The sequence below is a fragment of the Arcticibacterium sp. GJ41-1 genome, from assembly GCF_055808875.1.
This window is the reverse complement of the sequence record NZ_CM147888.1, coordinates 2,428,629-2,486,299: the sequence shown is the minus strand read 5'-3', so window position 1 is coordinate 2,486,299 and position 57,671 is coordinate 2,428,629. Positions and strand designations below refer to the sequence as shown.

General features: G+C 37.1%; 52 protein-coding genes (2 of these 52 cut by a window edge). 37 read left to right on the top strand and 15 right to left on the bottom strand.

Annotated features, from left to right (window positions below; genetic code table 11):
* From AC0L6O_RS10215 to AC0L6O_RS10205, 3 genes are all read left to right on the top strand, one after another.
* A protein-coding gene (locus AC0L6O_RS10215) for a hypothetical protein (protein ID WP_473308316.1) crosses the window boundary here: on the top strand, positions 1–1,637 show its 3' portion. Its footprint begins 655 nt before the window's first position; the window shows 1,637 of its 2,292 coding nt (coding positions 656–2,292); its start codon lies beyond the left edge, outside the window; it ends in the stop codon at positions 1,635–1,637.
* A gap of 373 nt (positions 1,638–2,010) precedes the next feature.
* Entirely contained in the window at positions 2,011–2,577 is a 567-nt protein-coding gene (locus AC0L6O_RS10210; RefSeq protein ID WP_473308314.1) for a Crp/Fnr family transcriptional regulator, read from the top strand.
* A gap of 75 nt (positions 2,578–2,652) precedes the next feature.
* Entirely contained in the window at positions 2,653–3,600 is a 948-nt protein-coding gene (locus tag AC0L6O_RS10205; protein WP_473308313.1) for an SDR family NAD(P)-dependent oxidoreductase, read from the top strand.
* Between the two features lie 136 nt (positions 3,601–3,736).
* On the opposite strand, the gene AC0L6O_RS10200 is transcribed toward AC0L6O_RS10205, so the two are convergent.
* Positions 3,737–5,713: a VCBS repeat-containing protein gene (locus tag AC0L6O_RS10200; protein ID WP_473308312.1), complete on the bottom strand. Its 1,977-nt coding sequence runs from the start codon at positions 5,711–5,713 to the stop codon at positions 3,737–3,739.
* 313 nt (positions 5,714–6,026) lie between these two features.
* Between AC0L6O_RS10200 and AC0L6O_RS10195 the strand changes: the two genes are divergently transcribed.
* The 3 genes from AC0L6O_RS10195 to AC0L6O_RS10185 all read left to right on the top strand — a co-directional run bounded on the left by AC0L6O_RS10195 (position 6,027) and on the right by AC0L6O_RS10185 (position 8,776).
* Positions 6,027–6,899, top strand: a complete 873-nt coding sequence (locus AC0L6O_RS10195) for an AraC family transcriptional regulator (RefSeq protein WP_473308310.1) — start codon at positions 6,027–6,029, stop codon at positions 6,897–6,899.
* Between the two features lie 87 nt (positions 6,900–6,986).
* Positions 6,987–7,835: a nuclear transport factor 2 family protein gene (locus AC0L6O_RS10190; RefSeq protein WP_473308308.1), complete on the top strand. Its 849-nt coding sequence runs from the start codon at positions 6,987–6,989 to the stop codon at positions 7,833–7,835.
* 263 nt (positions 7,836–8,098) lie between these two features.
* Entirely contained in the window at positions 8,099–8,776 is a 678-nt protein-coding gene (locus AC0L6O_RS10185) for a hypothetical protein (RefSeq protein ID WP_473308306.1), read from the top strand.
* Positions 8,777–8,796: 20 nt separating this feature from the next.
* Here the strand turns inward: AC0L6O_RS10185 and AC0L6O_RS10180 are convergent, their stop codons facing one another.
* The 3 genes from AC0L6O_RS10180 to AC0L6O_RS10170 form a co-directional block, all read right to left on the bottom strand.
* Positions 8,797–10,494, bottom strand: coding sequence for an amidohydrolase (locus tag AC0L6O_RS10180; protein WP_473308305.1), 1,698 nt, complete (start codon positions 10,492–10,494; stop codon positions 8,797–8,799).
* 133 nt (positions 10,495–10,627) lie between these two features.
* Positions 10,628–13,225 (bottom strand): sodium-translocating pyrophosphatase, encoded by a 2,598-nt coding sequence (locus AC0L6O_RS10175; RefSeq protein WP_473308304.1) that lies wholly within the window; start codon positions 13,223–13,225, stop codon positions 10,628–10,630.
* A 110-nt stretch (positions 13,226–13,335) separates the two neighbouring features.
* Positions 13,336–16,203, bottom strand: coding sequence for a S8 family serine peptidase (locus AC0L6O_RS10170; protein ID WP_473308302.1), 2,868 nt, complete (start codon positions 16,201–16,203; stop codon positions 13,336–13,338).
* A 28-nt stretch (positions 16,204–16,231) separates the two neighbouring features.
* On the opposite strand from AC0L6O_RS10170, the gene AC0L6O_RS10165 reads away from it, so the two are divergent.
* The 8 genes from AC0L6O_RS10165 to AC0L6O_RS10130 all read left to right on the top strand — a co-directional run bounded on the left by AC0L6O_RS10165 (position 16,232) and on the right by AC0L6O_RS10130 (position 26,024).
* Entirely contained in the window at positions 16,232–18,706 is a 2,475-nt protein-coding gene (locus AC0L6O_RS10165; protein ID WP_473308300.1) for a PIG-L family deacetylase, read from the top strand.
* Complete coding sequence (locus AC0L6O_RS10160; protein ID WP_473308299.1) at positions 18,703–19,662, top strand: vWA domain-containing protein; 960 nt, start codon at positions 18,703–18,705, stop codon at positions 19,660–19,662. The genes AC0L6O_RS10165 and AC0L6O_RS10160 overlap by 4 nt, the downstream gene beginning before the upstream one ends.
* Positions 19,659–20,330 carry a hypothetical protein gene (locus AC0L6O_RS10155; protein ID WP_473308298.1) on the top strand — a complete coding sequence of 224 codons (672 nt, stop codon included), beginning with the start codon at positions 19,659–19,661 and terminating at the stop codon, positions 20,328–20,330. The genes AC0L6O_RS10160 and AC0L6O_RS10155 overlap by 4 nt, the downstream gene beginning before the upstream one ends.
* Before the next feature lie 5 nt (positions 20,331–20,335).
* Positions 20,336–21,280, top strand: coding sequence for a phosphoribosylaminoimidazolesuccinocarboxamide synthase (locus AC0L6O_RS10150; protein WP_473308296.1), 945 nt, complete (start codon positions 20,336–20,338; stop codon positions 21,278–21,280).
* 3 nt (positions 21,281–21,283) lie between these two features.
* Positions 21,284–22,519, top strand: a complete 1,236-nt coding sequence (locus AC0L6O_RS10145) for a pyridoxal phosphate-dependent aminotransferase (RefSeq protein ID WP_473308294.1) — start codon at positions 21,284–21,286, stop codon at positions 22,517–22,519.
* A complete protein-coding gene (locus AC0L6O_RS10140) occupies positions 22,519–22,998 on the top strand; it encodes a DUF456 domain-containing protein (RefSeq protein WP_473308293.1) in 480 nt (159 codons plus the stop codon). Before AC0L6O_RS10145 ends, AC0L6O_RS10140 begins: the two co-directional genes overlap by 1 nt.
* A 260-nt stretch (positions 22,999–23,258) precedes the next feature.
* The gene (locus AC0L6O_RS10135) at positions 23,259–24,224 is read left to right on the top strand and encodes a hypothetical protein (RefSeq protein WP_473308291.1); all 966 of its coding nucleotides are present in this window, start codon (positions 23,259–23,261) and stop codon (positions 24,222–24,224) included.
* Between the two features lie 408 nt (positions 24,225–24,632).
* Positions 24,633–26,024: a TlpA family protein disulfide reductase gene (locus AC0L6O_RS10130; RefSeq protein WP_473308289.1), complete on the top strand. Its 1,392-nt coding sequence runs from the start codon at positions 24,633–24,635 to the stop codon at positions 26,022–26,024.
* Between the two features lie 105 nt (positions 26,025–26,129).
* Here the strand turns inward: AC0L6O_RS10130 and AC0L6O_RS10125 are convergent, their stop codons facing one another.
* From AC0L6O_RS10125 to AC0L6O_RS10110, 4 genes are all read right to left on the bottom strand, one after another.
* A complete protein-coding gene (locus AC0L6O_RS10125; protein ID WP_473308287.1) occupies positions 26,130–27,860 on the bottom strand; it encodes a LysM peptidoglycan-binding domain-containing protein in 1,731 nt (576 codons plus the stop codon).
* Between the two features lie 276 nt (positions 27,861–28,136).
* A complete protein-coding gene (gene pgi / locus AC0L6O_RS10120; protein ID WP_473308285.1) occupies positions 28,137–29,789 on the bottom strand; it encodes a glucose-6-phosphate isomerase in 1,653 nt (550 codons plus the stop codon).
* Between the two features lie 50 nt (positions 29,790–29,839).
* Positions 29,840–30,634, bottom strand: a complete 795-nt coding sequence (locus AC0L6O_RS10115; protein ID WP_473308283.1) for a glycoside hydrolase family 25 protein — start codon at positions 30,632–30,634, stop codon at positions 29,840–29,842.
* Positions 30,635–30,758: 124 nt separating this feature from the next.
* Complete coding sequence (locus AC0L6O_RS10110) at positions 30,759–31,394, bottom strand: peroxiredoxin (protein WP_473308281.1); 636 nt, start codon at positions 31,392–31,394, stop codon at positions 30,759–30,761.
* Between the two features lie 129 nt (positions 31,395–31,523).
* Here AC0L6O_RS10110 and AC0L6O_RS10105 point away from each other — a divergent pair, with 129 nt between their 5' ends.
* The 12 genes from AC0L6O_RS10105 to AC0L6O_RS10050 all read left to right on the top strand — a co-directional run bounded on the left by AC0L6O_RS10105 (position 31,524) and on the right by AC0L6O_RS10050 (position 40,253).
* Positions 31,524–32,156: an ABC transporter ATP-binding protein gene (locus tag AC0L6O_RS10105; RefSeq protein WP_473308279.1), complete on the top strand. Its 633-nt coding sequence runs from the start codon at positions 31,524–31,526 to the stop codon at positions 32,154–32,156.
* A 1-nt stretch (position 32,157) separates the two neighbouring features.
* Positions 32,158–33,339 (top strand): ABC transporter permease, encoded by a 1,182-nt coding sequence (locus tag AC0L6O_RS10100; RefSeq protein ID WP_473308277.1) that lies wholly within the window; start codon positions 32,158–32,160, stop codon positions 33,337–33,339.
* Between the two features lie 46 nt (positions 33,340–33,385).
* Positions 33,386–33,829 (top strand): DUF3299 domain-containing protein, encoded by a 444-nt coding sequence (locus AC0L6O_RS10095; protein ID WP_473308276.1) that lies wholly within the window; start codon positions 33,386–33,388, stop codon positions 33,827–33,829.
* A 30-nt stretch (positions 33,830–33,859) separates the two neighbouring features.
* Positions 33,860–34,447 carry a hypothetical protein gene (locus AC0L6O_RS10090; protein ID WP_473308275.1) on the top strand — a complete coding sequence of 196 codons (588 nt, stop codon included), beginning with the start codon at positions 33,860–33,862 and terminating at the stop codon, positions 34,445–34,447.
* Between the two features lie 82 nt (positions 34,448–34,529).
* Positions 34,530–35,576 carry a zinc-binding metallopeptidase family protein gene (locus AC0L6O_RS10085; RefSeq protein WP_473308274.1) on the top strand — a complete coding sequence of 349 codons (1,047 nt, stop codon included), beginning with the start codon at positions 34,530–34,532 and terminating at the stop codon, positions 35,574–35,576.
* 76 nt (positions 35,577–35,652) lie between these two features.
* Entirely contained in the window at positions 35,653–35,988 is a 336-nt protein-coding gene (locus AC0L6O_RS10080; protein ID WP_473308272.1) for a winged helix-turn-helix domain-containing protein, read from the top strand.
* A 3-nt stretch (positions 35,989–35,991) separates the two neighbouring features.
* Entirely contained in the window at positions 35,992–36,738 is a 747-nt protein-coding gene (locus AC0L6O_RS10075) for a DUF2490 domain-containing protein (RefSeq protein ID WP_473308271.1), read from the top strand.
* A complete protein-coding gene (modA, locus tag AC0L6O_RS10070; RefSeq protein ID WP_473308269.1) occupies positions 36,735–37,472 on the top strand; it encodes a molybdate ABC transporter substrate-binding protein in 738 nt (245 codons plus the stop codon). The genes AC0L6O_RS10075 and modA overlap by 4 nt, the downstream gene beginning before the upstream one ends.
* Positions 37,465–37,866 (top strand): TOBE domain-containing protein, encoded by a 402-nt coding sequence (locus tag AC0L6O_RS10065; RefSeq protein ID WP_473308268.1) that lies wholly within the window; start codon positions 37,465–37,467, stop codon positions 37,864–37,866. Before modA ends, AC0L6O_RS10065 begins: the two co-directional genes overlap by 8 nt.
* Positions 37,863–38,537: a molybdate ABC transporter permease subunit gene (gene modB, locus AC0L6O_RS10060; protein WP_473308267.1), complete on the top strand. Its 675-nt coding sequence runs from the start codon at positions 37,863–37,865 to the stop codon at positions 38,535–38,537. Before AC0L6O_RS10065 ends, modB begins: the two co-directional genes overlap by 4 nt.
* A 271-nt stretch (positions 38,538–38,808) precedes the next feature.
* Positions 38,809–39,255: a hypothetical protein gene (locus tag AC0L6O_RS10055; protein ID WP_473308265.1), complete on the top strand. Its 447-nt coding sequence runs from the start codon at positions 38,809–38,811 to the stop codon at positions 39,253–39,255.
* Positions 39,256–39,383: 128 nt separating this feature from the next.
* Positions 39,384–40,253: an ATP-binding cassette domain-containing protein gene (locus AC0L6O_RS10050; protein ID WP_473308264.1), complete on the top strand. Its 870-nt coding sequence runs from the start codon at positions 39,384–39,386 to the stop codon at positions 40,251–40,253.
* Here the strand turns inward: AC0L6O_RS10050 and AC0L6O_RS10045 are convergent.
* Together AC0L6O_RS10045 and AC0L6O_RS10040 are read right to left on the bottom strand one after the other, a co-directional pair.
* Complete coding sequence (locus tag AC0L6O_RS10045) at positions 40,250–40,642, bottom strand: hypothetical protein (protein WP_473308263.1); 393 nt, start codon at positions 40,640–40,642, stop codon at positions 40,250–40,252. The genes AC0L6O_RS10050 and AC0L6O_RS10045 overlap by 4 nt on opposite strands.
* A complete protein-coding gene (locus AC0L6O_RS10040; RefSeq protein WP_473308261.1) occupies positions 40,639–41,214 on the bottom strand; it encodes an RNA polymerase sigma factor in 576 nt (191 codons plus the stop codon). Before AC0L6O_RS10040 ends, AC0L6O_RS10045 begins: the two co-directional genes overlap by 4 nt.
* Positions 41,215–41,353: 139 nt before the next feature.
* On the opposite strand from AC0L6O_RS10040, the gene AC0L6O_RS10035 reads away from it, so the two are divergent.
* The 3 genes from AC0L6O_RS10035 to AC0L6O_RS10025 all read left to right on the top strand — a co-directional run bounded on the left by AC0L6O_RS10035 (position 41,354) and on the right by AC0L6O_RS10025 (position 43,495).
* Entirely contained in the window at positions 41,354–41,692 is a 339-nt protein-coding gene (locus AC0L6O_RS10035; protein ID WP_473308260.1) for a DUF6249 domain-containing protein, read from the top strand.
* 71 nt (positions 41,693–41,763) lie between these two features.
* Positions 41,764–43,104 (top strand): serine hydrolase domain-containing protein, encoded by a 1,341-nt coding sequence (locus AC0L6O_RS10030; protein ID WP_473308258.1) that lies wholly within the window; start codon positions 41,764–41,766, stop codon positions 43,102–43,104.
* Between the two features lie 220 nt (positions 43,105–43,324).
* Positions 43,325–43,495 (top strand): hypothetical protein, encoded by a 171-nt coding sequence (locus AC0L6O_RS10025; RefSeq protein ID WP_473308256.1) that lies wholly within the window; start codon positions 43,325–43,327, stop codon positions 43,493–43,495.
* Positions 43,496–43,653: 158 nt separating this feature from the next.
* Here AC0L6O_RS10025 and AC0L6O_RS10020 read toward each other — a convergent pair whose 3' ends face one another.
* Both AC0L6O_RS10020 and AC0L6O_RS10015 read right to left on the bottom strand, forming a co-directional pair.
* Entirely contained in the window at positions 43,654–44,670 is a 1,017-nt protein-coding gene (locus tag AC0L6O_RS10020) for a hypothetical protein (RefSeq protein WP_473308254.1), read from the bottom strand.
* A 140-nt stretch (positions 44,671–44,810) separates the two neighbouring features.
* On the bottom strand, positions 44,811–45,719 hold the full coding sequence (locus AC0L6O_RS10015) for a sugar phosphate isomerase/epimerase family protein (protein WP_473308252.1): 909 nt from the start codon (positions 45,717–45,719) through the stop codon (positions 44,811–44,813).
* A gap of 133 nt (positions 45,720–45,852) precedes the next feature.
* Here AC0L6O_RS10015 and AC0L6O_RS10010 point away from each other — a divergent pair, with 133 nt between their 5' ends.
* Positions 45,853–46,899 carry a 6-bladed beta-propeller gene (locus AC0L6O_RS10010; protein WP_473308251.1) on the top strand — a complete coding sequence of 349 codons (1,047 nt, stop codon included), beginning with the start codon at positions 45,853–45,855 and terminating at the stop codon, positions 46,897–46,899.
* Between the two features lie 675 nt (positions 46,900–47,574).
* Here AC0L6O_RS10010 and AC0L6O_RS10005 read toward each other — a convergent pair.
* The 3 genes from AC0L6O_RS10005 to AC0L6O_RS09995 all read right to left on the bottom strand — a co-directional run bounded on the left by AC0L6O_RS10005 (position 47,575) and on the right by AC0L6O_RS09995 (position 49,595).
* The gene (locus AC0L6O_RS10005) at positions 47,575–48,321 is read right to left on the bottom strand and encodes an SDR family NAD(P)-dependent oxidoreductase (protein ID WP_473308515.1); all 747 of its coding nucleotides are present in this window, start codon (positions 48,319–48,321) and stop codon (positions 47,575–47,577) included.
* 68 nt (positions 48,322–48,389) lie between these two features.
* Positions 48,390–48,746 (bottom strand): gliding motility protein GldC, encoded by a 357-nt coding sequence (gene gldC, locus AC0L6O_RS10000; protein ID WP_473308249.1) that lies wholly within the window; start codon positions 48,744–48,746, stop codon positions 48,390–48,392.
* Positions 48,747–48,872: 126 nt separating this feature from the next.
* On the bottom strand, positions 48,873–49,595 hold the full coding sequence (locus tag AC0L6O_RS09995) for a DUF4197 domain-containing protein (protein ID WP_473308247.1): 723 nt from the start codon (positions 49,593–49,595) through the stop codon (positions 48,873–48,875).
* A 132-nt stretch (positions 49,596–49,727) separates the two neighbouring features.
* On the opposite strand from AC0L6O_RS09995, the gene AC0L6O_RS09990 reads away from it, so the two are divergent.
* The 7 genes from AC0L6O_RS09990 to AC0L6O_RS09960 form a co-directional block, all read left to right on the top strand.
* The gene (locus AC0L6O_RS09990; protein ID WP_473308245.1) at positions 49,728–50,981 is read left to right on the top strand and encodes a competence/damage-inducible protein A; all 1,254 of its coding nucleotides are present in this window, start codon (positions 49,728–49,730) and stop codon (positions 50,979–50,981) included.
* A 14-nt stretch (positions 50,982–50,995) separates the two neighbouring features.
* A complete protein-coding gene (locus AC0L6O_RS09985) occupies positions 50,996–52,228 on the top strand; it encodes a dihydrolipoamide acetyltransferase family protein (protein WP_473308244.1) in 1,233 nt (410 codons plus the stop codon).
* Positions 52,229–52,231: 3 nt separating this feature from the next.
* Positions 52,232–53,662, top strand: a complete 1,431-nt coding sequence (locus tag AC0L6O_RS09980) for an MBOAT family O-acyltransferase (protein ID WP_473308243.1) — start codon at positions 52,232–52,234, stop codon at positions 53,660–53,662.
* Positions 53,663–54,667, top strand: a complete 1,005-nt coding sequence (locus AC0L6O_RS09975) for a hypothetical protein (protein WP_473308241.1) — start codon at positions 53,663–53,665, stop codon at positions 54,665–54,667. It abuts the gene before it with no gap.
* A gap of 319 nt (positions 54,668–54,986) precedes the next feature.
* Positions 54,987–56,027 (top strand): c-type cytochrome, encoded by a 1,041-nt coding sequence (locus tag AC0L6O_RS09970; protein WP_473308239.1) that lies wholly within the window; start codon positions 54,987–54,989, stop codon positions 56,025–56,027.
* Positions 56,024–56,431, top strand: a complete 408-nt coding sequence (locus tag AC0L6O_RS09965; RefSeq protein WP_473308237.1) for a DsrE family protein — start codon at positions 56,024–56,026, stop codon at positions 56,429–56,431. Before AC0L6O_RS09970 ends, AC0L6O_RS09965 begins: the two co-directional genes overlap by 4 nt.
* Positions 56,432–56,627: 196 nt before the next feature.
* A protein-coding gene (locus AC0L6O_RS09960; RefSeq protein WP_473308235.1) for a hypothetical protein crosses the window boundary here: on the top strand, positions 56,628–57,671 show its 5' portion. The gene runs 294 nt beyond the window's last position; only the first 1,044 of its 1,338 coding nucleotides appear in the window; its start codon is at positions 56,628–56,630; its stop codon lies off the right edge, out of view.

Here is a 57,671-nt window from a genome sequence, read left to right as displayed (position 1 = left end):
TTAGCGATGTGGCCTTTTATGCCCACAAAGAACCTTACTATAGAATTATGTATGGAAACGCCGCAATGGTTGATTCTTTGGGCAGAGTATCAATTAATTATCATTCCAGAGATAGAACATTTGAGCGAGAAGTATACTATTCGCTCATACCCAATATGGCCGCCAATACACCAAACCATTTAGAGGTTGAACCATTGCCAGGTATTGATTTTATAGGCTCTTCCATTGCATTTTGGGGTAGCCCAGATAGCACTGCTCTAATGGATGTGATTCAGGACATTGTAGTGAAAGAGAAATTGCCTTATCCTACTATTGCTGGAAAATGGGTGAAAGACCCAGCTGCTTTTGTACCAGATGCCATGTCACACGGAAATTTAAACGACAGTATCATTTCTTATGCTTCACAATTGGGATTTAAGGCAATCAGCCTATACGACCAAGGATTTATAAAGCCTGACCGAGGAAATGAAGGTTACATTGACGGGAAGAATTTTGAGAAGAAACCAATACAATTAACCGCAGGGAACAAATCACATAAGGAATTTGCCGCTATGGCAGCAGAATATGGAATTACTATAGGAAGAACGCCTATTACCACCGCACTGGCTCCTGGGACAAAAGATGCCAGCCCTGTGCCCAGTGACAGTTTGTGCTATCAGCAGAAACGATTACTTTCAAAAAGCATTAGTGCCACAGACACCATTATTATAGTGGATGACCCAAAACATCTGGAGGAAATTGCAAGCTGGGAAGGACACGCCGAAAACCTAAACATGATAAAAATAGGTAAAGAATTGATTTTTTATCTAGGTGTTTCAAAAGAAGAACCATACAGATTACTGAATGTAAAACGTGGTTATTGGGAAACTACCGCAACTAATCATCAAGCGAACGACACTATTTACAAACTGCAGGTTACCCTTAATTATGGCTATGATGGATTGATTCCTAACATGAAGCTTCAAGACAAAATCGCTGAATACTATGCCGATGTTTGTGCCATTAACGGTTTAGGTTATTACGATTTTGATGGACAGGAGTTTTTGTTTAATAACGGACACGGCTACTATTCTGCCAAACGCTTTTTCCGTAAGATGTTTGAAAGGGCTGAAGTTTTAAACATCCCTCCTATTCGTTTTACGGGAGCTACCTTGTCAGAAGGTTCTTGGCATTATCAAAGTATTTGGAATGTAGGTGGAGGGAAAAACCTTTACGATGTAGAAACGAGAGAATGGGGAAGCACCACGAGTCAAGGAAAAGACCTTCGTGATGTAACTTATGCAAACTTTTTCCCAGTAGGCATGGGCGGTAATTTCCCTATCAAAGCCAATTCTACCGTAGAGCAATACGAGCATATCCAAGCGATTTCAGTAGGTGTGGGAGCTACATACAGCCTTATTCTAGACCAAAAAGATGTAGAAAGCTGCCCTCAGAAAGATGCAATTTTCAAAACCATTCGAACATGGGAAGATGCTCGTGCAGCAAATGCATTTCCAAGAAATATTAAAAAGCTTCTAGTAGACCCAAAACGAAACTGGAGACTAGAAGCTGGTGAAAACAAGGACACTTGGATTCTAAACGAATTGAAAGATGGAGAAACGGTTAAGGCTTTTATTTTACATAGAAATAATTATTAGACTAAAAGAAAAAGGCATTTATTCTTATTCGAACTCTATTCTATTTCAGGCTCTATAGCTGAGTCCTCATATCATTCTACCTAGGCGATAATTATCGAAAAAACTATTGTAAATAGCCACCTATAAGGATAAATAAAGTACTACAAAGCCCAACGGACAAACTATTCATAATTACTGATGAAGTGAATGTAAAATTGATAAGAACTAAGAGCAAGCTAACTTATTAAAAGTTGGGTAATTTTCCAGAAATCTAAATTAAACTCCATTGTTCTATGGAGGTATACTTCGAACTTATTCATTTTTCATTTCTTCCAATCAACATATTTGCCATTTGACAATTTGTATTATCTTCCAAAGCTAGAACTTTGTATTTATGGAAAAATTAATAAACTATCTTTTAGAATTTGGGCAGTTAAATCAACAACAAGTTGACCTTATAAAAAGAAAACTGAAAATACTAGAATTAAAAAAAGATGATTACTTTTCAGAGGCTGGAAAAATCCCAAAACAAGTGGCGTTTATAGATTCTGGCATACTTAGAGTATGTTATTATAACAGCCTTGGGGATGAAATAACGAAATATTTCATTGAGGAAAATAACTTTGCAGTCGATATTAATAGCTATAATCAAAGAATTCCATCATCCGAATACGTTCAAGCAGTAACAGACTGCACATTATTAGTTTTTAGTAAAGAAGTTTTTGAAGACCTTTCTGCAACTATAATAACTTGGGATGATATCATAAAAAAAATAACAGAAAAAGCCTTGATTGAAAAGGTAAATAAAATTAGCCCTATGCTAGCAGAAGACGCCTCAACAAGGTACCTTAATTTCTTAGAGAAGTTCCCAAACTTGGCAAACCGAATACCGCTTTCTTACATTGCTTCTTATCTAGGAATAACGCAATCTTCACTAAGCAGGATAAGAAGAAACATTTAAATCACAATTTGTCAAATGACAAATGCTTTTGTTTTTTCAATTATAAACTTTGTCCCATAATTAAATATAACAATTATGGAATCAATAATAATAACAGGAGCAACTAGTGGCATCGGTTTTCAATGTGCCTTAGAAATGGCTAAACTCGCCAAAGACCAACAAATAATAATACCTGCTAGAAATGTACAGTTTGGCAATGAAATTCTTAAAAAGATCAAGGCTAAAACAGGTCATGAAAATCTAAAATGTCTGGAACTAGATTTAGCATCACTTAAATCTATTAAGAAGTTTTCTAAGAATTTTGCTAAAAAAGAGTACAATTCCATTTCAATTCTTATCAATAATGCAGGTATCCAAAATATAGCCACAACAAAATATACAACTGACAAATTCGAGCAAACATTTGGTGTTAATCATTTGGGGCCATTTGCATTAACTATGCAACTATTGCCCTATATGAGCCAAAATGCTCATATTACTTTTACATCAAGTGAAACCCACGACCCAGCCCTTAAAACGCCCATAGAACCACCCATTTATACCAGTGCAATTGAATTTGCTTATCCGAAAGAAACAGCAGAAAAAGAAAATATAGTAGGGCAGCGAAGGTATTCTACTTCAAAACTCTGTAACATAATGACCACGTATCAGCTGCAAGAGCGATTGCAACATACCAATATGAGGGTTAATGCCTACGACCCAGGAATGACCCCAGGAACGGGCCTTGCCAAGACGTACTCACCAATTATGCGTTTTTTATGGAAAAACATTATGCCCGTTTTGACACTGTTTAAAAAGAACGTTAACACACCCAGTCGAGCAGGAAAAAAATTAGCCAACCTTGCATATCATGAAAAATATAAAAACCTAAAAGGTATATATTTCTCAGATGGAGAGGTAGTAAAAACATCAATAGATTCTTACAACAAAAAGTACCAGATAGATTTATGGGACTGCAGTTTGGAACTTACGAACACCAAATTTCAGCCCTTAGAAACTTTGGAAGTTAAATCCAAAAACTAAGTCATACAACCTCCCAAAACTACGTTTTGCTATTAAATAGCTTACTTATTAAGAAGCAATAGAACATCTAAAGGAAGTTTTTGTAGAAGAAAAGAACTTTATCTACAGAAACTTCAATAGATTCATATCAAAAACCTTATTGCTTAAATAAATACATAAAACCGTCTTCTGCTCCCACTAACAAACTTGGTTTTCCATCCTTGTTTAAGTTAATCATGGTAGGTGACGTGGTATGTCCTGCTAGCCTTTGAGTTGAAATATCACCTCTAAAAGCTAGTTGGACTTGACCATTTTCTGTTCCTAAATTTTCAAAAAGAACAACATTTAAACCATTCACCAGGAGGTCTAAATCGCCATCTTCATCCCAATCTACAAAACACCATTTTCGTCTACCGCTGCCACCTGCTTCCCCTACATTTAAGCGTAAAGCCCCTGTTTTGTTAACTTTCACATCATTCCTATTGGTAAAACCAGAACCATTCACACCCTGAAAAATACGATTCCCTGGCTTTAATTTCAGTATTCCATCTTGCTCAAAACGTTCAAAATAAGATAAATAACCTTCATGGTCTAGCATGACTAAATCCATCAATCCGTCTTTGTTCCAATCTATGGCATTCGGCGTAGTTCGCCACTGTGTAGCTAATTCTGTTGACTTAGGATTCCACCAATTCCATTTTGGTTTTGGAACTTCCATATTGCCCCAATCCATAATAACAGGCTGAGATTCCGCTAGTTTTGGTTTCCCTTTTTGACCAATATTTTTATGCCATGTAATGGTTCCCCAAATAGAATTCACCAGAACATCTTTTAAACCATCACCATCCCAGTCTGCCACCGAGAGTGTGGTGTAACCCCATTTTGCCTCTGCAGGCCCTTGAATAGAACCTTTTTCTCCTGCTAAATAACGAATAGGTTCGTTTTCAGCTTCCAAATTAACTGGCGGTGCCCATATTCCGTTTAGATTCTCTACAAAACCAATGTAACCAGCAGAGTTTCCACATATTAAATCATCGTCACCATCATCATCCCAGTCTACCGCAAACGGTGTAACTAAAGCTCCAAACTTAATATGCTCGGCCTTTTGCTGAAAGTATGTTGGACTTTCAAACTGCGGCATGCGGTCTTTTACTTTTTCCGTATTTTCCACCAAAGCCACACGACCATCTTCATCACCTATAATAAGGTCTATGTCGCCATCTTTATCCCAATCTACAGCTGTTGGAATAATCATCTCCAAATCCATTTTGATTAAGCCTGCAGTGTTACTTAAGAATCTGCCTTCGGCAAAAACGGGCTTTTTTTGTGAACCTATATTTTCAAACCACGTCAACCTGTCAAGAAATTCGCCACATATCAAATCTAAGTCTCCATCACCATCAAAATCATACATATTGGGCGATGGTGCCCCGTAAACGTCAATTGGTTTATTGTTGGCTAAAATTTTACCTCTATTTTTATAATTACCATTTACATTTTCCAGATAATAAACCACACCACGCAGCGGTCCATTTGTCCAATTCCCTGCCTTATCAAAAGCATTATCCCAACCGTAATCAGACCAATCGTCTATTCCAGCCAATAAATCTTGGTCGCCGTCACCATCATAGTCCACATATTTCCATTGGCTAAACCTTATCTTTTTATGGTTTTTCTCTAAAGATTTATTGTCAAATATTGTTCTGGGATTATTAAAAAGCTCCGTTTCAAAGTTTAGATATTCCACCCCTGGACCTAAAACTTTGGCTTGCCCATTTACATTAGAAACCTGAAGGTTTTTAAATCCTTCGGCAATCTTTTTTCCTTTTTCGAAAACTACTTCTTTATCTGTCTTTTTAGAATTGTTCTCAAAAAAGTAGGTACCATTAGAAGGCTTATCAGGACATGAAACTATCAAATCCATGTCGCCATCATTATCAAAGTCCATAGGAAGTGGCCAAGCCCAAAGACCCACTCCTAAATCCACCACCAGGTCATCATTTTGATAAGCCAATTTTTGAAAATCTGGATTTTCAGTGGCAGCAATAGGCTTTGTAGTTTTACAGCCTAGAAAAACCACAAAAGGCAAAAGAAAAATTAGAGTATAGACGGTCTTCTTTTTAGTTAAATTCATTTCAATTTTATCGGGTTAAATGTACACGCCCCATGGCAAGCGTTATCTTAAATTTATAGCTTTTAAAATCATTAAGTCAAGCAAACATTCCAAAATAGATAAAAGGCAAGTTTCAGAAGTTAAAGGGTTAATAAGAAATACGCTTGCTCCTAAACGTTTCTTTGTTAATAATTCTAATTTTCGGCTTTAAACCTCGATTATAATGAGGCATTTAAAACAGCTCAACCGCTTCTTTTGAAAAGTATTTTATGTAGGCTTATTTCTATTCTGTAGCTTTATCATTTAAAAGCAAGCTTCAGAAAGCAAGAGTAAATTGACAGATAAAATTCAAAAATATAATTTCAAAGAGGGGCTTCCACAGGAGTTTGAAATTATCAATTTCGAGTACCTTTTGAGTGATTTCTCTGAAGAAATCAGTAAACCCCACAGAGCAGAGTTTTACCAAATTTTATGGTTTCAGGAAGGTGCCACTACACACCTAGTCGATTTTAATCCCGTTGAAATTAAACCCAACACCATCCTTTTTATAAGTAAAAATAGTGTTCAGCTCTTTGATAAGCGTATAGACTTTAAAGGCAAGATGATTCTCTTTACAGATGATTTCTTCTGTAAATCCGAAGCTGATACTAAATTCTTAAGAAGTAGTATCCTCTTTAATGACTTGCTTTCAGTTTCTAAATTTGAACTCTCCGGTTCGAATTCAATTATCGCCAGTGTTTTTAATCAAATGGAATTAGAGTTAAAAAACGCTAAAGACCATTATCAGTCTGACATACTTAGAAACGACCTCCACAACCTGCTGCTACATTCTGAACGAGAAAGGCGTAAACAAGACTTTATAGCACTTAAAAAAGATGTAGACCTTGATTATGTCTTGCTATTTAAAGATCTTTTAGATGCTAACTTTATTGATCAGAAGAAAGTCGCCTTTTACTGTCAACAAATGTATATCACACCTAAAAAACTGAATCAGGCTACTTCAAAAATATTTGGGAAAACTCCAAAGGAAATTATAGATGATAGAGTCTTGCTGGAATGCAAACGACTACTGGCTCATACCAGCGAAAGCGTTAAAGAAATTGCTTTTTCATTGGGTTTTGAAGAGCCTACCAACTTTATCAAATACTTCAAAAAACACACCGATAAAACTCCCGTTGAATTTAGAGCAGAATTTGTTTCGGCCTAAAAGTATCACTGAAAGGATTTTTTTTATCGCTTCTTATTTTCCGCGACCCTGCACCTTTGCATCATCAATTTAAACAAACAAATGATGATGAAAAAAACAATATTAAGTACAACGGTAATTTTAGCACTAGGTTTAACAGCTTGTGATGCTCAAGAGGTAAGCTCACAGAAAGATGAGCTAAGTAACAAAGAAAAAGCAACGGCTTTATTAGTAAGTCTGGAAACAGGTGACCAAACCCCAGTTGGGTATATTAACCCTACTAACTATACACAGCATAACCTTGGCGTAGCTGATGGTTTAGAAGGTTTTGGTGCGGTATTACAGCATGCTCCAGATGGCGGTTTTAAAGCAAATGTAGTTCGTTCGTTTCAAGATGGAGACTATACTTTCTCCCATACGGTTTATGATTTCTTTGGACCAAAAATAGGTTTCGATATTTTCAGATTTGAAGATGGGCTTATTGTAGAGCATTGGGATAACTTAGGAGCTATTACTGCCCCAAACCCTAGTAATCATACACAAACTGACGGAAGTACGGCCATAAAAGATTTAGAAAAAACAGAAGAGAATAAGGCTTTGGTTAACGATTTCATCAACACAGTTCTTATCAATGGTAATTTTGATAAAATTGGAAATTACTTTGACGGAGATAATTACATTCAGCACAATTCTATGATTGGTGATGGCCTTTCTGGCTTGGGTCAGGCACTAGAAGAAATGGCAAAAAATGGTGTAACAATGGTTTTTGAAAAAACGCACTTAGTGCTAGGTGAAGGAAACTTTGTTTTAGCTGTGAGTGAAGGTACTTTCGCTGGTGAGCATACTTCTTTCTATGATCTATTTAGAGTAGAAAATGGTAAAATAGCTGAGCACTGGGATGTGATAGAAACTATTGCCCCAAGAGCAGAATGGAAAAACGAAAACGGTAAGTTTTAATGGAATTGGGCTGAAAGCTTAATGTGTAAAATAGAATTTAAGGCGATTAGTTTCCACAAGGGAGGCTAGTCGTCTTTTCGTTTGTAGGCTTTTCGTCAAAAGAACCTTTCCCTAAAAGTTCAAACCTCCACTAATTCTCAATGTTGGGTATCTGTAGAAATACCGTGTCCCGCCCAGTAAGAAAAACGAGCATTAGCCCGTAGTATATTTGAATGTAACGTTGCCTTTAGGATAAATTGTGTTAACAATAAACATAGCAGAAAATGAAAAAAATAATCATCCTTACATTACTCATTCTCAGTGCACTTTCTATAAAGTCTTTCTCTCAGGACTTACAAAGTAGTAAAAACACCATCATAAAAGTGGATTACCTTTATGCCTCTATACTCTTGAATAATCTTGATAAATATGCTCCTGCCACCCCAAGAGAAAAGAAAAGTTTCGACAATATTCAGAAACAACTTAACATAGATTGGCAAAATCTATTGTTTAACAAAGTGTCAGCTGCGTTTACCGAAAATAATATCAAAACCGAGCCAATAAATTCCTTAGAAAACTATAAGGTGCTTTATGACAATGGCTTCCCCGCTATATTGATGGCGAAATCGGCCATTAAAAAGATGGTTAAAAACGGATATAGCTCAGACAATTTTATCCTAATCAAACTCAGCACCGAAGCTGATACTGGCCTTAAAGGAGCTTCCACCACTACCGTAAACAAGTTTACGCCTAAAGCCAAAGTAACTATCGACGTCTTTAGTTCTGATGGTAAAAAAGTGCATTCGGCCTACCATACAGCCTCAGCACCAGAAAAAGTAACTAATAAGGCCTATTTCGGAAGCAGATTTGACAAACTAGATGATGACATGATACTCAGATTGAAAGAGCTTTATGAGCCTTTGATAAACGAAGCTATTTCTGAAGCCGTGGCTAAACTTTAATCATTTGCTTAGAACAAAAATTACTTGGCAGTATACACCACTTGACCATCAAAAATAGTCATAGCCACTTTAGTTTTTAAGATATCCGTTTCTGGAATAGTCATAATGTCTTGGTCAAAAATGGTAAAATCGGCAAGTTTACCTTTTATGATAGAACCCTTTATTTCTTCATCAAAAGAACCATAAGCAGCATCTATGGTATAAGACTTTAAAGCTTGCTCCCTCGTCATTTTTTGTTCTGATTCATACCCATTTTCTGGTGTACCTTTTAGCGTCTTCCTGCTCACACTAGCGTAAAAGCAGGCAATAGGGTTAATGGGCTCTACTGGAACATCTGTGCCATTGACAATAGGAACTCCAGATTTTAGAAGCGATTGCCACATATAAGCACCTTCTTTTATTCGTTGCTCTCCTAGCCTATCTATAGCCCAAGGCCTATCAGACGACATATGAATGCCTTGCATGGCAGGAATTACATTTAAATCCGCAAATCGTGGAATATCAGATGGATTAAGATGCTGAGCATGCTCAATTCTGAATCTATGGTTCTGACTTTTTTTAGGATACTTTTCAAAACCTAGTTCATATTTATCAAGAATCTCTCTATTAGCTCTATCGCCGATGGCATGACTACAAACCTGAAAGCCGTTTTCTAATGCCTTGTAGACTATATTTTCAACACTTTTCAAAGGGATGGTAGAATGACCAAAATGACCAGGCATATCAGAATATTCATCTAATAACCAAGCTCCTCTAGAACCTAAGGCTCCATCAGAATGAATTTTTATAGCCCTTATGTTTAAAAGATTGTCTTTGTCAAAGGCGGGCCCTTTCTTAAACCAATCTTTCAACAAATCACTGTCGGTACTTGACAGCATAGCATGAAGTCTGAGCTTTAGCTTACCTTCTGCTTTCATTTTCTTATAAAGCTCTACAGTTCCGCTATAAATTCCAGCATCATGAAAACTGGTTATTCCGTTTCTGTGACAAGCTTCTATAGCTGATTCAAAGGCCTTTTGAACCCTTTCTGGGCTATCTTCAGGTATTGCACGGCCTATTACGTATTGTGCCCTTTCATTAAAAATACCCGTTGGTTTTCCATCTGGGTATCTAATTATTTCGCCACCTTTTACTTTCTTGGGAGTTTTGGTAGAAACGCCAGCTATTTCCATGGCTTTGGCATTGGCAAATCCCGCATGTCCGCTTGCATGACCTAGGTAAACAGGGTTGTTTGGAGAAACAGCACTTAAAGCCTCGTGGGTTTGAAAACCTTTGACCATAGATGCTGGTAGTTCCGACCATTTACTTTGGTGCCAACCTCGTCCTAATATCCATTCGCCAGGTTTTGCGTTTTTGGCGGCTTCTTCCACTATATCAATTATATCTTGATAGCTGGTGGTTTTGCTTAAATCAAGCTCCAATTCATTATATCCTAATCCCATTAGATGCCCATGCCCTTCTATAAAGCCAGGTGTCATGGTTTTTCCTTCCAAATCTAACATTTTGGTGTTAGCCCCCTTAAAGCTCAAAGCTTTTTCCATGGAACCACTAAAGAGTATTATATTATCTTTGATAGCTACCGCTTCTACTTTAGGGTTGGCTTCATCTACGGTATAAATAGTGCCACCATGAATGATTAAATCTGCTTTTGAAGAATCAATTTCCGCTTTAAAGGAAAAGGCAATAAATACGGACAAAACAAAAAGTATAGTTCTCATTGGTAGTTTCTTTTGATTATATTTTATTAAAGTTAAAAATTAGCTGAAAGAATATGGGCTAGATAACAGCAAAAAAAGCAGGCCGTCAATAAAATTGACAGCCTGCTTTAGTCTTAAACAAGAAAGTAAAGAATTATTTCTCTCTCACACTTACCGCTATTCTACGGTTTTGTTTTCTTCCTTCTTCTGTATCATTTGTAGCAATAGCATGCTTTATGCCATAACCTTCAGACTCAATACGCTCAGCATTAATTCCCATTCCTACTAAGGCCGACTTAACCGATGCCGCCCTGTCAGAAGACAATTTTAGATTTGCATCAGCATCTCCAGTATTATCTGTATAGCCACCTATTTTAATCTTCGAAGTAGGGAATGCTTTCAATACTTGAGAAATATTAGCAACCTCACCCATGGTATTCGCATCTATAGTAGCACTGCCTGTCGCAAAGTTTAGGTTTTGAAATTCGAACCAGTTGTCTTTTCCTGCTTCTGAGTTTTCATCTTCAATGAAGTCAACCAATCTCTGCTCCATACTTCCTTCCACAAATCCAAGACTTATGTTCTCACCGAACATTTTAGTTCTGTTAGTAGGTAGTTCCTTAAATACCGCATAACCTTCTTTTTCAACTGTAGGCCTATCTACAGCTATATGAGGTGCAATAACTAAAGAAACGATAGACATCAATTTAATAAGAATATTCATTGATGGTCCTGAAGTATCTTTGAATGGGTCTCCTACGGTATCACCAGTTACTGCAGCTTTGTGAGCTTCAGAACCTTTATATTCCATTTTACCATTAATCAGAACACCTTTTTCAAAAGACTTCTTAGCATTATCCCATGCTCCACCAGCGTTATTCTGGAAAATACCCATCAAAACACCTGAAACAGTAACACCTGCCAAAAGACCTCCTAAAACCTCTGGTCCGAAAGTAAAACCTACTATCACTGGAGTAATTAAGGTTATAAGACCTGGAAGCATCATTTCTCTAATAGACGCCTTCGTAGAAATATCTACACATTTATCATATTCAGGTTTCCCTGTTCCTTCTAAAATACCAGGAATCTCTCTGAATTGTCTTCTTACCTCTTCTACCATTTCCATGGCTGCTCTACCCACTGCAGCAATAGCCAAAGAAGAGAATATAAAAGGAATCATAGCACCTACAAAAAGACCCGCTAATACATCAGCCTTATAAATATCAATAGATGAAATACCTGAAAGCCCAACAAAGGCAGCAAAAAGAGCCAAGGCTGTCAAAGCAGCAGAAGCAATGGCAAAACCTTTACCACTAGCAGCAGTAGTGTTACCTACAGCATCTAAAGTATCTGTTCTTTCTCTAACCTCCGCAGGAAGCTCACTCATCTCTGCTATACCACCTGCATTATCAGCAATAGGTCCGAAAGCATCAATAGCCAACTGCATGGCCGTAGTGGCCATCATACCAGCCGCTGCAATAGCAACACCATAAAGACCAGCGAATTCAAATGATAAAAAGATACCAGCTGCTAAAACCAAGATTGGAATAACTGTTGACTCCATTCCTACAGCCAAACCACCAATTATGTTGGTTGCGTGACCTGTAGAAGATTGATCAACGATAGACTGAACAGGCTTTTTGCCCATTGAGGTATAATACTCTGTAACAATAGACATGATAGCTCCTACCACAAGACCCAAAATAATGGCATAAAAAACATCCATTCTAGTAAAGTCCTCTCCTCTGATGCTCATTTTTTCAGGTAAAATATACATCACTAAAGGATATGATGCTACGGCTGTAAGAACCATAGAACCCCAGTTTCCAATATTTAAAGCATTTTGAACATTTCCGTTATCATCTTTAACACTCACAAAGAATGTACTAATAGCTGAAAAAATTAGTCCCATACCTGCAATAAGCATTGGCAATAAGATAGGTGCCCATCCTCCAAAATTATCAGCAGAGTCAATCTCTCTACCCAAAACCATGGTAGCTAAAATAGTAGCCACATAAGAACCGAATAAATCGGCACCCATACCTGCTACATCACCTACATTATCTCCTACGTTATCTGCAATAGTAGCAGGGTTACGAGGATCATCTTCAGGAATACCTGCTTCTACTTTACCTACTAAGTCAGCTCCTACATCGGCCGCTTTGGTATAAATACCTCCACCTACTCTTGCAAAAAGTGCAATAGACTCCGCTCCTAATGAGAAACCAGCTAATACTTCTAAAGCTTTCTCCATACCATGTGCGTCACCTGTTCCAGAAACAAACATATTGAAGAACCAGATAAATAGTAAACTAAGAAACAATACTGCTAAACCGGCCACGCCAAGTCCCATAACTGAACCAGCAGTAAAAGAAACTTTTAAAGCATCTTTAAGTGAAGTTCTAGCGGCCTGTGTAGTTCTGACATTGGCTTTAGTAGCGATGTTCATCCCTACATATCCTGCAAATGCAGAAACAAATGCACCTATTACGAATGCAACACCTATTAACCAGTGAGAATTTTCAACAAGGGTTCCTGACCATGTCAAAAGTAGAGCTACCGCTACTACAAATATTCCCATCACTCGCCATTCGGCTTTTAGAAAAGCTAATGCTCCATCTGCAATAGCCTGAGCAATTTCTTGCATCTTTCCTGAGCCCGCGTCTTGTTTGTTTACCCAATTGGCTTTTATCACCATAAAGAGCAATCCGACGACACCAAGAATTGGCACTAAGTAAAATAAAGGATCCATAAAGTTTCTGGTTTATTGTTGGTTTAATTGAAATAATAGTTCGTTAAAAAAAAGTTCAGCAAATTTAGGGTTTCCATCAAAGAAAAAAAATTTAAGCCATCTGGCCTCAATTAGTTAGGGCAATTACCTATTTCTGCTTTGAAATTAGTATTTAATTTTGATTCAAAACCTGGGTTTAATAAAATTGAATTTGGAGCTGTATAATTGATATCTGAATTTTCTTTAATCAGTTGTGATGAAGAGATTGGACTTCCATAATAATTCTGCTCACTACTTTCTATAATGATTGACTCTAAAGTTAAAGGCGTGGTGGCTTCCAAGAACTTAAATGGAATATTGACCAATGCTGGACATGACCAATCTTGAAGGCAAGTGGCCGTAACATTTAATGGCGGACTCACATTGTTTAGCACTACCCCATCACCATATTTTATAATGCTATTATACTTCCACTCTATAGTACCATTACAGCCTAAGCCAAAAAGAAGGTAACTCTCTGTAGCACATAGCGTGATAGGCGAAGTTTGTGGTGCAGAACTTGAAATGCTGTAAGAGTATGGATTATTATCTTTATCAGTTCCCGAAACTGTAGCTCCACTTTCCTCAAAAGTAGCAGAAATACCAGAACCTTTAATTAAAGCATCTATTTGTGTAGAGCTAGCATATAAGGAAGAAGTTGGGTACGCATAAATATCAGGAATACTTTTAATCTTCACCGTAGATTTTGCTGCTCCGCCATAACATATGCCAGGGCTTTCACTTACGGCATAATAGTATTGAGTACCAATAGTAGAAGTAGAAACCGTCAAAGTATCATTGCTAGAAAGTAAATTCGTCAAACCTGCATCTGCATACCATTTAACCGTTGGTAAGCCTGCTGGTTGTTTTGTTTTTATAGTAACAGAAAAGCCTGACACACATAAAGGATCCAAAGTAGAATCATCGCTTGCCTTTAGAGTCCAAACACCCACAGGAAGCTTATCTTCATACACGCTCAAATCACCAGCAGCCTTAAAGCTTCCTGAACTTGGTAACGGGTCACCTATCAAACTAGCACCATTTACATTAAAAACTGTAGTTACCATGCCAGAACTAGCAGTTCCTCTTCCATAGTCACTTACTCTAACCAAATCAACCTCCACCCCTTCTGGTGAAACTATGCTAAAAGAAACCTCTTCGTTAAATGGAGTGGCTCCACCATCAGGAATACCACAATTGCTTTGAGTACCTCCATCTTTCTTTTCCCATGTAATGGAAATTGAAACCGAATCTATCAAACCCGCTAAACCAGAAACATTGACCGTAGGATAATCTCCACTCTTTAAGAAACCGTCGAAACCCACTGGTGAGCCAGAATAAGATGTCTCTTTTGGTCCAAAAGCATTTGCAGGAGCGGCTCCAGGCGTAGCAACTACATAATCATTCTCCCCATCACAGTAAAAGGTAGTCAAATCCGTAACAGAAGGTTTTGAGGTGAAAACCTCATTATAAATAACTTTTAGCTCGTCTGACTCTACAATACAACTACCCAAAGTTCTTACAAGCTTATACGTACCTTCTGCTTTGGCATAAAAACTCTTAGCATTTGAAACGCTAATGCCATTCAAGAACCATTCATAATTCTCAGATGAAACAGCGTTAATATCAAATAGAGCAGAATCTCCTTCGCAGAAATAATTGGTAGGGCTAATAGTTGGGTGTTCTGCAAATAGATTAGCTCCTTTACAAGCCACTGCTTTTAGTAAGTTGACTCTACCTGTGCCAAACATTCCTAAGCGTGTAGGATTTTCGTTATCAATATTATCCGAGGTTATTTTGAGAATTGTTTCTAAACTATCACCACTTAGCGTAGGAAAACAAGCTCTCAGATATGCCGCACATGCAGAAACTAATGGTGTAGCCATAGAGGTACCATTAAAAGAAGCATAAGTGTTAAACGGAATAGTACTCAAAATACCACGACCAGGAGCCGAAATATCAACATACTCACCATAACTGGAAAAACTACTCATGCCGTCATCTATATCTAAACTGGCTACTGCTAAAACATGTTCGTAAGCGGCAGGGTATTGTAAAATACTATTTCCCTCATTTCCGGCCGCTGCTATTACCATGACCCCATTGGCGTAAGCGTCATTAATTACATCTTGTTCTAATTGGGAGTAACCTCCGCCTCCCCAAGAAAGACTTATTATTTTAGCTCCTTGATTTACAGCATAAGCCACTCCTTCATAACCATGGGTAATAGCCCTATTTCCTGCGTAATTTGCAGTTCCTTTAATTGGCATAACCTTTACTCTGTTATTCCCAGCAGATGCTATTCCAGTAGTATTATTATTTACCGCAGCCACTATACCTGCCACATGTGTTCCATGAGAAAAACTTGCGTCTGGGGGAGTTGGGTCGGCATCATTATCACCTACATCATAGCCAGTGACTAAATTGGCTGCTAAATCTGGGTGAGTTATATCAAAGGCATTATCTACCACAGCCACAATAATATTTTGAACGCCAGGGTTAACATCCCAAGCCTCTGGTGCTTTAATCTTGTCTAAAAACCATTGCTGATTATAAAGCGTATCGCTAGGTACACTAATTATTTCTCGTTTCCTGATTCTTTCTACATACTCTACGGTAGGGTCTTCCTTTAAATCTTTTAAAACCTGTTCAATAGCAAGTTCATTCTCAAGTTTAATTCTGAAGACATCCTTTATTTCATCGTTTTTAGAAAAGAAATAAGGATTTGACGCATCCTCTATTTTGGAATTCGCTTTTTCAACAATTCCATTTATTACAGGGATTTCGCTTTGAATATTTACATCATTTGTAAGTTTAACCAAACCTCTTCTAACGAAATTGGGTTTAAGCTTAACATATATTTCTCCTTCAACAAATTCGTTGTTAATTTGCTGAGCCTTGCCAATGGTCACAAATGACAACCAAACTAAGCATGTGGTTTTAAAGAATCTTTTTATCAATCTGATATATTTGAATATTCGCAAATTAATGAAAAAACTAAGTTTACTCCTTCTATTACTTACTTGTTTTATTGTAAGGTCTTTTGCTCAAAACACAAATTACAGCACTGGTTCTCTTCTTCAAGGGCTTGACAAGTTAAATGTAGTAGGAACTGCCTTATACATTGCAGCACATCCAGATGATGAAAACACGCTTTTAATTACATGGCTAGCCAATGAAAAAAAAGTAAGGACAGGTTACATTGCTATGACCAGAGGTGATGGCGGTCAAAATTTAATAGGGACAGAAAAAGGTGATTATGCTGGACTGCTTAGAACACAAGAGTTATTAGGAGCCAGAAGCATTGATGGTGGCGAACAATTTTTTACCAGAGCAAATGATTTTGGATATTCTAAAACTACCGAAGAGGCTTTAGCTACATGGGGAAAAGAACAAATACTAGCTGATTTAGTATACCGAATTAGAAAGTTCCAACCAGATGTCTTGATAACCAGATTTCCGCCAGATGAGAGAGCAGGACACGGACATCATTCGGCATCTTCCTTATTGGCAGAAGAAGCTTTTGAGGCTGCCGCAAATCCGAAGGCTTTTCCTGAACAACTAAAAGAAGTTGATACTTGGCAAGCCAAAAGATTGGTTTGGAATTTTTATAATAGAGGTTTTACAAATACACCTCCTGATGATGATAGCAACTTTATCTCCATGGATATTGGAGGTTATAACCAATACTTAGGTGAGTCTTATGGCGAAATAGGTTCTAGAGCCAGAAGTATGCATAAAAGTCAAGGTTTTGGTGCAGGCCTTTTTAGAGGAGAAAGAATAGAAATTTTAAAACACACCAAAGGAGAACCAGCGAAAGAAGATTTATTTGATGGTGTAAACACCACATGGAGCCGTATAAAAGGGGGCGAAATAGTTACTAAAATCATCATTGACATCAAAAGGAATTTCAACCCAGAAATGCCAGCAGCCTCGGTGCCTGCTTTAAATCAGCTTTATAAGTTGATACAGACCCTACCCAAAAGCCCCATAGTCGATACTAAACTAGCTGAATTAGAAAATTTGATTCTTCGCTTTGCAGGCATTCATTTAGAAATTAACGCTAAAGATTATAATGTAAGCCCGGACGACAAACTAAGTGGAACACTAAGAATAATCAACAGGTCATTTCTAAAAGCAAGTCTTGCTAGTTTTGAGATACCAAGCCTTGCTTACAAACTCAATGAAGAAAAACAACTTAGTGATGGCGAAAGACTAGAAATACCATTTGCGGTGACCGTACCTAAAAGCATGGCTATTTCGCAGCCATATTGGTTAAAAGAGAAACACCCAATTGGTAATTATGTAATTAGCGATGAATCTTTGAAAGGTTTACCACTTTCCCCTCCCGCTATCACAGGAGAAGTAAAATTAAACATTGAAGGGCTTATTCTTAAGATAGACCTTCCAGTTGATTATAAATATGTAGAACCGTCTTTTGGTGAAATATACAGACCATTGGAAGTTAGCCCTACTATTACCTTAAGTCCAAATACCAACGCACTTGTTTTTAATACCACCAAAGCACAAGATATTTTAGTAACAGTAAGAGCTTCTGAAGAGTTAGTAAAAGGAAATGTGTACTTAGAATTACCTAGTGGATGGTCATATTCACCAACTAACGCTTCCTTTAACCTTAAAGAAAAGAATAGTGAAAGTGTTATTAAATTTAGCGTAGTTCCCCCAAAAGAAGCTTCTGAAGGTCAAATTTTGATAAAAGCGAATGCCAATGGTCAAACTTTTGAGCATGCTAGAAACAGCATCAAATATGACCATATTCCTCAAACTACTACTTTCCCTAAAGCTGAAATTGAGCTTGTAAAACTCGACCTTAAAAAGAAAGGAAAGAAAGTAGCTTACATTCAAGGTGCTGGTGATGATATACCAGAAGCTTTGAAACAAATAGGTTACACTGTTGACTTTCTGACAGAAGAAGACTTAAGTAAAGACCTGTCTAACTATCAAGCTATTTTGATAGGAATCAGGGCTTATAATGTACACGAGTGGCTGCCTTTTTACCATAATAAACTAATGACTTATGTAAAAAATGGCGGTAACCTTATTTGTCAATATCAAACGAGCCGTGGTTCGGAAAGCTTTACAGACAAAATGGGGCCTTACCCTTTTAAACTAACCAGAGACCGAGTAAGTGAAGAAGATGCAGAAGTAAGGTTTTTAAATACCGATGAGCCCATACTCAATACTCCGAACAAACTAGGAGCAGCTGATTTTGACAATTGGGTACAAGAAAGAGGTTTGTACTTTGCATCAGATTGGGAAGCCAATTACAGTGGCGTTTTCTCAATGAATGACAAAAATGAAAGCCCAAAATCTGGAAGCCTTATTTATACCAAATATGGCAGCGGAAACTATGTTTATACAGGTCTTTCCTTTTTCAGAGAGCTGCCTGCAGGCGTATCAGGTGCTTACCGCTTGATGGCTAATTTGATTTCAATGAAATGAATTGGAGTAAAACAATTTCATATTGGGAGATAATTCTAATTCTCTCCTTTCTTATACTTTATGCCTTCTACTTTTTTAGAATGCATAAAATAGGGAAACAACTGGGTAAACCTTCAAAAGCTATTTACTTCAAGTTTTTCCTAAGAATCACATACTTAGCATTAATGATTATTGCCCTTCTAGGGCCTAGTTTTGGTATTTCTGAAACAGAAGCACGTTCATCTGGGAAAGACATTTTCTTTGCAGTAGACCTATCAGCATCTATGGACTGTACAGATATTTCACCTAGCCGGTTAGAAAAAGTTAAAATTGAAATTACCAACCTAATAGAGCAATCTAAAGGTGACCGCTATGGCGTGTTGGTGTTTTCATCAAGAGCCTATTGGCAAATTCCTTTGACTTTTGACGTAAACCTAGTAAAAGAGTTTATAGCTGGTATGAACACGGATATGATGCCAAATCCTGGTAGCAACTTGGAAGCTCCATTAGCCATGCTTCAACAGAAATTTAGTCAAAGCCAAGACAAAACACGCTCTCAAATAGCTTTCTTATTTACAGATGGAGAATCCTATTCTGAAGTGACAGAAGAGACTATTTCTAAAATACGACAAGAACAAAAGCAACTAGTGATAGTAGGTGTGGGTACAGAAGTAGGCTCCGATATTTTAGAGAATAATAGTCCGGTACTTTTGGAAGATGGTAGCTTGGCTATATCAAGGCTTGATTTAAATGGTTTGAAAGAAGTTTCTAGAAATGCCAACGCAAAACTCTATACTTTAAGCTCCGAACAAGATAATTTAGAATTAGCCGTGCAAGACATCAAAAACCTTAAAAGTGCGGTTATTGATAGAAACAAACTTATGGTAGCTAACAATAAGTTTGGGAATTTTCTTCTAGCCGCTTTTATTTTAGTTGCTATTGATATTCTAATATCCATTAAAGTATTCCAGATTTGACACCTTTTTTCTTTCATATCATCAGGTTGCTTTTCAGCTTCATTTCGCCAACCGACGCAAATGAAAGAGACACGCTATTAAGACAATTAGACAATGCTTTTGATGGTAAAAACTGTGAACTTGTAAAAAGTACTTTTGATACATTACAATTCAAGAAACTGCCTATTTCTGTAGAAGCGAGGATAAAGCTGGCCGATTGTTACCTTATACTTCATGATACTGCCAGTTTAAGACAAGAGCTTTCTTACCTCTCTTATGTGAGAACTCCCACTCAAAAATCTATCATTCTTAATCAAAGAGCCCAGCTAGCCGCAGTTAAAGGTGATACCTTGAAAGCAATAAATCTTCTAAAAAAGGCGATTGAGACGGAAAACACTAATACCTTTGCTAAACGGAATTATGAGCTGTTAAAAAAGATTTATCATCCTAATGACAACAGAACTCCCCCACCTACCGCTCCCAAAGCTGATGATACAGCCGAAGAAGACGCAGGAGGAATAGTGGATGCATCTGGAGCTAAAGATGACGAACTAAATAGCAGTACACCGCCTAAGATAGAAAGGGCACAAGCTTTAAAACTTTTAGATGCCATGAGGGCAAACGAATATAACAAATTACCAGTGCTTATAGACGCCGCGTCTGATACACTGGATTTCGGAAATTGGTAAAAGAAATGAACGTATTAAAAGAATCGAATTTTAGTTTTAAAGGCCAGCAGAGTCTTTACCACGGAAAAGTAAGAGACGTCTTTGCTTTTGAAGACGGCTTATTAATGATAGCGTCTGACAGAATTTCTGCCTTTGATGTTATTTTGCCAGAGGCCATTCCCTGCAAAGGACAAGTACTTAATCAAATAGCAGAAAAATTCCTTAAAGCCACTGCCGATATAGTACCAAACTGGCTCGTAGCCGTTCCTGACCCAAATGCTACTTTTGGTTTAAAGTGTGAAACTTTTCCTGTAGAAATGGTGGTTCGTGGCTATTTAGCCGGCCATGCTTGGAGAGAGTATAAAAGTGGTAAAAGAGAGGTTTGTGGTGTAGCACTGCCAGACGGTTTAAAAGAAAACGACAAACTGCCTACCCCTATCATCACGCCTACTACCAAAGCACACGAAGGACATGATGAAGATATTTCTAGAGAAGAGATTCTTAAACAGGGTATTGTAGACGAGTCAAAATATGTTCAATTAGAAAAATATACTTTAGCTCTTTTTCAAAGGGGGACAGAAATAGCGGCAGAGCAAAATCTAATTTTGGTGGACACCAAATATGAGTTTGGAGAGAAAGATGGTATCATTTATTTGATTGATGAAATTCACACACCAGACTCTTCAAGATACTTCTATAAAGACACTTACAGTGCAAACCAAGAGAAAGGATTGCCTCAAAAACAGCTTTCAAAGGAATTTGTGAGAGAGTGGCTAATAGCCAATGGTTTTCAAGGAAAAGAAGGGCAAACGGTGCCAGAAATGACACCTGAAAAATGCCAAGAAATAAGTACACGCTACATAGAACTCTATGAAAAAGTAACTGGTGAGGTATTTGTTCCAGCTAATAATGTAGATATTTATAAAAGAATAGAGGAGAATGTGAATTCATTCTTGGAAAAAAGAGGATAAGAAATGGAGTATAAGAAAAGCGAACGCCTTAACAATTTATCATATGCAATTAGAGGTCCTATCTTTGATAAGGCCCAGGCATTAGAGGCGGCTGGACATAATATAATCAATCTGAATATTGGAAATCCAGCACCGTTTGGCTTTGATATTCCTGATGAGATAGTGGAAGACATGATTCTCAACATCAGAAACGCTCAAGGGTACTGTCATCACTTGGGTATTTTTCCTGCCAGAAAAGCCATCATGCATTACACGCAGCAAATTGGCATTGAAGATGTTCGTATTGAAGATATTTTCATAGGAAATGGCGTAAGTGAGCTTATTGTGATGTGCATGCAGGCTCTTATTAACCCAGGTGATGAAATTCTTATTCCATCGCCTGACTATCCTTTATGGACTACCGCAGTGGGGCTTTCTGGTGGAAAAGCCGTGCATTACGTTTGTGATGAAGCTGCCGACTGGAATCCGGATGTAGCCGATATGGCTTCAAAAATCACTTCTAAGACTAAAGCCATAGTACTTATTAATCCAAACAACCCCACTGGAGCTGTTTATGAAAAAGACGTACTAGAGCAAATTGTTAAACTTGCCAGAGAAAATAACCTAATGGTTTTCTCTGACGAAATTTATGATAAAATCCTTTTTGATGGTCATAAACATGTGCCAATAGCTTCTTTAAGCGACGAGGTATTCTTCATGACTTTTGGTGGCTTATCAAAAAACTATCGTGCTACAGGTTTTAGAGGTGGCTGGGTAATAGCAAGTGGTGCCAAAGAAAAAGCCAAAAGCTACTTAGAAGGAATTAACTTACTAGCCAGCATGCGTTTATGTGCCAATGTGCCTACGCAGTATGCTATTCAAACGGCTCTGGGCGGTTATCAAAGCATAGACGACTTAGTAGCTGAAGAAGGCCGCTTAAGAAAGCAGCGTGACCTAATACATTATAGGCTTACTGATATTCCAGGAATAACCTGTGTAAAGCCAAAAGGCTCACTTTATGTGTTCCCAAAAATTGACATGAGTAAGTTTAGTTTCAAAACTGACGAGGAGTTTACTTTAGATTTACTAACAGACCAAAAGATTCTAGTAGTACCTGGCTCTGGTTTTAATGCTTTTGATAAAAATCACTTTAGAATTGTTTTCCTTCCTAACACAGAAACATTAGGCAAAGCTGTAGACGGCATGATAGAGCTTCTTGATGAAAAGCGTGTCAACATCCCGGCAGCAGCCGCTTATTAATGGATATCTTATTACTAATACTTGGTGGTGTTTTTTTAGTTGTCGGGCTAATAGGTTCGGTATTACCTATACCTGGGCCTCCTTTGGCCTTCGGTGGTATTATAGCCCTTCATTACTCTAAATATGCCAATTTCTCAGAAGACCTTTTAATGGGATTAGGTATTGCCACGGTCTTGGTTACTGTTCTTGATTATTATGTGCCTATCTGGGGTACTAAAAAGTTTGGTGGAACTAAGGCTGGCGTAAGAGGTTCTATGGCTGGTCTTATTATTGGGCTCTTCTTTGGCCCTTTTGGTATTTTTATCGGAGCTTTTTTAGGGGCCTTAATTGGTGAATATATGGTTGGCGACAAGCATAATGCACTTAAAGCCGCCATTGGTAGCTTCGCTGGTTTTGCAGCAGGCATGGCCATTAAAATCACTTTGTGCTGTTTCATGATTTTCTACGCCATTAAAGAAATTTGGGGATTTTGGAATTAGGTAGCCAAGCCATTCATCGACTTTACAAAAGAGTTTAATAACTACTTTTCTTTTTAATAAGCTCTTTAATCAAGTTTAACTAGGAAGCTCTTTATATAAATCCTGCCTGGTACCGCCTAATAAGTATTCAATTTGCTTTCTAAAATTAGCAAACTGACCTAGCTAAAGGTAAATCTGCCTAAAAAAATCTTTACTTAACTGAAATATAGGAGATTAGCCCACCGTTTAAAATACGAGATACATTCAGTATTCACACACTCATGAAACACATACTCTTCATCGCTATAATACTCACTACTGGCTCCATGAGCTTGTTTATCTCTTGCAATAATCCTGATAATCCGGAGCCTGTAGTACCTGTAGACTCCACCACTCTTAAACCTGAAATAAAAATATCGTACGAAATTTTGGATAGCGGTTATGTACAATTTAAAATGCTATCTCAAATTGATGGCATATATGCATGGTACACGGAATGGGGCATAATTAGTTTTGAACTAAATCCTAAGTATTGGTGTAGAAATGGTACTAACGTTATTAAATTTGCAACACGTTCTAAGTATGGAATTAATTCTGACACCACTATAGTGTTTGAGATCACTAACTCCATCCCTCAAATAGACTCAGAACGATTTGTTAAAGGAGTCGTTTTTGGGGATAGTATTGATACTAAGTACACATTAGATATACAAAATCATTTTCTAGGTGGCGGTATTCCTGGATATGACAGTCTCACCCCGGTCTCTTATATATGGCCCCCTGATAAAATAGATTACATGAGCATGGCTGATTTCAATCAGATTAGAGGGACGGATGTAGCCACTATGAGAGACTTATTTAAAGTAGGAACGGATAAATTAGCCAAGTGGGAATTTGAACCAGACGGCAATGGATATTGGCGATTCAAAGACCTACGAGTACTTAAAAACCCTGGTTGGCAGGTCTTCTTTCATGGAAAATTTGAGTCTGGCCGTCGTTCTAATTTTTCTGGTGGAGGAAATACAGATGAAACTTTAGATATAGTTTCGGTTAAGGAGATTTATCAGCCCCCCATTTTCCCGGGCTTAGCATCTACTGCCTTTATTGTCACTTTTCATTATAAAGCCACCTCATTTGGCTACCCCTACGGGGGTGTTTCCAACTTGCCCAACATTCCTGGAAAAGACATTATTGACCTTACGTTTGATGTAAAATTTAATGTCTATCCTAAAAGGGTAAAAAGTTAGATTTAAGAGAAAAGAAGATTGCTATAAGCCATAGCACAAAAAATTAGCTCCCATCATTGATAGGAGCCAATTCAGCTACTGAGTGAATCTATACTACTTAAAATCTCTTACAGCTACTTCTGTAGATCGTATTTCAAGATGCCTTAATTCTTCATATTAAAGGTGAAATAAAGACTCTAAAATAAAGTTATAATAAAGACATTAACAATATGCTTAGGGTATTCCCAAGAATTGTCAATATGTGCAAATAGAAATAATTTAGTAGAGTATTAGGCTAAAATATCAATATCCAATCAGAGTTGATATTCAAGTCTATTGCATGATTAACTAAAACCATCATCTTTTAACCGCTAGTGAATGGAATATTTCCACAAAAAGAAGTAATCCAACTCTTTCCAAATCCAAAAAATGCTACACAAATACATCAAGTCAGTCCTCCTAATACTAGCAATAATTCCATGGAATTCGAGATTGACTTCTCAAATAAGAATTAATATTATTGATGGGATTCCCAATGCGACAATTGCCATTGTAAATCCTGATTACTATCTATATACCACTCCTCTCTACCAATCGAAAATCTCAGAAAATGGGAAAGGGCTGTTGGTCTATCAAATTGAAAAACCTCAAATTATCGTAGTTGATGTTGGAAACCGGAAAACAGTGAAGCTACTAGTAGCCCCTGAAGAAAGTTATGACATAATAATTGTAGAAGAAAGCATTCAGTTTAAAGGCCATAACAGCCCGATAAATAAAGTGCTATATGAAAATAGGATATTGAAAAGCAATTTCAAGTTTAACAATAAGACCTTTATTAAATGGAATATGGGTGAAGAGTTCAATACGGGAATAGCCTTGCTGGAAGAGGCTCTTCAGAAAAACCTAAATACCTTGACCACCATTTCTGATGAAGGTTCTTTCCAGATAACTTCTGACATGAATTTCTATTTACTCGCAATGAAACTTGAAAAATTTTCAAAAATAAATACAGACTTTTCTTCAGAAACAATTATATCAGAATATGATAAAATAATGAAACAAGTGCCTTTAGACAATGCTTACTACGACTTTATAAGTTACAAATCGGTTTTAAATCAATACGCCAGTCTTCTAAATAATTACTATGTTTTATCACGGATAAATAATGCTAAGAAAAACATTTCTGGCCAGGATATTAGTCAATCAGAATTCATAATTAATGAAAATTCTCCTCAAAAGATTACTGATTATTTACTCACCGATTATTTTCTTTCTAAAATCAGCTCTCTAGAGGATTTGCCAGGTACGTATAATAGATTTTCAAACCACATATCAAATCTTGGCTATAAGGAAATAATTGAAAATAGAATTAAAGCCAATTCGCAACCATCCGAATTTAACATTTACCAAGAATCTTATTTCAGTAATATCAATAAAAAGGCTCTTTTAAAAGATAGTATTCCTGGAAACCTAATTTACATGGACATCTGGGCCACTTGGTGCGGCCCATGTATTAAGGAATTTAAATATTCTAAAGAACTGCCTACTCAGTTAAAAGATATGGAAGACCTAAAGTTTGTTTATACTTCTATTGACATTGATGAAGACAAATGGTTAAATTTTTTAAGCACTAAAAATCCCCCCTTGGGCACACATATCAATTTAAACAAAGAAGAGACATCAACCTTATTTCAGGAATTGAATATAAATGGTGTTCCTAGGTATATAATAATCAACAGAGAAGGCATAATAGTGGATGAAGATGCTCCAGCCCCATCTGACCCGAAACTAAGAGAGGTTTTGTTGAAGCACTACAAATAGACTTCTAGCTAGTCTCCAAAATGGTAATCTTAAACAAAAAATTAGCTCCCATCATTGATAGGAGCCAATTCAGCTACTGAGTGAATCTATACTACTTAAAATCTCTTAAATCGGTTTTACTTTAATCTTATCTCCGATTTCTATAATATTTGAGGTCAAACTGTTAAGCTTATATAACTGTTTTACCGTGACTCTGTAATTGACTGATATTCTGTAAAGCGTTTCGCCTTTTTTTACCGTATGAATCACAAAATCTTCAATTTCTTTCTTCTCTACTTCAGGAGTACCAAGCACTTGATTTTTTAAATTTTCGGTGTAGCTATTTGCTATCACAGGCCTTACCGCTACTTCCCTCCTTACTGTCAGTGGCTGCCTTTCTATTGGAGCCTCCTTTATTTCAGCTACTTTAACCTCTGGCAAATCTTCTTCTAGAATCTCTTTGACCGCCGGTTTTACTTCTTTCACCGTTTCAGGTTTATGCTGTTCCGAAAAGCTAAAAGATGTATGACTACCTAAAATAGGGTCTTTCTTTAATTTTCCCTGTGTAACCACTATGTCTTCTATTTTGACATACTCTACTGGTGAGTCCTTTTGTTTTTTGTCTTGCAAATAAACCACTCTACCTCTTTGAAATACTTCTGACGCTTCTAGTCGGTTAAACTTCAGTAGTTCTTCCAATTTCACACCGTAAAGCATAGCTATATCCCAAAGACTCTCTCCTTCTCTAGATATATGTGTTGATATCGGTCCTTTGTTGTTTTTTTCTTCTAGGTAATAAATTTGACCTATGCTCACCACATCAGTTTCTTGCATATCATTATATTCTAGAAAACTCTTCTCAGAAATCTTAGCCTTATATGCTAAATCTACATAAGAGTCACAGAAATCGGCTTTGATACCTCTTTTTCCATTAATTCTAAAGAACTGTCCTCCCCTTTCTTTGGCCAAACTTGGCTCTTCCGTCAGCATAGGAAAACCTTTCTCTTCTTTATGAAAATCTCTATGGCTTGATATCTCGGCTAAAATCCGAATATCATTATAACGCTCTGCATCTACTATGATTAAAACTGGCAAAGCATCTTTGCCCATTCGTTCCTCTTTTAACCAGCCATTTTGCTCTAAAACCTCCGCAGGCTCTAATCTTAAATCTGCTGCAATGGAGCTTAACGTTTTTCCATTTCCGTAAGGATAGCTATAAATAACTTTGTCTTCCGTAGGTTTGAAAGATGCCATGGTCTCTTCCGTTACCATCTTAAAGGCCAAAAATTGAATAACAGCACTATATGCAGGCCCATCCAAGGGAAGATACTTCTTACTGTTCCAATCTTTATTTACACCTAAAAGGTTTATTAAATCTCTTTGAGCAAGTGCGGCAAACAAAGTGGTACCCCAATTATTGTAAAGAACATTATTTCGGCGAAGCCCTATTACGGCTGCATCCGTGGCGACAAAGAAGTTTTTACGCTCATCTATCTTATCATTGACATGCAAATCTAAATCTGCAGCTAACTCTTCTGTCAAACACCAAAACACACCATGGTCTAAAAGATTACTCTGGTTAGTTTCACTTTGGTATTTATTATAAATCACCAAGTAGCTAAAGTCTTCTGGCACAGCAGCATTCTTCAGTACTGGACTTGCCTCTGGTAGAAATAAGGAAAGCAATTCAAATTGCCTTTTCATTTCTTCTGTATCTTTCTTCAGCTTCTCTACTTCTTTTTCTAAAAGAAATCGGGTAGCATCATTCAATTGAAAGACTACATCAGCAAAATTAATTTCATAAGGAATTTCTGATAATTGAACTTGCCTGTTTGATTTGAATGAGGAAAACGTCACACAAAATACAAACAGGCAAATAAAGACCTTTCGGGGTTTTAGGGGTTCAATTTGGTTTATCAAAAAAGCACGTAAGTCCATTAATTTGGATACCAGCTCGATTAAAAAAGGAGACTTATTTCCTCTCTACCGATTTGATGTTTCAAACTTAATTTATTGAATTTATACTTCCAAATAAAAAGACAATAAATATTAAAAATATAGTCTTTTCAGTAAATATTGAAAAATCTATACAAAAATAAATGCCATTTTTCAGGCATTTAAGATTGATTTCTCTTATTTACTCCACTTTTTATAAGTGTTAATTAAGCCATTAGTAGAGGCATCATGCGATGAAACTTCATCATCCGCAAGTAGTTCAGGGTAAATAGCTTTGGCTAATTGCTTCCCAAGCTCTACACCCCATTGGTCAAAACTGAAGATATTCCAGATAACCCCTTGTACAAATATCTTATGCTCATACATGGCAATTAAGCTTCCCAAAGTTTTTGGCGTTAGCTTCTTCACCATAATAGAGTTGGTAGGTTTATTACCTTCAAAAACCTTAAAGGCTTTCAAAGCATCAATGTCTTTAGCAGACATACCAGACTCTTTTAATTCAACTACTACTTCTTCCTCCGTCTTACCATTCATTAGTGCTTCTGTTTGAGCAAAGAAATTTGCCAAAAGCATTTTATGCTGGTTCCCTATCGGATTTTGACTTTGAGCATGTGCTATAAAATCACAAGGAATTAGTTTTGTTCCCTGGTGAATTAATTGATAAAAAGCATGCTGACCATTTGTTCCTGGTTCTCCCCATATAATAGGACCAGTTTGATAGTCTACCTTATCGCCATTTCTAGTTACATTCTTGCCATTTGACTCCATATCCCCTTGTTGGAAATAAGCAGCAAAACGGTGCATATATTGGTCGTAAGGAAGAATGGCGTGTGAGTCAGCATTAAAGAAGTTATTATACCAAATTCCCAAAAGTCCTAAAACCACAGGAATGTTTCTGGCCAAAGGTGTAGTTTTGAAATGATTATCCATTTCGTGAGCACCTGTCAAAAGACCTACAAAATTGGTATAACCTATGCTACATGCTATAGAAAGACCTATGGCACTCCAAAGACTGTATCTCCCTCCTACCCAGTCCCAAAACGGGAACATGTTTTTTGGGTCAATTCCGAAAGCTTCTACACCCGTCGCATTTGTAGATAAAGCCACAAAATGTTTTTTGACATCTTCTTCGCTTCCTCCGTTTGCTAAAAACCATTGCTTTGCTGCATCAGCATTTGCCATAGTTTCTTGCGTAGTGAAAGTTTTAGAAGCTATCATAAAGAGCGTACTCTCAGCTTTCAAACCCTTAAGTGCTTCGGTAACATGCGTGCTATCTACATTAGAAACGTAATGCACGTTTAAACCTTTCTTGGCGTAAGGCTTTAAAGCTTCTGTCACCATAACGGGTCCTAAATCAGAACCACCAATGCCTATATTGACAATATCCTTAATTCTCTTTCCTGAATATCCTTTCCATTCGCCAGAGCGAACTTCATTTGAAAAGGTTTCCATCTGAGCCAATACAGCATTTACCTCAGGCATCACATCTTTGCCATCTACTAGTACTGGTTCGTTTGACCTATTTCTTAAAGCAGTGTGAAGTACAGACCTGCCCTCCGTTTCATTGATAACATCGCCCGCAAACATCTTTTGAATAGCATCTTCTAATTGGCATTCTTCTGCCAACTTTACCAAGGCTATCATGGTTCTTCCGTTTATTCTATTTTTAGAATAATCTAGAAGTATATCTTTAAAACGAATGGAGAACTTTTTAAACCGCTTTGGGTCCTCAGCGAAAAGCGTCTTTATATCCGTTTTCGCGATAGTTTTTTGGTGGTTCTTTAATTTACGAAAAGCGTCCGTTTGAGTAAAATCAACAGATTGTAGCATTGAATTAGATTGACTTAGGTTATAAAACAAAGATGTTTTAAAATGAAGAACTAGCGAAGAGTAAGCCTATCAATCTCAAAATCATCCCTCATAAATACATTAAAATCTACAGATGATTCTATTCCTTCTAGCTTGCCTTTCATGCTATGCTGCCAAAAATAGACTTGAGAAAGGTCATATCCTTCTAATTGGGGAACTTCATATTGAGAAATCCATAATGGATAATCAGGAAAGTTATCTCTTACGTAACGTAAGTAAATATGCTTATTTGTGTATATTATGGGTCTTATACCATAGTGCTTTTCTATAATCTCAAGCCAGCGGCCTACACTCTTCACTATTTGCCTTCTATTTCTTCCATAGCCCAAAGTTTCCCAATCTAACACAGGTGCTAAATCTCCTTTTTCTAGGTCTACATTTAATATATAATTTAGAGCTTGAAGTCTGGGGTCCGTTTGCGGATTGAAAAAGTGATAGGCTCCTCTTCTTATTTTTTTCTCTCCTAAGGCAAGCCAATTGTCCTGAAAACGTTTGTCAACAAACTCTACTCCTTCTGTGGCCTTTACAAAACAAAACCTAACAGATGAACGATGTTTGCTGTAAGAACTTACCTTGTCCCAATCAATGTCTCCGTTATGGTGAGATACATCAATGCCGTGCGTTTTATATTTTAGAGGAATTCTAACTTTTACTTCTTCTTGGTCAGAATTTCTCATTCCGTCGATAACCGATGAGGGATACCAAACCAGCAAAAACAGCAATGTTAATGCATAAAGCGTCTTAGGACGCGATAGTTTGTTAAGTAAGCGGTCAAAGACCGTTGAATTATTTTTTCTCTTTTTCACTCGTCCGCAAAGCTAGAAATATTCGTTTTTAGAATCAATAGGCCACTCATAAAAGTTTGTCTATTAACTAAAAAGGAGCTATTCATAGAATGAATAACTCCTTTAAAATATTGCCCTATACAGACTATTTATTTGGCTGCGGTGTATATCTCAAATATGGTTTAACCTCTCTTACTCCCTTTGGAAACTGCTTAATCGCATCCTCCGTAGAAATAGTAGGAACCACAATGGCATCATCTCCATCTTTCCAGTCTGCAGGTGTAGCTACGCTGTAGTCAGCCGTAAGTTGTAAGCTGTCTATTACTCTTAATAACTCATTAAAGTTTCTACCTGTAGAAGCAGGATAAGTTAACGTAAGTTTAATTTTCTTATCAGGTCCGATAATAAATACCGAACGTACTGTAGCTTTAGCTGAAGCATTTGGGTGAATCATATCATATAACTCCGCTACTTGTCTGTTTTCATCAGCAATAATTGGGAAGTTCATTTTTACATTACTTACCTCCTCAATATCCGGAATCCATTTATTATGCGAATCTAAACCGTCTACCGAAACTGCTAAAACCTTAACATTCTTCTTTTCAAACTCACCTTTTAAAAGAGCTGTCTTACCTAACTCGGTAGTACAAACTGGTGTAAAATCGGCAGGGTGTGAAAAAAGCATACCCCAAGAGTCGCCTAACCATTCATGAAAGTTGATTTTTCCTTGTGTTGTTTCAGCAGTAAAATCTGGTGCTATATCTCCTAATCTTAGTGACATGGTATTGTTGTTTTAATTAAAATTTACTTTTCTATACTTAAACAAGAGCAGTCGGCTAATAAATCCCGATTGCCGATATTTCTGCCATTTTATTTATTCGCTGATGCTATTGACTATTTTTGCAGTGAAATGGCTATACTTCAAACGAAAAACCTTCAGCACTCGTATACCAAAGGCATTGACTTTGTGTACCCTGATTTGCAATGTGATGCAAACCAGCAGCTTCTTATTTTAGGAGAAAGCGGGAAAGGAAAGTCTACCCTGCTGCACCTTTTAGGGCTTATTCTCCATATTCAACAAGGCTCGGTAACTATCAATGGCATAGAAACTAGTCAATTGAACTCCGCAAAGGCCGCTAATTTTAGGGCAAATAATATTGGAATCATTTTTCAGCAGCACCAGTTTGTCAAATCATTATCTGTTCTGGACAATATCCTTTTGGCTAATTATTACGCCAAGAAAAGCCTTAATAAAGTCAAAGTGAATCAAACCGCCGACCGCTTAGAAATTAGCGATTTGCTGCACAAAAAAGTGTATGAATTAAGCGGTGGCGAAATGCAAAGAATTGGCATTGCCAGAGCTTTACAAAATGAGCCGAAACTACTATTAGCTGATGAGCCTACATCTAATTTAGATGATGTAAACTGTGAGCGTGTTTATCAACTTTTGGCAGATACAGCTGCCGAGCAGAAAGTGGCACTGGTGATAGTAACGCATGACCAGCGTTTGAAAAATAAAATTGCTAACCAAATCCATTTATAACATGCTTCTAAAACTGGTTTGGAATAAGATATGGCATAAGAGACTAAGCAGTTTTCTGTGTATTCTTTTAATGGGAATTGGTGTAGCCATCATCTCATTGGTAGCAAACCTATCAAAACAACTGGAGGGCAACTTCTCAAAATCCATATCTGGAATAGACATGGTGGTGGGTGCTAAAGGCTCTCCTTTACAGTTAATCTTATCGTCTGTTTTTCATATTGATGCCCCTACGGGCAATATTCCGCTTTCGGAGGTAAACAATTTAAAGCGTAATCGTCTTGTCAAAACATTAATTCCGCTCTCTTTTGGTGATAACTATAGAGGCTATAGAATAGTAGGCAGCGAGCTATCTCTTTTAAAACACTATCAAGCAGAACTAAACGAAGGCAAACTTTTCAAAGAAGACTTAGAAGTAGTGGTTGGCTCTTATACCGCTAAAGTGCTTGAGCTAAAAATTGGCGATAGCTTTGAAAGTTCTCATGGTTTAGATAGTGAAGGCGAAACGCACGAAGAAAAAGCCTATACGGTGGTAGGGGTTTTAAAGCCTACAAATACTGTCCTAGACAAGCTCATCCTCTCTAACTTAGAAAGCATTTGGCACATTCATGAGCATGAAGGCGAAACCCATGAACATGAGGACCATGAAGTAACTGCTGCTTTGGTAAAATTTAGGTCACCCATGGGACTGATGACTATACCAAGAATGGTGAACGAAAACACCAGCATGCAGGCTGCATTACCTTCTATAGAGGTAAATCGTCTTTTCCAACTCTTTGGTACGGGTATTGAAATCATGAAGTATCTTGCGTATCTTATTGTGCTCATTTCTGGTATCAGTGTTTTTATATCACTCTTTAATTCTCTGAAAGACCAAAAGAATGAAAAGGCATTGATCTTAACATTGGGAGCTAGCCGCACTAAGGTTTTTACACAGCTCTTATTAGAAGGTTTACTATTGAGCTTTATTGGCTACTTCTTAGGTATTATTTTGTCAAAAGTTGCCCTATTTTCTATCTCAAAACTATTGAGTGAAACCAACTTTACAGAAATTAATATTTGGCAATTCGGTACCGTGGAAATTTATTTGCTAATCATGGCGTTACTTATAGGTATAGTTTCGGCAGCACTTCCGGCTTTAGGCATTTATAAAGTCAACATTTCCGAAACCTTATCAAGGGAATAACAGTTCTTTGCTGTACATTTTAATGGTTTCAAAAATTAAAAAATCAATGGCTCTAAAATCATTACTTCTTATATCAACACTTTTTTGGGGAACAGCTTTTACGCTAGATGAACCTAAAGTCATTTCCTGGAAAACCTTGACTGATGTAAGTTTTGAGAAGAAATGGAATCAGGAAGAAGGCATGTTTATACTCATTCCTAAATTTGGAACGTCAGTTACACCACTAAAAGACAAACAAGTACAGATTACTGGCTACATGATTCCGATTGATATTGAAACTAGCTATTACGTACTTTCGGCAAACCCTTATGCATCTTGCTTTTTTTGTGGCGGAGCCGGACCAGAATCAGTAATGTCAATAAAATTTAAAGGACCTGTTAAACGTTTTGATACTGATGACAGAGTGACCCTTTCTGGAAAACTTACGCTGAACAAAGACAACCTAGAGGAGCTAAATTACATCTTAAGTGAAGCTACGCTAGTAGAATAAAATTAACATAAACTCTTTTATTTAGATAGAATGAAAAAATCGTTTTTCTTAGGCATTATAGCAATGCTCCTTTTAAGCTTTGACTCTTCTGCCCAATACACCAGAAATATTGCTATAGGCCTAAAGCTTGGTGAGCCTATTGGTTTAAACATTAGGAAGTACTTCCAGTATGGCGATAAGGCCTTCGATGTAAATATTGGCACTTATGGCTTTCTATATGGTAAGCATAGAAAATACAGAGATGGGCCGTATCACCTCAAAAATCCTAATGGCGATTATACCGCTTCTCAACCCGTTGGAATGATGGTTCAAGGAATTTACTCTTGGCATAGGCCAGTCGGAAAAGGGGATGCTATAAAAGTTTATTATGGTTTTGGGGGGCAGGTAAATTACAGAACATATGTTGCTAAAGAAATCCTTACTGGTACTAACCAAAATGGAGAAAAACACGTATCACTAGGCCCCACAGGAAATGCAGGAATAGAATATAATTTACCTGGCAATGATGTGGGAATTTTTCTAGATGCTGGAGGTTACGTTGAAATAGTACCCGATTTACTTTTTATGCACCCACAAGTTAGTGTTGGCGTAAGAGTAAATATTGTCAGAGGAAAGTAAAGTATCAAAGAAATAGTATTTTGGACGGAGTAATTCTTTTGAGTTACTCCGTTTCTATTTTTAATAGTCATAGCTTAACAGAATGAAAGTTTATAATTGCGACAATTGCCAAAATCACCTCTACTTTGAAAACGGGCGATGTTTAAGATGTAGACATAAGGTAGGTTTTGACCCTCAAAAACTACGATTCATTTCGCTAATACGCCAAGCTGATAATGAGTATTTAAATCATCAAAACCGAGACGAGAAATTTAAGTTTTGTAAGAACGCCGAATATAGCACATGTAACTGGATACTTCCGGCAGCATCATCTCACACCTTTTGCAAAGCATGTGCTCTCAATAGAACCATTCCTAACTTAGCTAGCGAAAAGAACATAAAGCGATGGAATTTAATAGAAAATGCAAAACATAGGCTGATTTACTCGCTTTTACGCATGAACCTTCCTTTAAAAGCTAAAATCGGTAATGAAAATGAAGGCATTGCTTTCAAATTTGTAGAAACTCTATCTCCAGAAAAAAGAATTTACACGGGACATAGTAGTGGTGCTATCACCATTAATATTGAAGAAGCCGACGAAAAACAAAGGATTAGCAATAAGACTGATTTGGGTGAAAAATACAGAACATTACTTGGTCATTTCAGACATGAAATAGGCCATTACTACTGGGATGTTTTGATAAAAGACACACCTAGGATGGATGATTTTAAATGGAACTTTGGAAATCATAGAGCAGATTATGGAAAGGCCATAGAAAACCACTACGCTAATGGTGCACCCGAAAACTGGCAGAAACATTTTATCAGTTCTTATGCCACAGCACACCCATGGGAAGACTGGGCCGAAACCTGGGCTCACTACCTCCACATGATGGATACGCTAGAAACTGCCTTTTCTTTTGGAATAGGTCTTTTTGGTGGTAAAAGAAATGTAAATATTGATACAGACCCCTATCTTATTGCCTCTTTTGAGCATATTATGGAACTCTGGCTACCCTTAACTTTTGCATCAAATAGCCTCGCTCGAAGCATGGGCCATTCAGATTTCTACCCTTTTATAATCACCGAATCTGTGAAAAAGAAACTAGCTTTCATTCACGATTTATGCTACTCTTATAGACGCTATTAAAACCAAAACTTTAGTAAGATAAATTATAAACCACTTTTCGTTATGTTTGTAAAGGAATAACGAAAATTCATCAAGGATGGAGCTGAGTATTAAAAACAGATTTTGGATAGAATCAAAAAACATAAAGTTTTTAGGTTCTGGCAGAATAGAGCTTTTAGAAAAAATTGAGCAATTAGGCTCGATAAACAAAGCTGCCGCTGAAATGAAAATGGCCTACAGAAAAGCATGGGGACTCATAAAAGACATGAACGAAATTTCTGACAAACCTTTGGTAATAAAACAAACGGGTGGCAAACATGGTGGTGGTACTTACGTAACTCCTGAGGGGAAAAAAGCTATTGCAGTTTACAAAGAACTAGAGAGCGAGCTTGAAGTGTTTCTAAACAAAGCTCTTAAAAATATTACCCTGTAAATCATGAAAAAATCGCTCTTTTATGGTTTACTATTACTGAAGTTATTTGTAATTCCAGACTTATTTGGACAGGAAAAAACTATTCATAAAACTAACCAACAGTGGATTCAATATTATAATACCACACAGCTAAATAAAAAATATACACTACTAGCCGATGGTGGATTCAGATGGGAAGACCAACGCTCTAAAAACTCTCAATATATTTTAAGAACGGCATTAAAGCGAAACATTGGCACCAACGCTGGCATAGCCGCTGGTCTAGCTTATTCTGGCTTTTATAAAGATGGAATGGTTTACAAAACGGAGATAAGACCCCACCAAGAGTTAAACTTAGCAAGCTCTTTGGGCAAAATAGCTCTCAGCCATCGTTACAGACTGGAAGAACGTTTTTTTAAAACAAGAGCGGCGAATGATATTCCAAGTTTTAATAATTTCAATTTTAGGTTAAGATACGCCATCAATGCTAGCATTCCATTGTTCAAAATCTCACAAAAAGAACCTTTCAATAAAGTCGCTCTAAATATTGGTGATGAAGTCTTTCTTAATGCCGGTGGGCAAATCGAAAATAGATTCTTTGACCAAAACCGCTTACTCATAGGTACCTCCGTTCCTGCAAATAAAAGCCTCTTGTTTATGCTTACCTATAATAGTCAATTTGGGAGCACTTCCCTACCCTATGAATACAAGCATTCTAAGATTCTCTGGTTAGGTATTAAGCACAATTTAGATCTACAGAAAAAGTCATGAGAAAAACACTTTACGTCTTTTTGGGTGCTCTTTTTCTATTCACTTCGTGCAAAAAAGAGGAACAAAAGTTAACTATAGCCACCGCAGCAAATATGCAGTTTGCGATGGATTCTCTGGTCAAAAATTTTGAGTTAAAAACGGGTATTCCTTGTCAAACGGTGATTGGCTCCTCAGGTAAGCTTACCGCTCAAATTACCGCTGGAGCACCGTACGACATTTTTTTGGCGGCAAATATGAAATACCCAAACGCACTTTTCGAAAATGGTCTTACGGCCAACAAACCAAAAATATATGCCCATGGGAAATTAGTCTTATGGACGCTTGATGCTAACATCAAACCGAGTATTGATATTTTAAATAGCCAAGAAATCAATCATATTGCCATGGCAAATCCTGATACAGCCCCTTATGGCACTGCCGCCATGGAGGTGCTCAATTTTTATAAACTTAATGAGACATTAAAAAATAAGCTGGTGTTTGGTGAGAGCATAGCTCAAACTAACTCCTTCATTCACTCTCAGTCTGCTGAAATTGGGTTTACTTCGTTATCTACCATTAAAGCTCCTAAACTTGTCAATAAAGGAACTTGGATAGAAATTGACACCCGATTTTACAAACCCATTGAGCAGGGCATTGTACTATTGAAAAACCATAACAAAGACGCCCAACAATTTTACGACTTCCTTTTTACGGAAGAAGCTCGACAAATTTTAACACATTTCGGTTATGAATAGCTTTTCAGGACATATTGCCCAAATAGAAAGCAGCGGAAACATCTCCATTGTCAGTGTAGCTATTGATGAAAAACTGACTTTAAAGTCGGTCATTATAGACACCCAAGAAACCGCTCCTTACCTAGAAGAAGGAAGCCCTGTCAAAACGCTTTTTAAAGAGACCGAAGTCATAATTTCTTTAGAGCAAGATTTAACCATAAGCCTTCAAAACAGAATAGCAGGAACCATATCAGAAATAGAAAAAGGAGCTTTACTAAGCCGTATAGTAATTGATACTGCTAATGGTAGCCTAGTCTCCATCATTAGTACGCAAGCGGCAGAAAACTTAAAACTCACACAGGGTTTAAATGTAACTGCCATGATAAAACTTAATGAGATAATTTTAGCTCCATGATAGACTGGCAACCCATCATATTAACACTCAAACTTGCAGGATTGACCAGTTTAATCCTCTTTATAATTGCTATTCCTTTGGCCTACTGGCTCTCTTTTACCAAATCTAAATGGAAACCAGTTTTTGAGACCTTGATTAGCATGCCATTGGTACTCCCTCCCACTGTGCTTGGCTTTTACCTTTTGGTAGCTTTTAGCCCTTCTAATGCCTTAGGCAACTGGCTGAACGAGTGGTTTGGTATCAAATTCATCTTCTCATTTACTGGCTTAGTCATTGCCTCCATCATCTATAGTTTGCCATTTATGGTGCAGCCTATTCAGGCTGGACTTTCTGCACTTCCAGCATCATTAAGAGAAGCTTCTTATACCTTGGGAAAAAGCCGAATTGAGACATTGACAAAAGTACTTTTACCCAACATCAAACCCGCTATCTTGACGGGCTTAGTATTAAGTTTTGCCCACACCGTGGGAGAGTTTGGCGTGGTTTTAATGATTGGTGGAAATATTCCTGGTAAAACCAAAGTAGCCTCTATAGCCATTTATGATGAAGTAGAAGCCCTAAATTATGGTGCTGCAAATCAGTATTCGTTGATACTTTTTGCTATCACATTTTCCATTTTACTAACGGTGTATTTGCTTAATGGAGGTTATTTAAAACGATGGAAATTATGATTTCTTTAAAAAGCTAAAACCTAAATACTAAAAAAAAGTATTGACATCATTTCAAAAAAAAGACTAATATCATTGTTACACATACTACCACAAAGTTCACTCAACTACCTAAACCTATGATTATTAACAAAAGAATAATATAAACTTCTTTTGAAAAAAAACATCAATCATTTTAACTTTGAATAACTTTGAATCCAAAGAAGTTCGAAAAAAAAGATCCAAAGGAAGCCAATCAAACTGACACACATAGAATTCTTAAAATCCAATAATTATGAAAAAGAGAACACTAATTTATCTTATCTTTTTTAATACCCTACTTCTTAACAGCTGTAAAGACGAGGTCGATAAGGAAATCACTTTTGAAGAACAAATTCTTACTAGAGTCAAGACTGACTGTAACTTCTATCAGAACTTCCGTCTTCAAGAATTTGAACGTATTGTGGAATTTGAAAATTCTGAGTTTACCGTATCTCCTTGGATTAATAGCATTGGCCCTGATAGCTTTGGTTTATTTTTAAAGTTTTACGAGGGAGATTCTATTCATGAGACATTTGCAGCTTCTGTGGGCCAATGTGGTCTACAAAACTTTACCTTCGAACTGAATGAAAAGTATCGTATTTCAGGCCATGGAGTAATTCTAGGAAGTGGTCCAAACTCAGAAAACATTGAATCTAGTGGCGGACGACTACTTATTGACAATATTGAAAAAATAGAATAATACTTAACACTGTATCTCATTAATCCAGTCAGCATAGCTATATTAGTTCTTTTCAAACAGAAGCCACTGGCTTCTGTTTGGCTTTAAAACCAACCATTGGCACTAATTGGAAATGTTAAATACAAGCCATGATTAAAATTGACATAAAGAAAAGCTTCCCCTCAGACCTGAAACTTGATATAGCTTTAAGTATTAACAAAGGCGATTTTGTTACACTTTTTGGTGCGTCTGGAGCAGGTAAAACTACTACCTTAAAAATCATTAGCGGGCTTTTAAAACCTGATGCTGGATATATCTCTGTCAATCACAATACTTGGTTTGATTCCGAAAAGAAATTAAACCTAAGTACCCAGAGACGAAGTATTGGCTATGTTTTCCAAGATTTTGCTTTATTTCCAAATATGACGGTAAGGCAAAATTTAGAATTTGCCCTTTCTAAAAAGCAGGACAACAGTCTTATTGATGAATTGATAGCATTAACGGAGTTAGAATCGCTGCAGCATCGGAAACCAGAAACACTTTCTGGTGGACAAAAACAAAGAGTGGCACTAGCTAGAGCATTGGTACAGCAACCCGAAATACTTCTTCTAGATGAGCCACTTTCTGCCTTAGATAATCAAATGCGGCAGAAGCTTCAAGCCTACATTTTAAAACTGCATAAGAAATATAATTTGACCACCATTTTGGTCAGTCATGACATAGGTGAAATAGTTAAACTCTCCGACCAGATATTTGAAATAGAAGATGGTCAAATAGCAAAACAAGGAAATGTAAAAGAGTTTTTTGGACTGAATAAAACAAGTGCCAAGTTTAGGTTTAGCGGTGAAGTCATTGACATTATAAAAGAAGATGTCATTTACATTGTTTCCATTTTAATAGGAAACGATATTGTCAAAATAGTAGCCGACCAAAACGAAGTGGAAAACTTAGAAAAAGGCGATAAGGTTTTTGTGGCCTCTAAAGCCTTTAATCCTATTATTCAGAAGGTGGCACACTAAATCATGCCCTCTTTTTTAACTATAATTCTATCAAGGGTTTGAATGCAAAAATAGCCTACCGCCGCAATCAGCCCGTAAGTCAAATAACTAGATAGCTCTTGAATATTATAATTGGTATTTTGACTAGCATCTAAACCAATGATAACAGCACACACTCCTATTAAAGCTATAAATGAAGTGGCATAAAAGGCATATAATTTTATATCTCGCCAAAATGTGTCCTTTCTAACTTGTTTGGCCACCACCTTGTTTACGAAATTGTCAGAAATATAAATTTTATCCTTATTTCCCAATTCATTGAAAAGTAAATCAGAAAGCTCTCTATCTTCTTTTGACGGTGAATTATCAGAAAAGTCTGCTTGCTCTTTTATCCATTTTTCTCTTTTCATAATTGCTCTCTTTTTGCATAAGGCTCCAAGTAATCCTTTAATAGCTTCCTTGCCCTAAAAATATAATTTTTCACCGTCCCTTCCGGCATTCCTGTAATCTCCCCTATTTCAGGATAAGAAAACTCCTTTAAATGATAAAGTACTAATACCTCTCTATAATGCTCAGGAAGCTTCTTTATGGCTTCATTTACTAAAATACTTAAATCTTTCGATACATTAATTTGCTCAGGGTTTGGTGCCGAATCTGCCAATGAATAAACCTGGTCTATGTCTACTTTATTATCAGAATACCGTTTCGTTTTCTTTAAATAATTTATGGCATCTCTGTAGGCTATTTGAACAATCCAAGTAGAAAGTTTTGACTGAAATTTAAATCCAGAAAGTTTCTTAAACACTTTCATAAATACCTCTTGAGCCAAATCTTCTACATCTTCCTCACGGTCAATCAGTTTTACAATAACATGAAAAACCAACCTTTCGTATTGTTTCACGAAACGCCTATAAGCATACTCATTACCTTCTAGTACACTTTGTACTAATTCGTTTTCATCAAACATTGGTTCATTTGACAATGGCTAGGTTAAATAGGTTGCAGTCAAGTTAGAATAATGAAAGATTAATTTAAAGTGCATACATGTTTTTTTGAAAGAACTGCAACCTTATCTAAACGGGCGATGTCAAATGCAGCAAACAAATCAAAACAGATAAATTATGAAAAACCTTGTCCCTATTATCGCTATCATCATGACGTTCGGTACTATATCGTTTATAGTGGCGGCCATCACAAACTACCTTTTAAAGAAAAAACTAATTCAATCTGGAAACTTAGATGCAGAGAGTCAAAAGATAATTTCGCAGAATTTCTCTGGAATGAAATTCGACAACCTCAAATGGGGATTGATTTTATTGTTTGCTGGAGTTGGCCTTGTCATAATTGATTTCTTACCAATTTCCGACATTCAAAACATGCATCTTCCTTTAGGTATTGAACTAATTTCTATAGCTGTCGGCTTCTTGACCTACTTCTTCTACATGAAAAATAAGGTATAATTATACATTTTTTAAGCTATTACTTTTTATAAAAAAAACAGCCTAAACGCTAGGGCTGATTCAGAATTAATATGAAATCAAATTTCAAAATAAGAAGGATTGGGCTAGGCCTAATCCTTTTTCTGTTCCTAGGCTCTGCCAATGGTCAGAATATCAAAGCTAAAATAGACTCCATTATGGCAGCAAACTATTCCCAGAATCAAGCAGGAGCTGTGGTTGGAATACTCAAAGCCAATTCGCCCCTTTTTTCTAATTCCTATGGATTGGCCAATATAGAAAGAGAAATTCCCATCCAAGTCAATACCGTTTTCGGAATTGGCTCTATTACCAAACAGTTTACCTCCGTAGGTATTCTTATGCTGGTGGAGGAAGAAAAACTTAAGCTAGACGACCCAATTACAAAGTTCTACCCCGAACTATTTAAAAATCATCCCTTAATAACAATTAGTCAATTGTTATCACATACTGCTGGTGTGCTTGATTTTGCAAAAATTCCAGCCATTAGAAAACTAATAGAAACGGGAACGAATACTCATAATTTAATCTCCATAATTTCTGAGCAAGAATTAGACTTCCAACCTGGCGAAGCGTATAGTTATTCCAATTCAGGCTACTTAATTCTTGGAGGAATTTTAGAACAACTTTCTGGGCTATATTATGAACAGTTTTTAATGGAAAGAATTTTTAAACCCTTAGCTATGCACGATACATTCCTCTCTAAAAACGCTTCAAATAAAGCTATAGGTTATTATAAACGTCCTGAGAAATTTGTCAATGCTCCCATAGTGCATCCTTCGCTCCTTTTTTCGGCAGGAGGAATATGGTCTACCGTAGGTGACATGTCGAAATGGAATATCGCTTTAAATAAGAATATCCTAATCAAAAAGAAATCTAAGAAATTAGCTTTTAAAAGAAACAAATTAAATGATGGCACCATGATAGATTACGGTTTTGGTTTCAGAAATGCTGCGGTGAATGGCATTCCTTCCATGGAGCATGGAGGTGGTGCTTTTGGATATAATTCCTACGGAATTAGCGTTCCTAAAAAGGGGATATACGTCATATTACTCAGCAACTTTCAAAGAGAAAATAGATACGAGCAAGTAGCCGCAGAAATAACTGCATTAGTTTTGAAAAAGCCCTATACAGAAAATTTAAAACCCAAAATCAGTAATAGGCATTTTAATAGCTTTATAGGGAAATACACTTTTTTAGAAGAAAGCATTTCTTTTAAAAGGAGTCAGAATAAACTCCTAATGGTAAAAAATGATGAAGAATTGGAATTAATACCCTTATCCAAAAACACTTTCAAACTATCAAATTCTTTTGACAAAAGAGTAATCTTCCGAAAAAATGGGGTTACCATCAAACCTAGAAGGTCAAACGGAAAGACTTTTTACAAATTGAGGTAAGTATAGAAATCAGGAAGCTCTAAGACATCAAAAAGAGGAGATGGAGGCTTTTCAAGGTCAATTCAACTGTACTTTGAAATCAATTAGCTGTCCAAATCATTGACACCGATTTTCATAAGGATTCATACTTCAAATAGGCCTATTGATATTTTGTCAGAAGGTTCCTCTTTCAAATTCCATATTTTTTAGTTAAATTACTTACAATTAACCTTTTAAAAATATGGAATCTAACTTAAATGTCGGAATTATCTTCGCAGTGATTGGCTGCATATGTGCCATTTTAGGATTTATTATTTTCAGCGAAAGTGAGGTAGTTAAATACTCGAGCTTAGGTGTTGGAGCAATTATAGCTTTGTTTGGGCTTTTACTCGCGAAAAGCAAAAAACGATAAGCTCGCTAAATAGGCTACCTATCATTTCCATCAGAATACTACATTTATTCTGCAATGTTTTTTTGTGCCCTATTTAAGACCAAAATAGAACTTATTTCACAAAAAAAGTGACTCTGAAAACAGAGCCACTTTAAAGCTAAACATATTAACCCAAACAATTACTTCTTATATAAGTATACTGAGGACGCTGCAGCTAATGATTCATTCATGGTAGGTGTTAAATTCCCCCCTGAACCAAAGTTTGAGAAAGCTAAGATTCTTCCGCCACCGTTTCCGGCTTCAGCTATATATATGACACCCGCTTGGCCATCATAAGCCACATCTACAGGGTTACCTAATTTTGTATTACTTCCGCTAATTCTAATTTGGTCTGAAAGAGCTATGGTTCCTCCGTCAGAAGCACTGTTAAATTTGCTCATGAAATCACTCACCACATGAATTCCTCCATCGCTTTCAGGGTCAGAAGCCGCGGCAATATCCGTCAAAATCATAGTACCTGTCATGCTATCATACGTTAAACCATGCGTTCTTACCAAGCCTTCAAAGGCTACCGTTTTTGATGCACTTAGAGCTGTTGAGCTCATATTTGATAAGAAGTTAGTATAAACAGCTAGTTTATTTTCTGTGTCTACCACAGCGTAAAGGTCGTTACCTACGAAAGTTATACCCCAAAGCTTAATATCAGTTGTGATAGTGTTTCTTAGTGTAAAATTGTTCCCAGATTTTTCATAGACAAACAATCTTCCGTCTTTGGTATCGGCGTTGCCATCTGCATCCGCATTATCTGCCACTACATACATGTTACCGTTCACAGCTAGTTCCCTTGGGCTAGTCATATCACTAGAGCCAGTTAAAGAAGCACTCACATCTAAAACACCACCTAAAGAAACATCTGCCGTTACCGCAAAACCTTCAATACTGTTTTTAGATCTAGATACCTGATAAGCCGAAGTTCCATCAAAATAAGCACCATCTGCTGCAGTAGAAGAGGTGGTTAAGGTAGTCATGTTCATAGAAGAGCCACTTACATTATAAACATTGATGTTACCATCAGAATTATTAGTGGTGTAAATACTTACCGTGCTTGGTGTAGCATCTTTGTCGTTGTCGTCGCAGGATGTTAGGAAAGCCGCTGTTCCTAAAATCATTCCTAAAGTCATTTTTAAGTTTTTCATAATTTTATGTATTTGAGTTTGTTTGGGGCATCTACGGCTAGCCTCAAAACATAGATCAACTTCAAAACACATATAATTACTAAACAACAAAAACTGTCGATGAAAAGCATTTATCAATCTTCAAAGACATATAAATCAGATTATCTAAAATCAGTAAAAACAGCTTTGAGAGCAGCCAAGCCTATTTTATGTGATATTATAGCATTACCCTCATTAGGACTACCGTTTTCAATGCTCTGTTCTAAAACAATATGAGGCTTTATTTTATGCTCTTTTAAAAATGCCGCCACTCTATTATAATCTATATCACCCTGAGAGGTAAAAGCTTCGTTCCAAACACCATTTTGAGATTGACGAATGTGTAGCTCCGCAATTCTATCACCATACATTTTCAAAATATCAAAAACAGCAATTTCCGAATCATGCGAACCCCTGAATATCCAGTGTAGGTCAAAACAGAAACTGACATTTTCTGGAGATGTATTTTGAAGCATGTGATGAATTTCTTTTGCACCTGCCAGCATTTCAGTGCTATGTGTATGATAAGCCAGCTTAATGCCTATTTTTCTCAATTCAACTCCCAATTTATCCAAAGCCTTCACCTGACGTATTAACTCTTCGTCAGATTTAAACAACTCCTTATTCCAATCAATAGGATTCGGATTAGTCACTATTATTTTAGTCCCGTATTTCTTGGCTGCTTTCGCAATTTCTAAAATCGAATTAATTGACTTATCGATTCCCCCTTCTACATGTAAAACGCTATTCACATAAATAGAAGGCATTTTAATATCATGCTTTTTCAAAACAGGTATTAGCTTTCTTACCTCTTCTGGACTAGTAAAACTGTATTCAATCTGTTTAAAACCTGATTTAGCAAATTGGTTAATATCAAAAGCAATATCCTCCTTCCAAACTTTGCCTTCTCTTTTAAAAAATGTTCGCCAATTATATGAACTACATGAAAACGATTGTTCTTCCTTTTCAAATTGAAACTTATTTACCACAGCCACAGCAGGTACCGTCGCCAAAAATGTTCTTCTTTTCATTATCAAATAGGTTGATTGTCAAATACCTTTTAAAGCTGCCTTATAAATTCTAAAAAAACAAGGGATAAAGTCCTTCAAAAGCAAACAGCATTTAAGCTAAAAACCCTATTTTTGAATAAATCAACCTATGAATATGACATACCTCAGCAGAAGAAATGCCTTAAAACTTACAGGAACTGCCCTACTAGGTTTAGGTGCTCCAAATATCAGTTTTGGAAAAGAAGATGAAATTTTAATTGGCCACGGCGACTTTAAATACAAAGTCAACATGGGCTGGGGAATATTAGATGCGGAGAAAAACCCAGTAAACGACTGCCACGAAATGGTAGAAGATAGCTCTGGAAGATTAATCCTCCTTACCAATGAGACTAAAAACAATGTACTTATTTACAGCAAAAAAGGTAAGCTATTAGAATCTTGGGGACAGACTTTCCCTGGTGCTCACGGCTTAACTATAGCAGGAGAAGGCAAAGACCAGTTTTTGATGATTTGTGATAACAATCGTCATCAGGTTATCAAAACAGACTTAAAAGGCAATAAGATTTTTGTTATAGAGTACCCAAAAGAAACAGGAGAATACGAATATCCTACCCAATTTGTACCTACCGAAACCGCAGTAGACAGCCAAACGGGTGAAATATATGTGGTAGATGGCTACGGTCTAAACTTTGTAATAGTCTACGACCAAAACGGAAAATACCTAAGACACTGGGGCGGAAGAGGTGAAGGAAACTACCAGTACAAGTGTAATCATGGTGTGATGATAGACGAAAGAAAAGGACAAAAAAGAAGCCTTGTTATTACTTCTCGTCAAGAAAACTGCTGGAAAAGATACACTATGGACGGTAAGTTTATAGAAAGAATAGAAATGCCTGGAAGTTTTATCTGTAGACCCGTACAGCGAGGAGAAAACCTTTACGGAGCAGTATTCCGTTCAGGATTAGAGTCAAATGTAAACTCTGGTTATGTACAGGTCATTGACAAAAACAATAAAGTAGTAAGTACCCCTGGCGGAAGCCAACCAATTTATACCAACGGTGTATTAGCTGCACAAAAGAAAGAAGACCCTGCCAGTGTATTTATGCATCCGCATGATGTATATGTAGATTCTGACGAAAACATCTACGTGCCGCAGTGGGCATCAAAGAAAACATATCCTATAAAATTAGAAAGGGTTTAAAAATAAACGTTTATCACAATTTTGGCATGTTTTGCCAAAATCCCGCCAAACAAAATCATGGCTTTGGGGACGAGAGGGCTTTGCCCTTTCGTCTACCGATGTTTCGCCTCTAAGGGACTAGAAAGACGTTTATATAGGCCCCTGGATTTATTGATGATAGCTTATTCTGTAGCAAAATGTCCCGTAGGGACATAACATTGGTAAAAAAAACAAAGCTACAAATTCACCGTTTTGGCGTGTCTTTTTGCCCTCAAGCGTAAAGCATGATAAAACATATCTTCAAAATCTATCATGGGTCAGGAAACGTTTGTCACGATTTTGGCATCTGGCCAAAATCCCGCCAAACGAAACTATGGCTTCGATTTATCAAAAGGGTCTCACCCTTTTTCTACCAATATTAAGCCCCTAAGGGGCTAGAAAGACGTTTAAATAGGCCTCTGGATTTATTGATGATAGCTTATTCTGTATCAAAATGTCCCGTAGGGACATAACATCGGTATAGAAAACATCTCTTCAAACTTAGTCCATTTCACAGAACCAGATAAGCGTTTATAACCAACGAGCCCCTTTAGGGGCGAAACATTGGTAAAAAGTGATGACTATCTTATATATACCCGTTTTGGCGTGTCTTTTTGCCTCAAGCAAAAAGCATGACAAAACATCTCTTCAAAAGCCTTACTTTCTATAAACTGTAGTTGGTGCAGCCTGAGCTTTGGCGTAGATGGTCATATCAGCTATGGTAACGTGGTCTGGTACAGAAACCGCATAAGCTATGGCATCTGCAATATCCTCCGCCACCAGTGGCTCAAAACCTGCATAAACGTTCTTCGCTTTTTCTTTATCACCTTTAAAACGAACCTCAGAAAACTCTGTTTCTACTGCTCCAGGGGCAATGTTCGTTACTTTGATGCCATGCTGCGTGTGGTCTAAACGTATTCCTTCAGAAATAGCTTCCACTGCTTTTTTAGTAGCACAGTAAACGGCTCCATTCGCATACGTTTGCTTTCCAGCTACCGAACTTAGGTTTACCACATGCCCGCTACCTCTTTCTATCATGCCTGGTAAAACAGCTTTAGTCACATATAAAAGACCAGTGACATTGCTATCCATCATAGCATCCCAGTCGGCCAGTGCTCCCTCTGCTATTGGGCCATGGCCATGAGCATTTCCAGCATTATTTACTAAAATGCCAATATTTTGGAAACTAGCGGGTAAAGAACCTATTGCTGCTATAACAGCGTCTTTGTCTTTAACATCAAATGTCAAAATGGTGCTTTCTACATTTAAAGACTTTTGAAGCTCTTCTAGCTTCTCCTTTCTTCTTCCACACAGCACTAACTGTATGTTTGATTTTGCTAAGGCAATGGCGGTGGCTTTTCCGATACCTGATGAGGCACCTGTAATAAGGGCGGTTTTCATGATAGAATAGTTTTGATTTAGTAAAAACAAAAATCCCAAGATTCTGTGAGAAACTTGGGATTTTTAAGAATTTATTGTTGCTGCTGTTGCTGCTCTTTCTTTGCTTGCTCTTCCAGATGCTTTGTAATCTCCTTTCCAGCATTATGAAGCACCTCTATAACCTTAGGGTCATTTGTGCTATCTTTTATCATTTGAGCCAAATTACCTATTAAGTCTACCGTAAAATGATTCATTTCATCTACCGGCATGTCTTTGGTCCAAAGGTTAATACCTAAAAGACCTTTGTGGTATTGGTCCCAAACACCCACACAAATGGCTTTAGTCTCGTTAATTCCCTCATTTGGGTTTTCTGTAGCATCCCAAAAAATCTTATCTGGAATTCTATTATCGTCTAACTCTACGGTTATATTAATTTCTGATTTGTTCATTCAGTGATTTAAATTTTCACAAATTTAGTTTATTTGACATTAAGCGGTTTACTACATTCCCCACTTTTTGCCGTCAAAACATATCCTCTCAAAAAATAGTTTGGGCAAAGCCGAATAAATCAAACCTTAAAGATTACTACCAAAAACTCTTTTCAATAAATCAGATGTTCTAGCCAAAGGGTCTTTTCTTATTTTAGCTTCCTCTTCCGCTATCATGATAAACAAACCGTCAATTGCTTTTTGCGTAGCATAACCCACTAAATCTGGATCTACTTTCTTTGTGAAAGGTATTTGATTATACGTAGTCGCTAGGTCCGTATAGTTTTTTGTTGCTCCTGTTTTTGACAAAGCTTTCTCTACCACTGGAGAAAATAGTTTGGTCAATTCTGGCGTAGTTGTCCTTGTCAAATATTGCGTAGCTGCATCTTGCTCACCTTTTAGAATGCTCATGGCATCTGTAATGGTCATTTGCTTAATAGCACTTACAAATATTGGCTTAGCCTCTTTTGCAGCTTCCTCAGCTCCGTGATTAAGAGCCATCACAAATTTATCTACCTCGTTTCCAAGACCAATCTTACGTAATGCGGTTTCTACACGCTGTACATCTTCAGGAAAAGGAATTTTAATTTTCGCATTGCCCAAATAGCCATTTTCTTGAGAAACCACATCAGCTCCTATTGACGCACCTTTTACTAAAGCCTCTTTCAAACCCGCAGCTATGTCTCCACTACTTAAGGTACCTCCGCTACTGCCTAAAACTGCTTCAGCTACTTTACCTAGGTTTATGCCCTGTGCACATGAGTTGAGAATAAATGAGGAGAATAGAAGAGCTATAAATACTTTTTTCATTTTTGAAATGTTGGTTTAATAAGAAGTGTTAATTGGAAAATTGACCGATTTTCGGGAAATTTGACCCAATTTAGTAACGCAAAAATAGCTAGGGTATTCTTTTGACCAAGCCCTATTAATATTAATTAATCTATGAAGCATATCAATGCTGAAGTAATTACCATTGGAGATGAGATTTTATACGGTCAAATTACAGATACCAATAGTCAGTGGATAAGTGCCGAATTAGATAAAATTGGCGTTAGAACCATTCGTAAAACCAGTATTGGCGACGAAAAACAGGAGATTCTTGATATTTTATCAGAAGCTCAAAAGAGAGCCGACATCTTAATTTTTACTGGAGGCCTTGGTCCTACCAAAGATGATATCACAAAGAAAACCATTGCGGAGTTTTTCAATGATACCTTAGAAATAAATCAGGATGCTCTAGAAAATGTTAGAGAGATTTTTGAAAGTAGAGGTTTTGAACTAACAGAAATTAATAGGCAACAAGCCTTCATACCTACCAAAGCTACATATTTAAATAATGCAGTGGGCACCGCTCCAGGCATGTGGTTTGAAGAAAACGGCAAAGTGGTAATATCTATGCCCGGTGTGCCTTTTGAAATGAAATACCTTATGGAAAACCAGGTGTTGCCAAGGTTAAGAAAACATTTCAAAACTCCGTTTATTGTTCATAAAGTAATCAGAACTGTAGGTATAGGCGAATCTTTTTTGGCTTCAAAGATAGAATCTTGGGAAGATGCTTTACCTCCACATATCAAATTAGCCTATCTGCCTAGTTTAGGTCAGGTCAAATTAAGATTGACAGGTTTTGGCGATGATAAAGAAAAACTAAAAGCCGATATTGAAGCGGAAGCGGAAAAAGTATACCCTACATTAGGCAAAAACCTTTTCAGTAAAGATAATGAGGAATTAGAGTTAGTTTTGGCTGATTTACTTCTGAAAGAAAATGCAACTTTGGCCACGGCAGAAAGCTGTACAGGAGGATATTTAGCACATACTATTACGGCAAATGCTGGGAGTTCTGCTTATTATTTGGGTTCTGTAATTTCATACTCCAATGAAGCCAAGATGAATTTACTTGGTGTCAAAAAGGAAACATTGGATGCACATGGAGCTGTTTCTGAAGAAACTGTTATTCAAATGGCAGAAGGAGCAAGAAAAGCCTTAAATAGCACATATGCATTAGCCACAAGTGGCATAGCAGGGCCAGGCGGCGGAAGTCCAGAAAAACCCGTAGGGACAATATGGATAGCCTGTGCAGGACCAGAAAAAACGGTGGCAAAAAAGATATTGTCAACCAAAACACGTTTAGTAAACATCCAATACGGTAGCAAATCGGCATTGGCATTACTAAGAAAAATGATTTTAAAGGAAATTTGATTTAATACACTTCAATGGCGGAAATAAAAATGAATTTGCCCTCAATGGGCGAAAGTATCTTTGAATGTACTATCCTAAACTGGTTAGTAAAAGAAGGAGATACTGTGGTGGTGGACGACATGGTTTTAGAAGTAGCTACGGACAAAATTGACACCGAAATAGGCTCATCGCATGCTGGTAAAATTGTCAAATTCTTGGTAAAACCAGGGGAAGTGGCAGCTATTGGAGAACCTTACTGTATTATTGAAATTGATGGCGAAGCTCCACAAGAAGAAAGCATAGCTGAAGAACTAGAAGAAAGCATTTCTGAAATAGATGCTCAAATAAAAGAGCCTACAGAAAAAACTGCTGGCGACAGATTCTTTTCTCCACTAGTACTGAGTATTGCAAAAGAAGAAGGTATTAGCAAAACTGAGTTAGACCAATTAGATGGCTCTGGAATGCACGGCAGAGTAACAAAGGACGACATACTAGCATACATCAAAAAAGGTAAAAAGGGAAATACTTTTAAACTTCAAAAAGAGGAATTTACCGCTGGAGAAGATACCGTAATGGAGATGGATAGGCTCAGAATGATGATTTCTGACCGAATGATTAGTTCTAAAAGAACGGCCGCTCACGTAGCTTCTTTTCATGAGACCGACATGACGCCCATAGTAAGATGGCGTGATAATAATAAAGATGCTTTCTTTAAGAAATATGGTGAAAAAATAACCTTCACTCCTATTTTGATTGAAGCGGTGGCTAAAGCTATTAGACACTTCCCGATGATTAATATTCAGGTAGATGTACCTAGAATCATCAAAAAAGGAGACATTAATATTGGCATGGCGGTAGCCTTACCTGACGGAAACCTGATAGTACCGGTAATTCATCATGCCGACCAATACGACTTGCCAGATTTAGCCAAAAAAGTGAATGATTTGGCTCTTAGAGCTAGAAGTAATAAACTGAAACCAGATGAACTTATGGGTGGCACGTACACCATCAGTAACATTGGTATGTTTGGTAATTTGGCTGGTACACCTATTATTATGCAGCCGCAGGTAGCTATAATGGCTTTTGGTAAAATAGCCAAGCGAGCATCTGTGATAGAAACACCAGAAGGAGACACCATTGGTATTCGTCAAAAAATGGTAATTTCTCACTCTTATGACCACAGAGTGGTGGATGGTTCATTAGGTGGTTTATTTGTAAAGCAGGTTTCTGATAACCTAGAACATTTTGACATACACAGAGTAATTTAAAGCATGGTTTTTAACTCCTTCGCTTTTCTTATTTTCTTCCCATTAGTAACGCTGCTTTACTTTTGGTTACCTCATAAATATAGGTGGTGGCTGCTTTTAGCATCCAGTTGCTTTTTTTATGCTTGGTTTAAGCTATCCTATCTTTTCATATTAGTCTTCACCATTATCGTGGACTATTTCGCAGGACTTTGGATAGAGCGAGAAGAAGGTAAAAAACGAAAGCTAGCTTTAGTGGTTTCCATCCTAGCAAATGTGGGGGTTCTTGCCGTTTTCAAATATGCCAATTTTATGATTGGTACGGTGAATGCCGTTCTCTTTAGAGTAGGTCAAGAAACCTTTGACCTCTGGGAAATTTTACTTCCTATTGGGCTAAGTTTTCATACTTTTCAGGCCATGAGTTACACCATTGAAGTGTATCGTGGCAGAGTACCTGCTGAGCATAATATTTTCAGGTATGCTCTTTATGTGATGTTTTATCCGCAGCTTGTGGCTGGACCTATTGAGCGACCACAAAACGTGATTCATCAGTTTTATGAAGAGCACAAATTTGATATCCAACGCGTAGTAAGTGGGCTTAGACTCATGATCTGGGGAATGTTCAAAAAAGTGGTCATAGCAGATAGGCTCGCCGTTTTTGTAGATTTGGTTTACGATAATCCGCACGAATATGCGGGTATGCCCATTATTATAGCCACCGTATTTTTTGGAATACAGATTTTCTGCGACTTCTCTGGTTATACAGATATTGGTTTGGGAGCTGCCAGAGTGATGGGGTTTGACCTCATGAAAAACTTCGATAGACCTTACTTTTCAAAAAGCATTTCTGAGTTTTGGCGTAGGTGGCACATTTCACTTTCGTCTTGGTTTAAAGACTACGTTTACATTCCTATGGGAGGAAACCGAGTTTCTAGCTTCCGTCAATATTTCAACCTGTTCTTCATATTTATGATTAGTGGGCTATGGCATGGAGCTAGCTGGAACTTTGTGATATGGGGTTCTTTGCATGGTATTTATCTCATTGTTGGCAGATTTACCGGTGAAATACAAAAAAAGATAATCGGTATTTTGAATAATCAGACCTTAGAAAAAATGATACATGCTGGTATTGTATTTTTCTTTGTGAGTATAGCTTGGGTATTTTTCAGAGCACGCCAGTTTAGCGATTCCCTTTACCTTCTTAAAAACATGGCAGCCAAGTCTAGTCATTCGGTTTCTGAGATTGTTAACCTAATAGGTCAGCAAAACCTTATCGTTGCAATATTGGCCATAGCACTTATGGAACGCGTACATTGGATGCAAAGAACGGTTAACATTGCTCAGTGGTTTGATGCCAAACCAAAGTGGCAAAGATGGAGCGGTTACTACCTTCTATTAGGTGCTATTGTGTTTTTTGCAGTTTATTCTAACACACAGTTTATTTACTTTCAATTTTAAATGGAGCAGAGAAAACAATTCCTTATTTTCTTAAAAAAACTACTAATTTTTAGTAGTCCGATGCTTCTTTTAGTGGCTTCTTATTTCGTTTTTGATCCCTTTCATGTGGTCCGAAATTATGAGGCTTACCCTGATAATTACCTAGAAAGTTATAACCGAAACAGAATCAGCACGCAGGTTTTCTTAAACAATAATGAGGAGCAAAATTATGAGTCCTTCGTTTTTGGAAGCTCTAAGAGTAGTGTTTTCTATACCAAAGATTGGTCAAAATACATTGGCGATGATACGCCTTATCACTTTGACGCCTCTAATGAGGTGATTTCTGGAATATCTAGCAAGATTAAGTATATAGACCAACAAGGAAATGACATCAAGAACGCTTTAGTGATTTTTGATGGCGAAACCTTTAACTACTCGGTAGATACTGCCAACTCCATTATCCATATTCAGGATTATACATGGAGTGGTCAAAATCAGTTCATGTACCAATTGGTCTTTTTCAAAGCCTTTTTTAAAGATATGTACTTCGTCAAATTCTTTGACAAACTGATTTTCAAAAAGTACCGAGCATACATGTACGGAGCTTTTGAAAACAAGCACATGCTTTATACACCTGTCAATAATGACTTTATTTTCCAAGGATACATTGACCAACTAAAACAAGATTCTTTGGGCTACTATGCTCGTGATTTGTTTTACGAAAGAAGTGAAGAAGAACTTACAGCAAATGCTAGCATAAAGCCTTATCAGGTCAATTACCTGAACGAAATGAAAGCTATTTTTGACAAGCATAATACCAATTACAAAATAGTCTTTGGTCCAAATTATGACCAGAAAAAAGTCAATCCAGAAGATTTGTCCATAGTAAAAGAAATCTTTGGCGAAACTAATGTCTATGATTTTACGGGGCAAAATGAATTGACAAATCCGCTAGCAAACTACTACGAAATCTATCATTATAAGCCTACTGTGGCTAGAAAAGTAATGGAGGAGATATACCGCTAAAGCTTGAAATATTTTATCATCCTTTTTTGCGTAAAACGAAAAAACTACCAAACTAAAAATCAGAAAGTTCTCTTAAGCATCATAGGTTAATATCCTATTCCTATTTTACCCTTTCAGGCAAAAATGTAAGTTTCTTGAGAATGCTTAACAAGTTATAGAAAGTCCCTTAAAGGTGAGATATTGGTAAAAACATACCCAAAAAGCCTTATGAAGCACCTAATAATGAGGTATTATTAAAAATGATTTGTCTTATGTGACAACTCTCACTTGAGGCTAGTTTAGTTGTACCTAATTTTAATCCTTTATAAAGTATCGAAAATTGAAAAACAGGGATAATTTAATCAATAAAGGGAATCGACTTCTTAATATTCTCAAAGTCTTATTAGTGGCCTTGGTGGTATTTTTTCCACTCTTAAAGCTCTCTATATTTATATCAGAAAATTGGCCAGAAGAAGCTCCTGAACTTGAAACTCTTCCGGCTTATGAACCCGTAAAAAAGCTAGCTTCCGCCCCTTCTGATTGGCGAATGCATAGAGAAAACAACGAAGAATTAATAAAATATGGGGAAGAACTCATTAGAAATACAGCACATTATATCGGTTTTAAAGGAACTGAGAAACAAATCACCAATGGGCTAAATTGTCAAAACTGCCATTTGGACGCTGGTCAAAAAGTTTGGGGAAACAATTATCTATCTGTAGCTGCAAACTACCCTCAAATAAGAAAAAGGTCTGGAAAAGAAACGGATGTTTATGGCAGAATAAATGGCTGTCTTCAGCGAAGCTTAAATGGCTCGCCAATGGACAGCACTGAAAAAGAAATGAAAGCTATGGCTGCCTATATTCTTTGGCTCGGTCAAGATGTTCCAAAAGGAAAAAAAGCCGAAGGTTCGAAAGTATATCCTATTCCATTTTTAGATAGAGCGGCAGATGCCACAGCAGGAAAGCTAATCTATGAGCGTAAATGTACCAGCTGCCATCAGTACAATGGGGAAGGCATTTTAGCCACAAATGGCAGAAGCTTTACCTACCCTCCTTTATGGGGTTCACTCTCTTATAATGACGGAGCTGGACTTTATAGGTTATCAAAATTTGCAGGTTATGTGAAGACCAATATGCCCTTTGGCGTAAGCCATGAAAATCCACAACTCAGCGATGAAGAAGCTTGGGACCTAGCCGCATATGTAAACTCTATGCCTAGACCAGTAAAAGACAAAACGAACGATTGGCCGAACTTAGCCAACAAACCTATTGACCATCCATTTGGCCCATTTGCTGACCCTTTTCCTGAAAGTCAACATAAGTATGGCCCATTTAAACCTATCCAAAACTGGTACGAAAATCAAAAAATGAAACAATGAAAAAACTAATTGCTCTTAGCCTTTTCTTATGCTCTACCCTCGCTATCCAAGCTCAGGATAAGCACAAAATAGTTTTTCAGCTAGCCACAGGCGATGAAAAAGAACAAGCTTCATTAATAAGACAGCTGAACAATGTACTCAACTATTGGCCTGATGCAGAAATTGAAGTAGTGGTTCATAGCGGAGCCTTAGAATTTATGATGACTGAGAAAAGTGTGGCCAAAGAAGCTATTTTAAAATCATTGGAAAGAGGTGTCACTTTTGCCGTTTGTAGAAACACCATGAAAGGCCGTAATGTGAAAGAGGAAGAAATAATTCAGGGAGCCATTTTTGTTCCAGTAGGTGTAGCAGAAATAGTACTTAAACAAGAAAACGGATTCTCCTATATAAAGGCAGGTTACTAAAAATCCTTTGAAGCAAGCCGTGTAACAAAGGTCACATGTATTTGCTTTTTACTCCTATAGCTTTGTAAAACAGAATTAGGATTTAATCTATTCTAAAATCATTTTACACTTCATCATATACAAGGCGTGTAACAAAAGTTACATGCCTTTCTTTTTGACTTCTCTAGTTTTGTAAAAGCAATTTATTACACCATTTGTGAAATCAATATTACTCGTCATTATTACATTTTTTCTAGTCTTCAATGTTTCTGCTCAGGAAGTGAAATATGGAAGCCTATCTAAATTTTTAGCCAGCGGAAAGGTGAATGGTAAAACACGCCTTTACTTCATGGCTACAGATAATGATGCATCTTTGACAGATTATAATGCTACAGCATTGGGAGCAGGAATAGCCTATTCTACTCCAACATTTAAAGGATTTTCGGCAGGAATGAGTGGCAATTTTATTGTAAACCTACACTCTTCAGATTTGTCAATTTTAGACCCAGCCACACAAAATCCTAGCAGGTATGAATTAGGACTATTTGACGTAACCGAGCCAGAAAAGAAGACTAATTTAACTCGATTAGAAAACCTTTGGATTCAATTTGAAAAAGAGAATTTCAAACTAAAGTACGGTCAATATACCCCTACTTATCTTTTCATAAATCCTCAAGATGGAAGAATGAGCCCAACTATGGTTCGTGGTTTTGAAGGAAACTACAAAACGGACAAATCTAACTTAATGGTAGCTTTTATTCATGGCATATCTCCTCGCTCTACTGTTAGTTGGTATAAGGTATCAGATACTTTCGGTATTTATCCAAGTGGAAGAGCTACTGATGGCACCGCAGGCAACTATCAAGGAAACATTAACACAGCCGGAATAGTCTTAGCAGAATGGAATCAAAAAATAGAAAAAGCAATTCAACTAAAAGTTGGTTCTATGTCTGTTTTAAATGTTTTTCAAACATGGTATACCACTATTGGCCTTGCTGAAAATGGTTGGAAACTAAACGTCATGGGAATATATCAGCACCCATTAAATCCAGAAAGCAATCAATCTTACATTGATAAAGACGAAAAAGCACTAGTCTTCAGTGGCCAAATAGCAAAGAAAATCAATAAGTGGGATGCGAGCTTTAATTACACCAGAATAGCGGACAAAGGAAGATTTTTAATGCCACGAGAATGGGGACGAGAGCCTCTTTATACTTTCCTACCAAGAGAAAGAAATGAAGGTTCGGCAGACACTCATGCG

Coding starts and splice junctions, on each gene's coding strand:
- pgi (WP_473308285.1), bottom strand. CDS start 29,789: ATGCTACAATCTGTTGATTTTACTCAAACGGACGCTTTTCGTAAATTA.
- AC0L6O_RS09995 (WP_473308247.1), bottom strand. CDS start 49,595: ATGAAAAAAGTATTTATAGCTCTTCTATTCTCCTCATTTATTCTCAAC.
- AC0L6O_RS10105 (WP_473308279.1), top strand. CDS start 31,524: ATGGCTATACTTCAAACGAAAAACCTTCAGCACTCGTATACCAAAGGC.
- AC0L6O_RS10045 (WP_473308263.1), bottom strand. CDS start 40,642: ATGAAAAGAGAAAAATGGATAAAAGAGCAAGCAGACTTTTCTGATAAT.
- AC0L6O_RS09975 (WP_473308241.1), top strand. CDS start 53,663: ATGGAGCAGAGAAAACAATTCCTTATTTTCTTAAAAAAACTACTAATT.
- AC0L6O_RS10160 (WP_473308299.1), top strand. CDS start 18,703: ATGAATTGGAGTAAAACAATTTCATATTGGGAGATAATTCTAATTCTC.
- modB (WP_473308267.1), top strand. CDS start 37,863: ATGATAGACTGGCAACCCATCATATTAACACTCAAACTTGCAGGATTG.
- AC0L6O_RS10145 (WP_473308294.1), top strand. CDS start 21,284: ATGGAGTATAAGAAAAGCGAACGCCTTAACAATTTATCATATGCAATT.
- AC0L6O_RS09965 (WP_473308237.1), top strand. CDS start 56,024: ATGAAAAAACTAATTGCTCTTAGCCTTTTCTTATGCTCTACCCTCGCT.
- AC0L6O_RS10030 (WP_473308258.1), top strand. CDS start 41,764: ATGAAATCAAATTTCAAAATAAGAAGGATTGGGCTAGGCCTAATCCTT.
- AC0L6O_RS10210 (WP_473308314.1), top strand. CDS start 2,011: ATGGAAAAATTAATAAACTATCTTTTAGAATTTGGGCAGTTAAATCAA.
- AC0L6O_RS10100 (WP_473308277.1), top strand. CDS start 32,158: ATGCTTCTAAAACTGGTTTGGAATAAGATATGGCATAAGAGACTAAGC.
- AC0L6O_RS10050 (WP_473308264.1), top strand. CDS start 39,384: ATGATTAAAATTGACATAAAGAAAAGCTTCCCCTCAGACCTGAAACTT.
- AC0L6O_RS10080 (WP_473308272.1), top strand. CDS start 35,653: ATGGAGCTGAGTATTAAAAACAGATTTTGGATAGAATCAAAAAACATA.
- AC0L6O_RS10165 (WP_473308300.1), top strand. CDS start 16,232: ATGAAAAAACTAAGTTTACTCCTTCTATTACTTACTTGTTTTATTGTA.
- AC0L6O_RS10140 (WP_473308293.1), top strand. CDS start 22,519: ATGGATATCTTATTACTAATACTTGGTGGTGTTTTTTTAGTTGTCGGG.
- AC0L6O_RS10090 (WP_473308275.1), top strand. CDS start 33,860: ATGAAAAAATCGTTTTTCTTAGGCATTATAGCAATGCTCCTTTTAAGC.
- AC0L6O_RS09990 (WP_473308245.1), top strand. CDS start 49,728: ATGAAGCATATCAATGCTGAAGTAATTACCATTGGAGATGAGATTTTA.
- gldC (WP_473308249.1), bottom strand. CDS start 48,746: ATGAACAAATCAGAAATTAATATAACCGTAGAGTTAGACGATAATAGA.
- AC0L6O_RS10020 (WP_473308254.1), bottom strand. CDS start 44,670: ATGAAAAACTTAAAAATGACTTTAGGAATGATTTTAGGAACAGCGGCT.
- AC0L6O_RS10035 (WP_473308260.1), top strand. CDS start 41,354: ATGAAAAACCTTGTCCCTATTATCGCTATCATCATGACGTTCGGTACT.
- AC0L6O_RS10055 (WP_473308265.1), top strand. CDS start 38,809: ATGAAAAAGAGAACACTAATTTATCTTATCTTTTTTAATACCCTACTT.
- AC0L6O_RS10205 (WP_473308313.1), top strand. CDS start 2,653: ATGGAATCAATAATAATAACAGGAGCAACTAGTGGCATCGGTTTTCAA.
- AC0L6O_RS10025 (WP_473308256.1), top strand. CDS start 43,325: ATGGAATCTAACTTAAATGTCGGAATTATCTTCGCAGTGATTGGCTGC.
- AC0L6O_RS10075 (WP_473308271.1), top strand. CDS start 35,992: ATGAAAAAATCGCTCTTTTATGGTTTACTATTACTGAAGTTATTTGTA.
- AC0L6O_RS10095 (WP_473308276.1), top strand. CDS start 33,386: ATGGCTCTAAAATCATTACTTCTTATATCAACACTTTTTTGGGGAACA.
- AC0L6O_RS10175 (WP_473308304.1), bottom strand. CDS start 13,225: ATGGATCCTTTATTTTACTTAGTGCCAATTCTTGGTGTCGTCGGATTG.
- AC0L6O_RS09980 (WP_473308243.1), top strand. CDS start 52,232: ATGGTTTTTAACTCCTTCGCTTTTCTTATTTTCTTCCCATTAGTAACG.
- AC0L6O_RS10150 (WP_473308296.1), top strand. CDS start 20,336: ATGAACGTATTAAAAGAATCGAATTTTAGTTTTAAAGGCCAGCAGAGT.
- AC0L6O_RS10135 (WP_473308291.1), top strand. CDS start 23,259: ATGAAACACATACTCTTCATCGCTATAATACTCACTACTGGCTCCATG.
- AC0L6O_RS10185 (WP_473308306.1), top strand. CDS start 8,099: ATGAAAAAAATAATCATCCTTACATTACTCATTCTCAGTGCACTTTCT.
- AC0L6O_RS10200 (WP_473308312.1), bottom strand. CDS start 5,713: ATGAATTTAACTAAAAAGAAGACCGTCTATACTCTAATTTTTCTTTTG.
- AC0L6O_RS10130 (WP_473308289.1), top strand. CDS start 24,633: ATGCTACACAAATACATCAAGTCAGTCCTCCTAATACTAGCAATAATT.
- AC0L6O_RS10065 (WP_473308268.1), top strand. CDS start 37,465: ATGAATAGCTTTTCAGGACATATTGCCCAAATAGAAAGCAGCGGAAAC.
- AC0L6O_RS10010 (WP_473308251.1), top strand. CDS start 45,853: ATGACATACCTCAGCAGAAGAAATGCCTTAAAACTTACAGGAACTGCC.
- AC0L6O_RS10015 (WP_473308252.1), bottom strand. CDS start 45,719: ATGAAAAGAAGAACATTTTTGGCGACGGTACCTGCTGTGGCTGTGGTA.
- AC0L6O_RS10190 (WP_473308308.1), top strand. CDS start 6,987: ATGAAAAAAACAATATTAAGTACAACGGTAATTTTAGCACTAGGTTTA.
- AC0L6O_RS10110 (WP_473308281.1), bottom strand. CDS start 31,394: ATGTCACTAAGATTAGGAGATATAGCACCAGATTTTACTGCTGAAACA.
- AC0L6O_RS09985 (WP_473308244.1), top strand. CDS start 50,996: ATGGCGGAAATAAAAATGAATTTGCCCTCAATGGGCGAAAGTATCTTT.
- AC0L6O_RS10085 (WP_473308274.1), top strand. CDS start 34,530: ATGAAAGTTTATAATTGCGACAATTGCCAAAATCACCTCTACTTTGAA.
- modA (WP_473308269.1), top strand. CDS start 36,735: ATGAGAAAAACACTTTACGTCTTTTTGGGTGCTCTTTTTCTATTCACT.
- AC0L6O_RS10180 (WP_473308305.1), bottom strand. CDS start 10,494: ATGAGAACTATACTTTTTGTTTTGTCCGTATTTATTGCCTTTTCCTTT.